The 57,671-nt window shown below is 57.5% G+C and carries 52 protein-coding genes and 2 tRNA genes (1 of these 54 running past the window's edge); 19 read left to right on the forward strand and 35 right to left on the reverse strand.

Annotation, left to right across the window (positions count from 1 at the left end; translation table 11 throughout):
* Positions 1-73: 73 nt before the first annotated feature.
* From OO25_RS00880 to OO25_RS00895, 4 genes are read right to left on the reverse strand one after another with little or no spacing between them, the layout of a single operon-like run.
* Positions 74-1,270 carry a DegT/DnrJ/EryC1/StrS aminotransferase family protein gene (locus OO25_RS00880; RefSeq protein WP_040178035.1) on the reverse strand — a complete coding sequence of 399 codons (1,197 nt, stop codon included), beginning with the start codon at positions 1,268-1,270 and terminating at the stop codon, positions 74-76.
* Positions 1,267-2,055, reverse strand: coding sequence for a glycosyltransferase family 2 protein (locus tag OO25_RS00885; protein ID WP_241770562.1), 789 nt, complete (start codon positions 2,053-2,055; stop codon positions 1,267-1,269). The genes OO25_RS00880 and OO25_RS00885 overlap by 4 nt, the downstream gene beginning before the upstream one ends.
* Positions 2,036-2,833, reverse strand: coding sequence for an NAD(P)-dependent oxidoreductase (locus OO25_RS00890; RefSeq protein WP_040178036.1), 798 nt, complete (start codon positions 2,831-2,833; stop codon positions 2,036-2,038). The genes OO25_RS00885 and OO25_RS00890 overlap by 20 nt, the downstream gene beginning before the upstream one ends.
* A 1-nt stretch (position 2,834) precedes the next feature.
* Positions 2,835-3,785: a glycosyltransferase family A protein gene (locus OO25_RS00895; protein WP_040178038.1), complete on the reverse strand. Its 951-nt coding sequence runs from the start codon at positions 3,783-3,785 to the stop codon at positions 2,835-2,837.
* Positions 3,786-4,186: 401 nt separating this feature from the next.
* Between OO25_RS00895 and OO25_RS00900 the strand changes: the two genes are divergently transcribed.
* The 7 genes from OO25_RS00900 (at position 4,187) to OO25_RS00930 (ending at position 13,300) form a co-directional block, all read left to right on the forward strand.
* The gene (locus OO25_RS00900) at positions 4,187-4,975 is read left to right on the forward strand and encodes a hypothetical protein (protein ID WP_139044743.1); all 789 of its coding nucleotides are present in this window, start codon (positions 4,187-4,189) and stop codon (positions 4,973-4,975) included.
* A gap of 438 nt (positions 4,976-5,413) precedes the next feature.
* A complete protein-coding gene (locus tag OO25_RS00905; RefSeq protein WP_369808838.1) occupies positions 5,414-5,764 on the forward strand; it encodes a PRC-barrel domain-containing protein in 351 nt (116 codons plus the stop codon).
* 114 nt (positions 5,765-5,878) lie between these two features.
* Complete coding sequence (locus tag OO25_RS00910; RefSeq protein WP_040178042.1) at positions 5,879-6,517, forward strand: DUF998 domain-containing protein; 639 nt, start codon at positions 5,879-5,881, stop codon at positions 6,515-6,517.
* A 639-nt stretch (positions 6,518-7,156) separates the two neighbouring features.
* The gene (gene sbnA / locus OO25_RS00915; RefSeq protein WP_040178146.1) at positions 7,157-8,182 is read left to right on the forward strand and encodes a 2,3-diaminopropionate biosynthesis protein SbnA; all 1,026 of its coding nucleotides are present in this window, start codon (positions 7,157-7,159) and stop codon (positions 8,180-8,182) included.
* Positions 8,179-9,756, forward strand: a complete 1,578-nt coding sequence (locus tag OO25_RS00920; protein ID WP_040178044.1) for an FAD/NAD(P)-binding protein — start codon at positions 8,179-8,181, stop codon at positions 9,754-9,756. The genes sbnA and OO25_RS00920 overlap by 4 nt, the downstream gene beginning before the upstream one ends.
* Positions 9,757-9,824: 68 nt before the next feature.
* Positions 9,825-11,210, forward strand: coding sequence for a Y4yA family PLP-dependent enzyme (locus OO25_RS00925; protein ID WP_242406956.1), 1,386 nt, complete (start codon positions 9,825-9,827; stop codon positions 11,208-11,210).
* Positions 11,211-11,242: 32 nt separating this feature from the next.
* The gene (locus OO25_RS00930) at positions 11,243-13,300 is read left to right on the forward strand and encodes a catalase (protein ID WP_040178046.1); all 2,058 of its coding nucleotides are present in this window, start codon (positions 11,243-11,245) and stop codon (positions 13,298-13,300) included.
* A gap of 651 nt (positions 13,301-13,951) precedes the next feature.
* On the opposite strand, the gene OO25_RS00935 is transcribed toward OO25_RS00930, so the two are convergent.
* From OO25_RS00935 to OO25_RS23165, 18 genes are all read right to left on the reverse strand, one after another.
* Positions 13,952-15,286 (reverse strand): PLP-dependent aminotransferase family protein, encoded by a 1,335-nt coding sequence (locus OO25_RS00935; RefSeq protein ID WP_040178047.1) that lies wholly within the window; start codon positions 15,284-15,286, stop codon positions 13,952-13,954.
* A gap of 777 nt (positions 15,287-16,063) precedes the next feature.
* Positions 16,064-16,417, reverse strand: coding sequence for a hypothetical protein (locus OO25_RS22725; protein WP_139044744.1), 354 nt, complete (start codon positions 16,415-16,417; stop codon positions 16,064-16,066).
* 109 nt (positions 16,418-16,526) lie between these two features.
* Positions 16,527-16,715, reverse strand: a complete 189-nt coding sequence (locus tag OO25_RS23410; RefSeq protein WP_369808839.1) for a DUF6538 domain-containing protein — start codon at positions 16,713-16,715, stop codon at positions 16,527-16,529.
* A 66-nt stretch (positions 16,716-16,781) separates the two neighbouring features.
* Positions 16,782-16,856, reverse strand: a tRNA-Phe gene (locus OO25_RS00940).
* 81 nt (positions 16,857-16,937) lie between these two features.
* Positions 16,938-17,120 (reverse strand): DNA gyrase inhibitor YacG, encoded by a 183-nt coding sequence (locus OO25_RS00945; protein WP_040178049.1) that lies wholly within the window; start codon positions 17,118-17,120, stop codon positions 16,938-16,940.
* Complete coding sequence (locus OO25_RS00950) at positions 17,117-18,139, reverse strand: ribonuclease E/G (protein WP_040178050.1); 1,023 nt, start codon at positions 18,137-18,139, stop codon at positions 17,117-17,119. Before OO25_RS00950 ends, OO25_RS00945 begins: the two co-directional genes overlap by 4 nt.
* On the reverse strand, positions 18,136-18,717 hold the full coding sequence (locus OO25_RS00955; RefSeq protein ID WP_040178051.1) for a nucleoside triphosphate pyrophosphatase: 582 nt from the start codon (positions 18,715-18,717) through the stop codon (positions 18,136-18,138). The genes OO25_RS00950 and OO25_RS00955 overlap by 4 nt, the downstream gene beginning before the upstream one ends.
* A 201-nt stretch (positions 18,718-18,918) precedes the next feature.
* Positions 18,919-19,137, reverse strand: a complete 219-nt coding sequence (gene infA, locus OO25_RS00960; protein ID WP_005978431.1) for a translation initiation factor IF-1 — start codon at positions 19,135-19,137, stop codon at positions 18,919-18,921.
* A gap of 84 nt (positions 19,138-19,221) precedes the next feature.
* A complete protein-coding gene (locus tag OO25_RS00965) occupies positions 19,222-20,100 on the reverse strand; it encodes a carbon-nitrogen hydrolase family protein (RefSeq protein WP_040178052.1) in 879 nt (292 codons plus the stop codon).
* Positions 20,101-20,122: 22 nt separating this feature from the next.
* A complete protein-coding gene (locus tag OO25_RS00970) occupies positions 20,123-20,713 on the reverse strand; it encodes a GNAT family N-acetyltransferase (RefSeq protein WP_040178053.1) in 591 nt (196 codons plus the stop codon).
* Positions 20,713-21,108 (reverse strand): ketosteroid isomerase-related protein, encoded by a 396-nt coding sequence (locus OO25_RS00975; protein WP_040178054.1) that lies wholly within the window; start codon positions 21,106-21,108, stop codon positions 20,713-20,715. Before OO25_RS00975 ends, OO25_RS00970 begins: the two co-directional genes overlap by 1 nt.
* The gene (locus OO25_RS00980) at positions 21,105-21,563 is read right to left on the reverse strand and encodes a low molecular weight phosphatase family protein (RefSeq protein ID WP_014873302.1); all 459 of its coding nucleotides are present in this window, start codon (positions 21,561-21,563) and stop codon (positions 21,105-21,107) included. Before OO25_RS00980 ends, OO25_RS00975 begins: the two co-directional genes overlap by 4 nt.
* A gap of 3 nt (positions 21,564-21,566) precedes the next feature.
* The gene (locus tag OO25_RS00985) at positions 21,567-22,046 is read right to left on the reverse strand and encodes a UPF0262 family protein (protein WP_024095680.1); all 480 of its coding nucleotides are present in this window, start codon (positions 22,044-22,046) and stop codon (positions 21,567-21,569) included.
* A gap of 162 nt (positions 22,047-22,208) precedes the next feature.
* Complete coding sequence (hisD, locus tag OO25_RS00990; RefSeq protein WP_040178055.1) at positions 22,209-23,510, reverse strand: histidinol dehydrogenase; 1,302 nt, start codon at positions 23,508-23,510, stop codon at positions 22,209-22,211.
* Between the two features lie 69 nt (positions 23,511-23,579).
* On the reverse strand, positions 23,580-24,122 hold the full coding sequence (locus tag OO25_RS00995) for a GNAT family N-acetyltransferase (protein ID WP_040178056.1): 543 nt from the start codon (positions 24,120-24,122) through the stop codon (positions 23,580-23,582).
* Complete coding sequence (locus OO25_RS01000) at positions 24,119-24,595, reverse strand: DUF2948 family protein (RefSeq protein WP_040178057.1); 477 nt, start codon at positions 24,593-24,595, stop codon at positions 24,119-24,121. Before OO25_RS01000 ends, OO25_RS00995 begins: the two co-directional genes overlap by 4 nt.
* Positions 24,595-25,866, reverse strand: coding sequence for a UDP-N-acetylglucosamine 1-carboxyvinyltransferase (gene murA, locus OO25_RS01005; protein ID WP_040178058.1), 1,272 nt, complete (start codon positions 25,864-25,866; stop codon positions 24,595-24,597). The genes OO25_RS01000 and murA overlap by 1 nt, the downstream gene beginning before the upstream one ends.
* Positions 25,867-25,872: 6 nt before the next feature.
* Complete coding sequence (locus OO25_RS23165; RefSeq protein ID WP_040178059.1) at positions 25,873-26,052, reverse strand: hypothetical protein; 180 nt, start codon at positions 26,050-26,052, stop codon at positions 25,873-25,875.
* A gap of 85 nt (positions 26,053-26,137) precedes the next feature.
* Between OO25_RS23165 and OO25_RS01015 the strand changes: the two genes are divergently transcribed.
* Together OO25_RS01015 and OO25_RS01020 are read left to right on the forward strand one after the other, a co-directional pair.
* Positions 26,138-26,212, forward strand: a tRNA-Thr gene (locus OO25_RS01015).
* Between the two features lie 1,133 nt (positions 26,213-27,345).
* Entirely contained in the window at positions 27,346-27,966 is a 621-nt protein-coding gene (locus OO25_RS01020) for a hypothetical protein (protein ID WP_040171582.1), read from the forward strand.
* 7 nt (positions 27,967-27,973) lie between these two features.
* Here OO25_RS01020 and OO25_RS01025 read toward each other — a convergent pair whose 3' ends face one another.
* Positions 27,974-29,857 (reverse strand): DUF3131 domain-containing protein, encoded by a 1,884-nt coding sequence (locus OO25_RS01025; RefSeq protein WP_242406957.1) that lies wholly within the window; start codon positions 29,855-29,857, stop codon positions 27,974-27,976.
* Positions 29,858-30,657: 800 nt separating this feature from the next.
* On the opposite strand from OO25_RS01025, the gene OO25_RS01030 reads away from it, so the two are divergent.
* A complete protein-coding gene (locus tag OO25_RS01030; RefSeq protein WP_242406958.1) occupies positions 30,658-34,107 on the forward strand; it encodes a glycosyltransferase in 3,450 nt (1,149 codons plus the stop codon).
* A 100-nt stretch (positions 34,108-34,207) separates the two neighbouring features.
* On the opposite strand, the gene OO25_RS01035 is transcribed toward OO25_RS01030, so the two are convergent.
* The 7 genes from OO25_RS01035 to OO25_RS01065 form a co-directional block, all read right to left on the reverse strand.
* Complete coding sequence (locus tag OO25_RS01035) at positions 34,208-35,533, reverse strand: ABC transporter permease (protein ID WP_040178063.1); 1,326 nt, start codon at positions 35,531-35,533, stop codon at positions 34,208-34,210.
* Entirely contained in the window at positions 35,530-36,450 is a 921-nt protein-coding gene (locus OO25_RS01040) for an ABC transporter permease (protein ID WP_040178065.1), read from the reverse strand. The genes OO25_RS01035 and OO25_RS01040 overlap by 4 nt, the downstream gene beginning before the upstream one ends.
* Before the next feature lie 13 nt (positions 36,451-36,463).
* Positions 36,464-37,576 (reverse strand): ABC transporter ATP-binding protein, encoded by a 1,113-nt coding sequence (locus OO25_RS01045; protein WP_040178066.1) that lies wholly within the window; start codon positions 37,574-37,576, stop codon positions 36,464-36,466.
* Between the two features lie 153 nt (positions 37,577-37,729).
* Positions 37,730-38,854, reverse strand: coding sequence for a PotD/PotF family extracellular solute-binding protein (locus OO25_RS01050; RefSeq protein ID WP_040171592.1), 1,125 nt, complete (start codon positions 38,852-38,854; stop codon positions 37,730-37,732).
* 305 nt (positions 38,855-39,159) lie between these two features.
* A complete protein-coding gene (locus tag OO25_RS01055) occupies positions 39,160-39,999 on the reverse strand; it encodes a DMT family transporter (protein ID WP_040178067.1) in 840 nt (279 codons plus the stop codon).
* A gap of 39 nt (positions 40,000-40,038) precedes the next feature.
* Positions 40,039-41,715, reverse strand: a complete 1,677-nt coding sequence (locus OO25_RS01060; protein ID WP_040178068.1) for a Na/Pi cotransporter family protein — start codon at positions 41,713-41,715, stop codon at positions 40,039-40,041.
* Positions 41,716-41,813: 98 nt separating this feature from the next.
* Complete coding sequence (locus OO25_RS01065) at positions 41,814-42,632, reverse strand: DeoR/GlpR family DNA-binding transcription regulator (protein ID WP_369808840.1); 819 nt, start codon at positions 42,630-42,632, stop codon at positions 41,814-41,816.
* A 205-nt stretch (positions 42,633-42,837) separates the two neighbouring features.
* Between OO25_RS01065 and OO25_RS01070 the strand changes: the two genes are divergently transcribed.
* Together OO25_RS01070 and OO25_RS01075 are read left to right on the forward strand one after the other, a co-directional pair.
* Complete coding sequence (locus OO25_RS01070) at positions 42,838-44,415, forward strand: sulfatase-like hydrolase/transferase (RefSeq protein ID WP_040178069.1); 1,578 nt, start codon at positions 42,838-42,840, stop codon at positions 44,413-44,415.
* Positions 44,408-45,682: a glycerate kinase gene (locus tag OO25_RS01075; protein ID WP_040178070.1), complete on the forward strand. Its 1,275-nt coding sequence runs from the start codon at positions 44,408-44,410 to the stop codon at positions 45,680-45,682. Before OO25_RS01070 ends, OO25_RS01075 begins: the two co-directional genes overlap by 8 nt.
* Positions 45,683-45,691: 9 nt before the next feature.
* Here the strand turns inward: OO25_RS01075 and hpaR are convergent, their stop codons facing one another.
* On the reverse strand, positions 45,692-46,126 hold the full coding sequence (gene hpaR / locus OO25_RS01080) for a homoprotocatechuate degradation operon regulator HpaR (protein WP_040171604.1): 435 nt from the start codon (positions 46,124-46,126) through the stop codon (positions 45,692-45,694).
* A gap of 228 nt (positions 46,127-46,354) precedes the next feature.
* On the opposite strand from hpaR, the gene OO25_RS01085 reads away from it, so the two are divergent.
* From OO25_RS01085 to OO25_RS01115, 7 genes are all read left to right on the forward strand, one after another.
* Complete coding sequence (locus tag OO25_RS01085; protein WP_040178071.1) at positions 46,355-47,764, forward strand: pyridoxal-dependent decarboxylase; 1,410 nt, start codon at positions 46,355-46,357, stop codon at positions 47,762-47,764.
* Positions 47,765-47,901: 137 nt separating this feature from the next.
* A complete protein-coding gene (locus tag OO25_RS01090; protein ID WP_040171607.1) occupies positions 47,902-48,672 on the forward strand; it encodes an HpcH/HpaI aldolase/citrate lyase family protein in 771 nt (256 codons plus the stop codon).
* Between the two features lie 142 nt (positions 48,673-48,814).
* Entirely contained in the window at positions 48,815-49,999 is a 1,185-nt protein-coding gene (locus OO25_RS01095) for a substrate-binding domain-containing protein (RefSeq protein WP_040178072.1), read from the forward strand.
* A 92-nt stretch (positions 50,000-50,091) separates the two neighbouring features.
* On the forward strand, positions 50,092-50,868 hold the full coding sequence (locus tag OO25_RS01100; protein ID WP_040178073.1) for an ABC transporter ATP-binding protein: 777 nt from the start codon (positions 50,092-50,094) through the stop codon (positions 50,866-50,868).
* Positions 50,861-51,610: an ABC transporter ATP-binding protein gene (locus OO25_RS01105; protein ID WP_040178074.1), complete on the forward strand. Its 750-nt coding sequence runs from the start codon at positions 50,861-50,863 to the stop codon at positions 51,608-51,610. Before OO25_RS01100 ends, OO25_RS01105 begins: the two co-directional genes overlap by 8 nt.
* 59 nt (positions 51,611-51,669) lie before the next feature.
* The gene (locus OO25_RS01110) at positions 51,670-52,701 is read left to right on the forward strand and encodes a branched-chain amino acid ABC transporter permease (RefSeq protein WP_040178075.1); all 1,032 of its coding nucleotides are present in this window, start codon (positions 51,670-51,672) and stop codon (positions 52,699-52,701) included.
* Positions 52,698-53,768: a branched-chain amino acid ABC transporter permease gene (locus tag OO25_RS01115; protein ID WP_040178076.1), complete on the forward strand. Its 1,071-nt coding sequence runs from the start codon at positions 52,698-52,700 to the stop codon at positions 53,766-53,768. The genes OO25_RS01110 and OO25_RS01115 overlap by 4 nt, the downstream gene beginning before the upstream one ends.
* Positions 53,769-53,776: 8 nt before the next feature.
* On the opposite strand, the gene OO25_RS01120 is transcribed toward OO25_RS01115, so the two are convergent.
* The 4 genes from OO25_RS01120 to OO25_RS01135 form a co-directional block, all read right to left on the reverse strand.
* On the reverse strand, positions 53,777-55,450 hold the full coding sequence (locus OO25_RS01120) for a DUF4139 domain-containing protein (protein WP_242406959.1): 1,674 nt from the start codon (positions 55,448-55,450) through the stop codon (positions 53,777-53,779).
* Between the two features lie 127 nt (positions 55,451-55,577).
* Positions 55,578-55,913 (reverse strand): hypothetical protein, encoded by a 336-nt coding sequence (locus tag OO25_RS01125; RefSeq protein WP_040171616.1) that lies wholly within the window; start codon positions 55,911-55,913, stop codon positions 55,578-55,580.
* Positions 55,914-56,042: 129 nt separating this feature from the next.
* The gene (locus tag OO25_RS01130; protein WP_024095654.1) at positions 56,043-57,065 is read right to left on the reverse strand and encodes an aspartate-semialdehyde dehydrogenase; all 1,023 of its coding nucleotides are present in this window, start codon (positions 57,063-57,065) and stop codon (positions 56,043-56,045) included.
* Between the two features lie 78 nt (positions 57,066-57,143).
* Positions 57,144-57,671 carry the 3' end of an MFS transporter gene (locus OO25_RS01135; RefSeq protein WP_040178078.1) on the reverse strand. 651 nt of this gene lie beyond the right edge of the window, so only the last 528 of its 1,179 coding nucleotides appear in the window; its start codon lies off the right edge, out of view — the gene reads right to left on this strand; the stop codon is at positions 57,144-57,146.

Here is a 57,671-nt window from a genome sequence, read left to right on the forward strand (position 1 = left end):
CCGGTGATGAGGGCTTTTTTTACAATTGGCATTATTTTATCCGTTGTTCTTGCAATCAGACCTCAGATGCAGCTCAGGCTGCACGATCACGCATAGTTTTGGGCTGCGCCACATCTTTGAAGGCGCTGGCGACGCTGATCACATCCGCAGTCGACAGGTTGTGGTGGTTTGGCAGGTAGATCCCGTAGTCATGGATCATATCCGCATTTGGCAAAACCTGACGCCCATAGTGCCGGATCCAGAATGGATGGCGAGCGATGTTGCCGCAGATGAGCGGCCGGCATTCAATCTGCTGCGCTCTCAAATGCTCAAACACGTCCATTCTATTTTCAACCAGCGTGCCATAGGCAAAAGAGGACAGTAGATCAGTCTCGCTATCCTGTGCATAAAACCCGTGCAATTCTTCGGCATAGGTGTCGAAATTGCGTGCCCGTACGCGGCAGATATCGTCAAGCTTCAGGATCTGCTGTCGCCCGATGAATGCCTGCAGGTCGGTTGAGCGCAAGTTGAAGCCGGCGTAATAAAAAGTATAAAGATTGCGGAAATCGTCAATATTGTGGTCCTGCTGCAGTTGATCCCGCAGCGTTGGGTTCAGATCCCGGCTCCAGCCGTGGGAGCGAAGCGACAACATGACCTGATGCAACTCACTGTCGTCGGTCACCACCATCCCACCCTCGATCGTTGAGATATGGTGGCCATAATAGAATGAAAAACTACCCGCAGCACCATGGCAGCCGAGTTTGCGTCCACCGCTGACCGAGCCAAGCGCTTCGCAGCTGTCTTCCAGCAACAACACATCGTAACGGTCACAAATGTCTTGGATCGCTTTCATGTGATTGGCATGACCCAACACATGCACAAGGATCAGCATCGCAGGGGCCTCATCCTTGCAGAGCTGTTCCAAATGCTCCAGATCCAGACCAAGGTTCACCGGATCACAGTCACAGAGCCTGACATCGAACCCGAACTGAATGAGCGGCGACACGGTTGTCACCCAGCTAACCGCAGGAGCAATCACCTTAGTGTTCCGCAGCCGCCCTGCCTCACGGGCAGCATATATCATCAACAGATTTGCTGAAGAGCCGGAGTTAACGAATACTGCATGTTTGGATCCCATCCAGGCCGCAAACTCTTCCTCAAATGCGACGGTTTCCTCGGCCTTTGTCAGGCGGTTACCAGCCATCATCCAATCTGCCGTCTGCTGCAGTTCACGCCGCGAGATCGTGTCCTGTGCAAGCGTGATCGGGCGGGGAGGTTGGAAATTCTTCATGCCTGTGCCCCCCTCACAGCCTGCATCGCTTTCAGTTCGACATAGTAGTGGCGCACCTCATTGTAGGCAGCGGCGATATTGGCTGCTTTTTGTTTGTCAGTCAGGGCGTCGATCGTGATCGACCCTTCGTGGGCGCGAAAACTTGCGAGAGGTTCTTTGACAAATCCCACCTTGGGATAGCGCAGCATGGACAACAGCGAGGCAAAGATGTCAGGACCCACACCATGGTATTCACTGTTCTGCAACGGAAGGCGCCCCTGATAGAGCGCATCAATCAGCACTTGACGCCGGAACAGCGCCGCGCCCGGCGAGATGAGAGAGCCAACAATGTTCTCCTCCGCTAGCCGGTTGTCGAAGATACCTGTCTCCGGCAGCCATTCCAAAAACTGCACCATCATCTGTTTGCCGGTTTTGTCGTCAATGACTTCCGCGCCGGTAAAGGCGAACCCAACATCATCCTTGAGGACAGACGCGCATTTTTCGATGAAGGTAGGCGCAATCCAATCATCATCATACTGCAGATGGACAAACTCTCCGGTCGCATGCAGTACGCCTTCCAGCCAGCAAAAATGCGGGCCAAAGTCTTTCTCCCGGCGGATGTAAGTGATTTTGGCACCATACTCTGCAGCGATCTGGGCAGTATGATCCGTCGACCCGTGGTCAGACACAATCACCTCGCATGGCATCGTCTGGTTAAGTGCGCTCTCGATAGCTTTGGGAAGCATATCCGCACGGTTAAATGTCGGGATTACGATAGAAATTGTCTTAGTCATAGCGTTCTCCAAGGATCGCACGTAGGCGTGTCACATCAGCCTCAAGCGTATCGTTTTGGCCCACGGGCCGAATATTCAGCGGAAAGGGAGCGATTGATTGTGCAAAGTCGGCCACAGTCACGGCGTGCCCAGAAGCGACATTGACCGGACCTTCGGCATTTGAGAGCGCAAGTTTAGTGATCAATCGTGCTGCATCGGATGCAGGAAGAAAATCACGACGGCTGAGAGCTCCGTACAACTCAAAAGGGGTCTCTGGCGCATGGGTAGCAAAGCGCTGCTCGAGAGTCGGTCGCAAGTAGCTTCCGATTTGATCCGGATCGTGGATTGAAAACAATCGTGCGATGCAAAGTGAGCGACCGGTCACCGCACAAATTTGCTGCGCAGCCTGCTCTGACATGAGCTTTGTTTGACCATAAAGTGACACCGGCTCTGTTGCGTCGGTCTCTCGAAGCGGAGTCTCCTTGCTTGCGTAGACGTGACTGGACGAACACAAAAGCATCCGTGCCGCGCTGCCATCAAGCGCCGCGAGAAGGTTAATCGTCCCTCCGGCATTCACTGCAAAAGCAGCACCCGGGTTGGCTTGAACAGACTTGACTGGCACCATTGCGGCGAGATGAACCACCAGATCGATTGGGCCAGCTTCCTCAATAGCCTGCGAAATTTCACCCGGATTGGTAAGATCGGCGGTATTGCGCAACACCTCGGCGTCAGGTGCAAGCGCCTCCAGTGCCCTCAGAGCGTGGCGGCCCACAATGCCCCCGCTTCCGGTTAAAAATACACGTCTTAACATGTTACTGCATTGACGCCATTTGTGGCGCGCACTGTGCCCCAAGACCCATGGCGCGGAATTGGGCGGCCAGCTTGTCACTGGCTTGTTCAATCCTGTTACGTGGTCCGGCTTCTGGAGCGACAGCTTCCGGATTCAGCCCCGGCCATTTTGAATAGTCTCCCGAGAGAACAAAATTCGCGAAGGAAATCAAACTGATACCATGCGCGCGCAGGTGATCGTTATCCTTATGAGGCCGAAATTCAGCTTGCGATCCCTCTTCTGAGTAGTACCGCCCAATGATCATAGGGATGCGAGTGAACTTGCAGTTTTTGTCGGCCAGCATTTGCCAAAAGATCGAGTCTCCGATCGATTTGATCGGTGATTGATTGCCGAAATAGCTTGGATACCACTGCCCCACCTGCTCCAAGTTCCAAAGTGTCGCCGGCCCATATGTTCCCCGCTCCGCCGTGCCGCTGCCGAGCCGTAGATTTGCCTGCTTTCTTGGTGGCCAGTCGGCGGAGAAACCCGTCTCCCAGAGATCCTCCACACCGAATTTCTGCTCCAAGTGACTCTCATCGAAATTGACCAGCCACTCACCACCAACCAGTGTTGAGTTGGTGGCGTCAGCCGTTGCAACCAAAGTTTGGACAGCATTGGTCGCCAGGCGATCATCCATATTGAGATTCATGATGTATCTTGTGTGCGAAAGCGCGGTTGCCGCCGACCAAGCCTCGTAGATCGTTAGAGGTTCATCGAAGCTATACCATGGGGCTTCCAGCCAGTCCGGTGCCTGGTCTCCATTGTCGAAAATATAGCATGGGTCTACCGGTATCGACTGAGCCTTTAGGTTGGCCCAATGGGAGCGCAATAGCTCCAATTTGTTCGGCTGCTTATGCCAGACAGCACAAAAAACCGTCACCAGGGGGCGATTAGGCGCATTTGGGTCAGGTGCATTAAATGAATGAAATTTCATGTGACCGGTTCTCCAGCAAGATACGCACGGTGTTGTGCACGTACATCTGCAAGAATAGGTCTAGAAGATATAAATTTGAGTTAAGTTGCCATCTCACTGGCAACTTTTTGTATGCTCAGTCGGGGGCCCGACCGTAGGAACTGTCCACTGCTTGTTCAGATGCATCGAATGAGCTCCGCCGCAATGAAAGCAGATATGGATGCAATGCAGGCCAACCGCAGACGGAATCCAACGGCGAAGGCGTCATTTTGCCCTGACCAGCGCGCTGGACACCGGACATGCGACGAGTTCCAACCACTGCTCCAAGTAGGAAAGTTCGGCCGTTTGGCCTTCTGGAACGGCTACGGTAAAAATTCTAAGAAACCAAACTCGCTTCGCCGCGTTATCCAATTATGATACTCATGTTTATCGGCTTAATCAGTCTCTTCTTGGTTTTTTCAGACTTTTTGCTGACTACGGTTGCAATTACGGATCGCAAGCTACCGTCCCGTTGGGTTGCCCAAGCGGCTTGGAGCCTGATGAAACGCCTTCTGCCTATCAACGCTTTCAGTCGTATCGCGGTGGGGCCTATAGTTATGGCCTCTATTGCCGTGTTCTGGGTTATCGGTACTGCTCTGGCTTGGTTTCTCATATTTCAAGGTTCTGAGAGGTCGGTGGTCCTCTCAGATACCAGACAACCTGCGGGCCTATTACTGGATCTAGGATATGTCGGCGAAGCACTGTCCACACTTGGGGGAGGGAATACCAAGCCGGGATCAGCAGGTTGGGAACTGGTAACCGTTCTCGTGGGTGTAAATGGCATGATTGTGCTCACACTCTCTGTAAGTTTTGTCTTGAACACCACGCAAACAGTCGCAGCGGGGCGTGCATTTTTGACACATTTGGCCGCACGACAGGAGCTTGGGGGCGAGCTCACCACCGAGCTGAAACACCTCGCAGATCTAGTATCCAGCCTGAACAGTGTGCCACACGCATTATACTACTCCACCCCGGCCCCTCAGCTACGCCTGCCCGAAGGGCTGTTGCGGTTCACCGCGGACTGGCTTGAGCACAAGGGAAATTTGAAGGGGGTACGTACCGTACTCAGGGATCTTCCGAACTTCACTGACCAGCCAACATCCAGTGATGACGTGTTCTTGAAAAGGCTTGCGGAATGGTCCTCTGGTTTTGAGTTCAAGCGGCCCAATTGACATCGATCCAATAGGTCACATGTGATAGCTGCCAGCGAGACATCCTAGGTAGGTTCGACTTGGTCTGCCGCCATGGCCTAGTAGATATCCACACAGACCAAGGGCCAATAAGACGGCAGCCTACCTGCCGTGCGTGCAGCCATCCTGTCTAAGGCTTCTCCCATTCTGATAGGCAAAATCCGGCGATTGAAGCCGCGCTAGCCGCATCGATGCTTCCCGAAGCCTTCGACCTGAGCCGGAAAACATCTATCAAAACCACTCAAACAACCTTCCTTATCCTGCACATTTTCAACCCGAGGCATATTTTTTTGGAACAAAAGCAGTCCTGAGATTGTTCGGTCATTGAAGCAAACAGAAAGGGAATGTCATATGCCTCGCCTCACCTCTTTTGCTCTTATTGCCGGTATGGTTGCAGCGCCTGCTGTTGCGGAAACAATGATGGATACTGATAATCTGATCCGCACACGCGATATCACTGGCGGAGATATCTACACTCTGAATGGCCCCATGGACGAAGATACTTGGGGTAATTGGGAGGCCGAAGGTGTCGGCCCAGACTGGAATGATATCGGCGAAATCGAAGATATTGTCTTGGACCGCGGTGGAAAGATGATTGGTGTCGTGGCTGAAGTTGGCGGCTTCCTAGATATCGGCGACAAACATGTGCTGATCCCTGTCGAAGACATTCGCCTGACACCAGTGGATGACAAGAACTATGTCATCGTGACGCGCAAGACCGAAGAGCAGCTCGAAGAGATGGAATCGGTTGATGAGGGCTGGTGGGATTAACCAGCTTCAGCAAACGTAAGCGTAGCGAAGGGGTTGTTGTAGCCCCTTCCATGCAGCAGGAAGAGCCAAGCTCCTCGATGGTTGCTACCCGGCGTGATCAGACGGCGAATCGATATGAACAACCAGACCAAATCATCAACATTCGAAGCCGAACCTACGCTGGTGATCGTGCTTGGGTGGTACTCCATAGTCGGCTGCCTAGTATTCGCTCTCTCCATCCTCGTGGCGGACTTTGTTGTCCCCAACCATGACTGGATTGCTGACACGATCAGCGATCTGGGTGCCGGCGAATTTGAGTACATCGTCGATATCGGCATCTATGCATTCTCAGGTTCGCTCATTTCCATAGCATTGTTGGCTGCACATATTCATATGGGTGGACAAGGCTGGAGCTTCGGAATCATCGGCCTAGCCCTTCTAGGACTGATCGTCTTTCTGGTTGGGGCTCGTAATGAATACGGCGACAGCGACAGTGATGGCGTGGTGATCCATATTTATCTCGTCTACGCGCTGGGATTGCTCATGGCGATCATTCCTTGGCTGATGTCCGACGGGGCAACTTGTGCGGGTCGTCATTATGGTAAATTTTTAGTCGGCATTTCGGTAGTGTGGGCGTTCTCTGCACCGGTCTTTTTTTTCCTCCCCGATGGAATTGATGGCGTTTACGAACGCTATCTCGGACTTATTGCCTTCGCTTTTGTGTTCGTGCTCGCGAGCTTATTCATCCGGTGCGGTGAAAGGCTCAATACCTAGGCTGAGAGCTGTCTGCCTGATGGGCTTCTAAATTTTCAGACCACGAGACAAGCGGCGGGCGGTCTTCTGCAAGCCAATATTGTAGCATCGGCTGATTGGAACAATTCAGTAGATTGAACGTTATTGGCGTAAATGGAGGTCAGGCCATTCTGGCGCTTCATCCTTAACCCTAAAAAGGTCATTTGTTATGCGCCCTATGTCTGTTGTACTTCGGCCGCTTGTGGAGATTAGACCGCATGAATTCGTGAACGCGGATCACTCTGCCAGTATTGCGCGGTCCATTCGAACTGACCAAGCGATCTGGCGACCCTTAATCATCGCGCGGCGCTGTCGGACATTGCTGGATGGCCATCACCGGTACACCGCACTGAATGCTCTGGGCGCTGACCTAGCCCCATGTGTCGAGGTCGACTACGACGATCCGGCAGAAGTCGAAGTGACGGCTTGGCGGCCGGATGAATTGGTTACACCTGAAATGGTGCGCTCGGCTGCGGCCCGAGGCGAGATGATGCCACCAAAAACTTCGAGACACCTACTCAAGTTCTCAATCCCCTCCATCCGTGTCCCGCTCAGTGATCTCCTGCGCGGCGCCTCCACCAGACCGGGCAGCACCGGTCGTCTTTGCGTATAGGTGATATCGTGAACATTGAGACAAATATTGCCCCTGCACACACATCAGTCCCTCGTGTCGCCGACAATCTTCTGGATCTTATTGGCCAGACTCCATTGGTGCGTCTACATCATTATCTAGACAAGGCATCGGTCAACTTGTTTGCCAAGTTGGAGGCGTTGAACCCAGGTGGAAGTGCGAAGGACCGACCCGCCCGTCACATGATTGAGCGCGCCCTCGCCGATGGACGCCTCTCACCAGGTGATACGGTTGTGGAATCTTCTTCCGGGAATATGGGCATCGGCCTAGCGCAAGCCTGCGCTCTACACCACCTGAAGTTCATCTGCGTGGTAGACCCAAATGCACAGGCACAAAATATCGACATAATTCGCGCTTTGGGAGGACAGATCGAGCTGGTCGACCAAGCGCTAGACGGTGATTTTCTTGCTGCTCGCTTAGAGCGGGTGAGCGTGCTGCTCGAAGAGTCCGCTGACCGGTTCTGGCCAAATCAATATGCAAACCTCGACAACCCCGCTTCGCACGAAACCGGGACCGTAGCAGAAATTGATGCCGCATTTTCTGGGCAGGTCGATTACCTTTTTGTCGCCTGCTCCAGCACAGGCACAGCGCGGGGCTGCCGGGACTTTCTGCGCGCAAAGGGGCGCAGGACCAAAGTTGTCGCCGTTGACGCCGAAGGCAGCACATTGTTTGACGGCACGGCTGGACCGAGAAAAATATCCGGCATGGGCGCGGGGCGCCTGCCCGAGCTGGCACAAGGACAAAGTTTCGATGGCCTAGTTCGCGTATCCGACCTCACGTGCGTGGCTGGCTGCCGTCGAGCCGTTAAGCACGAGGGCATCCTGGTCGGCGGATCAGGGGGGGGCGTACTCGAAGCTGTGCGCAGCATGCAGGACGAACTATCCGGCAAGACCGCTGTGGCAATCCTTCATGATTCAGGCTCGCGGTACTTGAGTACTGTTTTCGACGACGATTGGGTCGCACGGGAGCTGGGCGCATCCGGGGACGAGGTTCGCGCCTTGGCTGGTCTGCAATGAACTTCCACATAGGTCAGGCGCATCGAGAAATCGCCATCGTCGGTTGCGGCCCCAAAGGGCTTTATGCATTGGACTCATTGTCCGAAGCAGCCCGTAAAACGCCATCGCACAGTTTCGATGTCCATGTTTTCGAAGAGTCTCCCAACCCGGGCGCGGGTCCAATTTACGATCCGGGGCAGCCGAATGTACTGCTGATGAATTTTCCGGCCGGTAAGATCGACGCCTGGACCGGCGGACGGGGGCCGGACTTGCAGGTATGGCTAATGAGCCAGGGCAAGAAGGTGGCTGCGGAGGAATACGTTCCGCGCGCGGTGGTTGGCCAATACCTCACATGGTGCTTTGGCCAAGTGGTCGCGAACGCACCGCCTAACCTCCAGATCTCGATACACCCCGTCAGGGTCCACGACGTAAGACAGTTCCAGGCCCGGTGGATGATCTCACCCGGTAGCATCGTCGTTGACGAGCTGCTAATTTGCACTGGCCACCAGGATTGGTGCCGGACGCGTCGGCCCCATCTTAGCGAGGAGATTCCCTCTCCGTTTCCCGTAGATCTGGCGTTGACCAATGCGCGCATACCGCCAGGCACCTCCGTAGCCTGTAAGGGGTTCGCTCTAACGTTCCTCGACACGATGCTGGCACTCACCGAAGGGCGCGGCGGTTCCTTCGCGCCCTTGGAGCAGGGCTACGTCTATCACTCGTCTGGCCTTGAGCCGCAGTTGATCGCACCGTTCAGCCGCACCGGACGCCCGATGCGGGCCAAGGTCGATGTTGATCGGTTCGCACGCCCCCAAGGTGAGGCCTATTGGGAGACACAGCTAGACGCGTTCGAAGCATTTCTTTCGGAAAAATCTAGCGCTACTTTCACTAGTGATATTTGGCCCTCGATACGGCAGATGGCTGAGCGAACGATCAATAGCGCGCCTGGCACTGCGGCGGCGGTCTTCACCCACTGGCAGGGGTCCGTATTCGACCCGGAACGGTGCCGAGATGAATTGCGCACGGGCTTCGAGATTGCGCTCGGTATCCGCCCACCGGACGTCTTGTGGGCCTTAGGCGAGACTTGGCGGCGATGCTATCCCCACCTCGTTGCGTGGATAAACCACCATGATCTACCGGAGACGGACGCAGCCCTATTCCGTACTGTCGCGACCGAGATGGAACGGCTGGCCTTCGGTCCGCCTGCCCAGAATATCGGCAAACTGATCTGTCTCGAACGAACCGGGTTGGTGAGCTTAAACCACCTCGATGGCGGTATGGCTGCGGATGTCACAGTTGACGCGACGATCCCGCCCGCTGGAAGTGCAGCCTTGTCACAGCCCCTGAACGGCCTGATGCGCGACGGTCATTTGAGCGTGGGGGCATTGCAGGGCATTGTCGTAAATGGCCGAGCGCAGGCGCTGGTGAACGGTGCCGCAACACCGGGATTGTCGATCATCGGGCGCGCGACTGAAGGCAGTGTATTGGGCAACGACACCCTATCGCGCGCGCTGCACGATTTGCCGGAGCGGTGGGCAGCCAATGTCGTTCATGCAGCCCGTGCGGGCCGAGAGACAAGTCTGGAGCAAACGGCATGAACCCGCGGCAGTCCCTATTTGATCATTGCCGAGGTGTTGTCCCCCTCCGCCCGCGGCTGGAGGACTGGATGGTCGATTTGATTGCTGATCCGCCCCGCTTGCACGCGCTAATCGAGGAATTTGGCGCACCATTGAATATCCAGTCGGTTGAGCCTTTCAGTCGGCACATCGCAGCGCTGACCGGCTGTGTCGCTGATTTTGATCTGCCTTTCATGCCGATGTTCGCTCGTAAGGCCAACAAGTGCCTGACCTATGTCCAATCGGCTCGGGATCAGGGCATCGGCATCGACACGGCAAGCCATGCAGAGGTTGAACAATGTCTTGCGCAAGGGGTTCCCGGTCACAGGATCGTTTGCACGGCGGCGGTAAAGGACCGGGCACTGATGGCGCTTTGTGTTGCTGGCGGCGTGACCATCGTGCTCGACAATTACGACGAGTTAGCATTGCTGGAAGAGGTTTCTCAGGGCGGCGACCGGACGATTTCGGTCGGGTTGCGGCTGAACGGGTTTTCATGCGGTGGTAGGGCGATCTACTCGCGTTTCGGCTTCACGTTGAGCGAGATTCCTGGGATTGTGGCGCGGCTGGAACGGTCCGCCGCGCTCAGACTGGACGGGCTGCATTTCCACCTCAACGGATACAGTGCTGAGGAGCGTATCGCAGCAATATCACAGACACTGCCCATGGTGGCGGATATTCGGGGCGACTGTAGTCGCGATTTCTTCCTCGACATCGGGGGCGGCATCCCGATGAACTACCTCGCCGATCCCCGCCAATGGGACGTTTGGCTGGCTGAGCTGGACAAGGCACTAGCCGGAGAACGTGACCCGATTACGCAACACAATGACAACCTTGGGCGAAAACGGGGACCCGATGGCGCTCCCGGCACAGTGGACAGTTATCCGGTGGCTCAGTCTCTGGTTCAAACCGACTGGATGCGACAGATCCTGCAAGCCCCCGATGGGGACCGCACAATCGCTAGGCGGCTGCGCGATGCCCACGTAACCTTGCGGTGCGAGCCGGGCCGGTCTCTGCTGGACGGGTGCGGCATGACCGTGGCGCGAGTAGCCTTCCGAAAGACAGACAGTGCAGGTGAATCGGTTATTGGGGTGCAGATGAACCGCACCCAGTCGCGATCGGGCTTTTCCGAATTTGCACTCGACCCCTTGATGGTTCCCGGAAAGGGGCCGCGTGGCGATGCGGTCGCGGGCTATCTGGCTGGGACCTACTGCACGGAAAGCGAATGGCTGACCCGGCGCAAGATGGCATTCCCCCATGGTGTTGGGGTCGGTGACCTGATGGTTTTCCCTAACACCGCAGGCTACCTCATGCATTTTCTGGAAAGTCGTTCACACCAGTTTCCACTGGCCCGAAACATCTTCTTGCGATCGGACCCCGACGCGTCGGCCAGGCTCGACGGGATAGACCAAGGCGGACACGATCACCCAACAGGCTGATAGCTATGTCATTATAGGGAAGGAGACCAAGCATGAAAAAACTCAATTTGGATAAAGGTGGCGCACCGCGTCAGGAAGCGGATGCACGCGAGGGAACCATCACGACGGCACAAGGCACACCCATCTCCGACGATCAGAATTCCCTAACAGCCGGACCGCGTGGACCGGTACTGCTGGAAGATCAGATCATGCGCGAAAAAATCTTCCACTTCGACCATGAACGGATTCCCGAACGTGTCGTCCATGCGCGCGGATATGGCGTACACGGCCACTTCGAACTGACGAGGGCGATCCCGGAGTTCTCCTGTGCCGATATTTTTCAGCGCGAAGGAGAGAAGACACCTGTTTTCACCCGTTTTTCCACCGTTGCGGGCAGCAAGGGATCGCCGGACGTCGCACGCGATGTGCGCGGTTTTGCGGTGAAGTTCTACACCAACGAGGGCAACTGGGACTTGGTGGGCAACAACATGCCGGTCTTCTTCATCCAAGACGCGATGAAATTTCCGGACCTGGTCCATTCGGTTAAACCCGCGCCCGATCGCGCCTTCCCCCAAGCTCAAAGCGCGCATGACAATTTCTGGGACTTCATCTCACTATCGCCCGAGGCCGTCCATATGACCCTTTGGACGATGTCGGACCGCGCCATTCCTCGCTCCCTGCGGTTCATGGAAGGGTTCGGTGTACACACCTTCCGGCTGGTCAATAGCGAGGGCAAATCCCATTTCGTGAAATTTCACTGGAAACCAAAGCAAGGCCTGCAATCCGTGGTTTGGAACGAAGCATTGAAGATCAACGGCGCCGACCCGGATTTTCACCGCCGCGATATGTGGAATGCCATCGACGCCGGGGATTACCCGCAATGGGACTTGGGCATCCAGGTCTTCGATGATGAATTCGCGGATGAGTTCGAGTTCGATATTCTCGACGCCACCAAGCTCATACCTGAGGAGCAGGTGCCGGTGCAGATTATCGGCACCATGACGCTGGATAACAACGTCGATAATTTCTTTGCTGAAACCGAGCAGGTAGCATTCTGTACCCAAAACATCGTCCGCGGCATCGACTTCACCGATGATCCACTTCTTCAGGGGCGCAACTTCTCCTACCTTGATACGCAAACCAAGCGTCTGGGCGGGCCGAATTTCACCCATATACCGATCAACGCACCGAAATGTCCCGTTCACCATTTCCAGCAGGACGGCCACATGGCGATGCGCAATCCCAAGGGCCGGGCGAATTATGAGCCGAACAGCTGGGATGAGGATGGCGGGCCTCGCGAAAATCCCGAAATCGGGTTCGCCAGTTATTCTGAGCGGGTGCAGGGCGGCAAGCAACGCACGCGCTCCGAGACATTTGCCGACCACTACAGCCAAGCTCGGCAGTTCTGGATCAGCCAGACAGCCACTGAACAGAACCACATTGCTGCGGCCTATACCTTCGAGTTGTCGAAGTGCCAGCATGAAAGGATCAGGCTTCGAATGCTAAGCCATCTGATGAACGTGCACGATGATCTGGCAGAATCCGTGGCCAAGGGTCTGGGCGTCTCTGACCTGCCCGACGCGGCAAAACCAGCGCGCAAGCCTATCACCGATCTGCCCGCTTCGGACGCTCTGAGCATTCTCAAAAACGGCCCCGAGAGCTTCGCCGGCCGCAAACTGGGCCTATTTATCACGGACGGCGCCGATGCCGGTTTGGTCAATGAGATCGAGGCCGAATTCACCCGCGCGGGCGCGATGGTGGCCATCGTCGCACCGCAGATTTTCGGTGCAAAACTGTCCGACGGCACGACAAAGCCCGCAGACGAGAAAATCGATGGAGGCCCTTCAGTTCTGTTCGATGCGGTTGCGCTGGTGTTTTCAGAGGGAGCCGGCAGCGAAATGGCAAACAACAAACCATCACAGGATTTTCTCAGCGATGCGTTTGCACATGCAAAGTTCATCGCGTGGACCGATGCAGCCATGCCGTTGATCGAAACTGTGGGTCTCTCTGACAAGATCGATGACGGCATGATGAAGATCGATGGCGAAAATGTTGGTGATTTTCTGAGAGCCTGCGAAAAGCTGCGTTTCTGGGAAAGGAAGATGTTCTGACCGCAACATCATGATGCACTACTGGCTGAAGGGTGGCCGCATCCATGGGCGCGCGAGAGTGTATCGCGTGCCCATACTCTGAGCGCCACGGGCAGAACCCGTTGAACTCCAGTACCCTTCAGCACAATCGGCACCTTCACCGATTTCATCAGGCGGAGAACTTCGGCGGCCCGAGCAAGCCACCGTGGAAGACATAAAGCAGAAGCTGCACACCGGCCATGGTCTGTCCAGCTGCAAGTGCAGAGACTGGATCCTGTCTCGGTAGGCTGCTGCTGAAACACATTCACAAAAACCATGGCGGCGTGTCGGATGGATACACTTGCGCTGCCGCAAAACGCTTGCAGATCCAAAAGCGGCCCTTCCGTTATGCTGGACCCAAGTTGCACACAGACTTATCCGCAATCAGGCAGCAATGAAGCGCTATCTTTGACATCCAGTGTTGAGCTGTCATAGCAAAGCCCCTGATCGGAAGAGATGAAAACTCCGGCCAACGGCATATCATCCGACATTGAATGCCGCGAAACCTATCCCGTCCCGTCGCACGCCCGCCGGATAGCCCGCTATCGCGGAGCAATTTGCTGCACGATATCCAGGCACTTGAGGCTTCGTGGGGATATGGCGTCCACGTCCCAGAGTTGCGAGAGAGTTCCCTCACTCAAAAGAGTGATTTTTGACCGTTTTGCTGACTAAAGCCAGAATGGCAGTCAGATCGTTTTTTTTGACACCACCTAAGGCCAAGCGCAACGCTTGCGGTACTGCCACCGTAGTTGCAAAGGGCTCCGCGCCCGACACCGATATGCCAGCATTCCTCAATCGACTAACTATCGGTTCGGCCCGCATGTTTTTCGCCAAGGGCAGCCATGCAAACCCTGCATTAGGATGCGCGATAATTGGCAAGTCTGTTAGAGCGGCGCGGCAAAGCTGCTGTCGTTCTGCGCCATCCTGTCTGCGGGTTTCTTCGGATGCTCCTAGGGTCCCGTCTTCAATCCAACCTGTGACTAACCCAGAGATGAGCGCCGGAGCGTTCCATGTGGTCGCTCGAATGGCTTCAACGAGGCGGCAGATTTTACCCGCTGGTGCGATCACATATCCCAAACGCAGCCCTGTTGCGATGCTTTTCGAAAAACCGCCGATGTAAACTGTTCGCTCAGGGGCTAGAGCCAGAAAGGTGGGCGGCGGGTCGTTCTCCAGAAACGCATATGCGGCGTCTTCTATGATAATGAGATCATGCTTTCTGGCGATGTGGATCAGAGCAAGGCGGGTGGCCTCTCCCATTACCGCCCCCAGTGGGTTGTGAACGGTTGGCATCAAATAGACTGCCCGAATTTGACCGCTACGGCACTTCCGATCGAGATCGTCCGGAACCATGGCACCCTCCACACCATCAACTGAAACAAGGTCCAGCCCCTGCAAAGCAGCGACAGATTTGAAGCCAGGATAAGTCAAAGTGTCCGTCGCAACAGCATCACCGTGCCGCAACAATCCAAGTGCGGTAATCGCCAGCCCATGTTGACCACCGGAAGTGACCAATAGGCGTTCTGGATCAACAGAACCAAGTGATTGGTTTAGGTTGTTCGCGATAATTCGTCGCTCATGGCTGCGACCCCCATGGGGCTGATATCGCAACATCGCCTCAAGGTCGCCCGCCGTTGCCAATTTGCGAAGCCCGGCGCGCAGCACATCTGCATCCCCGGCATCACTTGGCATGTTGAACACGAGGTCGATCAAGCCATCGGTCGCGGTCTGGTGAACCCCCAACGCCATTGGCAACCCGTCATCCCGCACAAATGTCCCACGCCCTGCCTCACCGACGACAAGGCCCCGTCGCTCAAGCTCCCCATAAACACGAGTGGCCGTCGCAAGTGCAATCTCAAACTGATCGGCAAATGCACGGTGCGTCGGCAGCCTGGACCCAGGTGTCAATTTCCCGGACTGGATCGCGCGCGCAATTGTGTCAGCGAGTTGGATATATCGAGCTTTGGGCATCAGATTACCGCATCTATGACAATTTAAAAATTGTCATAATAATCACGTTTCTTCGTCAAGGGTTCAAGCTCATTTTTCAGGCGCCCTGATCACAGCCTAAGTCCCTGCTTCATTTCTTGCGTTTGGTCGTTTTTACTGTGGCCTTTGCTGTAAACTTGCAAGCTCCTCTCTACGGCGTCTACGCCACTGAAAGTGGCTTTGGAGCAGTGGCTGCGACAATCGCATTTTCGGCCTATGTTGGAGGACTTACGCCAACGCTTTGCTGTTGGGAGGTCTGTTTGACAGAAGCGGACGGCGGATCCCGATTGGGTTGGCGTTAGTGCACACTACGACGACGACAATTGTCTTTGTTTCGTGGAAACGAAAGACAGCGATCCCTGCAAGAATTTCCAACGTAGACGAGTGCCGACGGAGATATGACAGCAGGTGATGCTGGCCTCATCAAGAGGGCCACATTTGGCTGCCGAAACTATCGCAGTAAGTGGTTTCCCAGGGCGCAACTGGATCTAAATACGCGGTCTTGTCGTCGGCGGCTTTGATCCCCCGGACGGCTCGGCGATGCGCTCATGATCATTGTCAGACCGACTGTATGCTGGCACGCCGCGTAGAGTGGATCTGTCCATGGTCCTTTTGTCCAGTGCCGTGCAACCTCGCTTGCGGCAATCAAAAAGAGAGACAGAGCGATGGAGAACGTCGCATTCTACACTTGGTGCAAAAGACCCGCCGATCCGCATGCCCATATCCACACCATTGCAACCAGCCATCGCATCTCGTCGTCTAGCTTCTCAAGTTGTTGCTGAAAGAAGCAGATGTTTCAGCAGGAAGTGAAAACCTCTCTGAAACTCCGGCATTTCGGTCGTAGCAGACGTTGGCAATGGGAGAACTGATCTCAAGACCTTCTTTGGCCTCTGCAGAGTTAAAAACAGCCCAGACAGTACCGAAGATTCGGATGATGCTGAATTCAGTCAAACCAGGCTTGATAAGCGCATCACAAAAGGCGTTGGCGTCTGCTTTTGTGTAGTCAGATAACCGTTTGCCGCCGCATAGGCCGATCACATAGACCAAGGAACGATGCGCTGCCCTCTCAAACGCCTTTGGACGTCCGCGCCCCTTGAGGCGGACATATGTCAACACTCCCTCGGAAAGCGTTAGAACGTCAGGTGTGACTACTTTAAGAACCGGTGGAACCTAGACGCGATAGAACGTGGCATAGCAAATGCTCCCCAGGCAACTCAGCATCTTAAGATCTGAGGTGGTACCAATACACATCCAACTTCACAGATGCGCTGTTAGCCCTAGCCAATGCAACGGCACGTGATCGGGTTCTCAGAGAGCAGGAATAATGTGACCTGAGATCCTTAGGAACGCGCCGATTGAAGTAAAAGATACCCTCTTTGAGGGAGAGGTACTTAGCGGATATGTTCTCCAAAATGCTCTACGCCTCGCTTTGCCATATGCAAAAGCGGATGTAAAATAATAGGTTAGACCGGATAAATGGTGCCCGGGGGCGGAATCGAACCACCGACACGAGGATTTTCAATCCACTGCTCTACCCCTGAGCTACCCGGGCACGGGAAGGCTGTTCGCCTTGGGTGTGGGCCTTCTATGACGTGTGCATGACCGTGTCCAGAGGCTTTTTCAAAGAAATTCGCTAATGTTTCATTTCGCGGGAATTTGCGGCTTCTTCCAGAGCGTTTTCAATGTCTTCCGGGTCCGTGCTCGGGGTTGCGTAAGCGCCGTTCAGCCACTTCGCAAGATCAATGTCAGCACAGCGGCGCGAACAGAACGGGCGGTAGTCCTTTTGGGTTTCCTCTGCGCAAATCGGGCAGCTCACGCCAAGACCTCCTTCAGCGGGATGCGGCCACGTTTCCGCTGCAACTCAAAGTGGCCAAGCGTGGTCCAGCCCACCAGTACCGTGTCTTCGCTATCGCTGCGGAAGCTGGCCCGCAGGGCCGTTTCAAAGGCGCGGCGATCCTTCTTGGGCATGGGCGCGGGATCGATCACAATCTGCCCCCCTAGCCCGCGCAGGCGCAGGGCCCGGGCGAGGGATTTGGCGCAGGCCATGTTCGCCTTCACCCCAGCGGCCAGCGAGGTGTCCGCGCCAGTGTTCACATCCACTGCAACCAGGGCGCGGGTCTGTTCGATAAACAAAAACGCGCCGCCGCTGAGAGGTTCGCGAATACCCCGCACTGTCTCAAGAGCATCTAGCACGCCCAGACGTTCAAATCCGCCAGCCTCGCGCTCAATATCTGCCGGATCGGTCCAGTCACGCCACGCCAACAGGTGTGGTGTATCGCCCTCTGCCAGGACCTCTGGCCCGCTACCAGCATCCTCAAGCACTTGGGACGCCAGCGACACCATGGCGAGAATGTCTTCTTCGATATCGGTGCTGTCAGCGCCATCGCAAGCCGACCGCAGGATCAGGCCATAACCGCTGCCGCCTATCGCGTCATGAGCAATTTCCAACAAGCGATCGCGCTCCTCCTCGTCACGGATCGAGCGGGAGATATTGAGCCCGGGTGCCTCGGGTGTGACGATGGCGTAACGGCTTTTGAACAGCAACTTTTGAGAAACAGGCAGTGCTTTGCCCGCCTCTGCATAGCCCGTCAGCTGGACCAGCAACTCCTGTCCGGGCGCCAGACCTTTGACTTGGCGTAAAAAGGCAGGACCATCCGGCGTTGTCAGGAACATGCCTCCCTGCCCCTTGACGGGTCGATCAGCCCGGGCACGGTAGATCGTGCCGGGGGTCGGCGCATCGCTGTCGATCAGCAAATCCTCAAGCTGGCCATCCACCATGAGTGCGGCGGCTTCGCGGCCGTCGATGTGGTCGAGAATGATTGTACGGCCCTTCATGCGGCGGCCTCCTTGTTTGGTGTCCAGCCCGCCCCGCGCAACAGGGCAGCAGTTTCGGCCAATGGCAGGCCGACAATTCCCGTAAAAGATCCATTGATCCAAGGGATAAGCGCCCCCGCAGGTCCCTGAATGGCATAGGCACCCGCCTTGCCCTGCCAGTCCCCGGTCGCCAGGTAGCCGTTCAGCTCTTCATCCGAGAGCCGCTTCATCTTCACAGCACTCACCACATCGCGGGACCAAATTCGATCCCCCCGTCGTACGGCGACAGATGTGATCACCTGATGACGGCGGCCGGACAGGGCCAACAGAAATTGGGCGGCCTCTGCAGCATCTTCCGGCTTTCCGAGGATCCGACGCCCAAGGGCGACAGTTGTGTCGGCACAAAGGATCACATCCTCTGCAGCGGCAGAAATAGCCTCAGCTTTCTGGCGGGCAATGCGAGCGCAATAAAGACGCGGCAATTCCCTCGGCTTTGGCGTTTCGTCGATGTCCGGCGGGCAGACCGTATCCGGGGTGATTCCCAATTGGGCCAGTAGCTCCAGCCTGCGCGGACTGCCCGATCCAAGAATGAATGCCATGTCTGGCCCTTTTTGTCCTATGGCGCAGCGGGGCTGCACTTAATGTTGGCTTTGGCCCAGTCATATCCGGTTCATCAAGGCTGAAAAACCCCAACTGGTGATCGCAGTGGGTGCGTTCAAATGACACTTGGTCGATTGCAGGCGCCCCAAAACAAAAGCCCGGCTAAGGCCGGGCTTTTGTTACTTGATGGATACCAGCGCTTATTTGAAGCGATAGTTGATCCGTCCTTTGGTCAGATCGTATGGTGTCATCTCGACCTGTACCTTGTCGCCAGCCAGAACGCGGATGCGGTTTTTGCGCATCTTGCCTGCCGTATGTGCGATGATCTCATGGCCGTTTTCCAGCTCGACCCGAAACGTCGCATTGGGCAGGAGTTCCTTCACGACACCGGGAAATTCGAGCGTATCTTCCTTGGCCATGTTATCTCCATAATGATGGTTTCCCGCGAGTCTGCGGGACGTGCGCTTAAATGAGCGCTTTTTCCCTGATTTTCAAGGGCGCAATCACCGCAGCGGACATATTGTGACTGTTTTCCCCGGTTCGGACCTTTCATCCCAATGGGTTCGGTTGCGTACGACACCGTTGCGGCGCACCTCGGCGATTGCTTTGAGGTCGACATCAGCATAGGTCCAGCCCGGTTTGTTCAGCACCCCTTCGGCCAACACGCCGGTGGCCGGGAATCCTGTGTCAGGGGGGCCGAATATGCCGCCCATGCCAGTGTTCTGGTCCACTGCTTCGGACCAGTCAGCAGGGCCGACGATGGATGACATGACTGAAACACACTGGTTTTCAAGCGCGCGGGCCATGGCGCCAATGCGCACCCGCCAGTAGCCCGCCAGCGCCTCCGTGCAGGACGGCACCAGTAGCAGATCCACATCTGCAAGCGCGCGGCCCAGCAGAGGAAACTCACTGTCGTAGCAAATTAGGATACCGATCTTTCCCAGTTCGGTGTCAAATACCTTGAGCGCATCTCCACCGGTCACATCCCAGGGGTCGCGTTCGAACATGGTCATGATCTGTTTGTCCTGAACTCCCTTGTGTCCATTCGGCGCATAAAGGGTCGCGCGGTTGACAGGACGTATGCCGCCATCAAAAACCGGCGCAGATGCACCAAGGATATGCACATTGAATTCAGCCGCGAGACGCAAGTGCAGTGCATCAACATCCGGTATGCGCCGGGAGACCGCATGCAAGGATCGCTCCAGATCGCTCGCCACCGCTGCGCCGTCCAAAGTTGACAGTTCCATCGCGCCATATTCGGGAAATACCAGAAGATCTGCGCCCTTCCCTGCGGCCTCCTGCACCCATCGGGCGATCTTTGCCTCATAAGCGGACCAGTCATCGAACCAATCAAGGGGATAGGCAGCGGCAGCAATTTTCATCAAAGGGTCCTATTCATTGGTGTCAGGTCAAACGGCGAGACCAAAACTGAAGCGGTTTTCGGGTCTCGTCCACCTCTCCCACATCCAGCCAGGAGAAACCGGCGACCACGCCGGGCATGGGTTCATAACCGCGCTTGCGCCAGAAATCATCCAGAGCGCGATAGTTCTGCGGTTTGGCCGGATGGTCAGCCGGTCGCTGCACGCTGCAAAATGCCGAAACTGCATAGCCAAGCTCCCTGGCATGCGCCTCCCGCAGGTCAAAGAAACGATGCCCTAAGCCCATTCCGCGATACTCCTGCAAAAGAACAGATTCGGCGCAATAAAAGACGTCCTTCAGCGCCAGACCGGTCCCTTCGAAAGCGGCTGCAAAATCCTCGGCATGATCAACGAGAGGCGCGCCGGTCGAGGCACCAATCAACCGCTCCCCGTCCCAAGCGCCGACCACCACAGACTGGTCACTGTCCAGATAGCTTTGAAGATAGCTGCGTTCATAAGCCAGATCCCCATCGTAGAGATAGGGCCAATCCCGGAATACAGCGATCCGCAGGCGGGCGACGTCGTCCATCGCCTGCGCCAGCGCTGCGCCGCGCAGGCTCTGCAGACGCAACCCCATCAGGCTGAGACCTGTGCCATCCAATCCGCAAGGTTATAGTAGGTCATCACACGCGTGATCTTGCCATCTTCCAGATCAAAGAACGACCCGGCAGGCAGGCGATAGGTTTGCTGATGCGCCTCCGGTAGCCCTGCGTCTGTTTCAAGATAGGTGCCGTTCACGACATACTCAGCGGCCGCGCGTGTGCCATCTTCGTTGGCGAACACCACCATGTCGGTGAGGGATTCATCATAGCAGCGGCTCATGTGGTTGCAGAACTCCGCAAACAGCGCCTTGCCGATGCGGATCTTGCCCTCATTCACATGGTGGGCCACGTCGTCCGACAGGCACTCAAGCATGGCATCGGTGTCTTTTGCATTGAAGGCCTCAAAATAGCGGATGACGGTGCTGTTCATTTTATCTCCAACGGGTTGCCCCAGCGCTCTGTCAGGCGCTGGATAATCTGGGATCGGGTTTGCCTGTAACTGTCTAGCTTGGCATCCCGGGTTTCCCCCAGTCCAGTTGGGTCCATAATTGGCCAATATTCGACATCAAGGTGGAAAAACCGCGTCAGTTCCAGCGCCCGGCGCTGACTGGCGGGGGACAGCGCCACCACCAGGTCGAAGGAGGACAGGTCATCGCCCCACTGTTCCATCTCGTCGAAGGACCGTGACCGATGGCGCGAAAGTTCCACACCGATCTCCTGACAGACCGCGATGCAGAAGCCGTCAATCTCCATGTCGTTCTTGACGCCGACTGACTGCACATAGGTGCCGGAGCCATAAAACTGTTTCATAATCCCCTCTGCCATCGGGGATCTGACCGCGTTGTGGTCACAGCAGAACAGGATCGACTGCGGCAACTCGCTCACGCTTCAGCCTCCAAAATGCAATACGCAAATCAGGGTGAAGAGACGGCGCGCCGTGTCGGTATCAATTTCCGCCTTGCCCTCCAGCCGCTCCTGCAAGACACGGCTGCCTTCGTTGTGAATACCCCGACGGGCCATGTCGATGGTTTCGATCTGACTGGGCGGCAAAGTTTTGACAGCCGTGAAGTAGCTCTCGCAGATCTGGTAGTAGTCTTTGACCACCTGACGGAACGGCGACAGGGACAGGTGGAATTCCGCCGCCTTTTCGCCAGCCTCGGAGGCAACATCAAAGACCAGCCGTTTGTCGCGGATGGCAAGCCCCAGATGGTAGGGCCCCTCAGGCGCTGCTCGCTCACCACGCGCCGGTAGCGCAAAACTGTTGTCCTCGATCAGGTCGAAAATCGCGACCCGACGCTCCTGCTCAATTTCAGGCGTCGGCGGCGGCAGGTTGCGGTCATCAAGGTCGATTTGGCTGATGCGGCTCATGGGTCAGGTCTCTGTGCGCAGATTATGTAGATAACTGACTAGCCGATGGTCGGTGCCACGGCAATCCGCAGGGCACAGTTGTGCCGTAACGATGTGCCAGCGCCACCATCCATACGCACGGGCAGCCAGCAGCCTGCCTCCCCTCACTCCTGCTCCCTGTGCTCAGCGGTTCAGCCGATCCAGGCGCGCCCGGATTGACAGGCCATGCGCTTCCAGGCTTTCACTTTTGGCCAGCGTTTCGGCCGCCGGGCCGATTGCGCGCAACGCTTCCGGGGTCATTTCGCTCAACGTGGTGCGCTTCAGGAAATCCATCACCGACAGGCCGGACGAGAACCGCGCCGATCTGGCGGTTGGCAGCACATGGTTCGGCCCGCCGATATAATCCCCGATCGCTTCGGGTGTGTACGGACCAAGGAAAATCGCGCCGGCGTGAATGGTTTTCTCACTGAGCGCACGAGCGTCTGCAACGCAGAGCTCCAGGTGTTCCGGGGCGATGCGATTGGACAGCTGTGCTGCCACATCCAGATCAGGCACAGCGATCACCGCGCCGTAGTCCCGCCAGCTGGGGCCGGCGATGGCGGAGCGGTCCAGTGTCTGCAGACGCGCCTCTACCGCATCCGCCACAGACCGGCCAAATGCCTCGTCATCCGTAATCAGGATCGATTGCGCACTTTCATCGTGCTCTGCCTGGCTGAGAAGATCGAGCGCAATCCAGTCGGGATCGTTGTCCTTATCCGCGATGACCAGAATTTCTGACGGGCCAGCAATCATATCGATGCCGACCTTGCCAAAAACCCGCCGCTTCGCTGCCGCGACAAACGCATTGCCGGGGCCGGTGATCTTGTCGACTGGAGCGATAGTCTCAGTTCCATAGGCGAGGGCCGCTACTGCCTGCGCGCCGCCGACACGGTAGATTTCATCGACACCGGACAGGCGGGCCGCCAGCAATACCAGCGGGTTTATCTGTCCATCCGGCGTGGGAACCACCACTGCCAGTCGTTCGACACCCGCCACTTTCGCCGGAACTGCATTCATCAGGACCGACGACGGATAGCTCGCCAGACCACCCGGCACATAAAGACCAGCCGCCGACACTGCCGACCAGCGCCACCCGAGTGAAGCCCCGGCGTCGTCCTGCCATTCGGCGTTCTGAGGCATCTGCCGCACATGATAGGCGCGGATACGCTCCACCGCCAGCTCCAGCGCGGCGCGTTCCTCAACCGATACGTCCTCAATCGCGGCATCAATCTCAGCGTCCGAAATGCGCAGTTGATCCGCGGTCAACGGCAAACGGTCGAATTTCGCGGTCAGCTCAATCAGCGCCGCATCGCCACGGGTTCGCACATCCGCGATGATGTCGGCAACCACCGCATCCACATCGGGGCTGTCTTCGCGTTTTGCCCCCAGAAGGGTTGCAAACGCCTGATCAAAATCAGCATCGGACGCGTTCAGAAAAACGGGCATTATGGCTCTCCTTTGAGCCTGCAATATAGTCCCCTGCCCGCAGTCTCAAGATGGTTGCACATATTGACGTCAGTCGAGCGCTTGCCGCGCAAGCGACGGGATTGCATCTGCCGCCAGAGCATTATCCAACGGGCATAGCATCAGCACATCGTTTCTCGGCTGGCCCTCCACGACAACAGAGCGCGGGCGCAGGCCAAACGGACGGAACCCTGCGTCTTCATAAAGCCTCCGCGCCGCATGGTTTTCCTGATCCACGCATAACTCCACCTGCTTCAGCCCCCGCGCGCGGGCCTGATCCAGGACCCGTGTCAAAAGGGCTTTGGCCACCCCCCGACGCTGATAGGCCGCTGAGATGTAGAAGGGGCCAAGATCCGCTGTATGCGACAGGCGCGACAGTCCGCCCTGACGCAAAACCGCAAAGCCCACCAATTGATCGCCAAGAAACGCGCCCCAGTAGGCGCCGCTCTCAAGCCCGTTGATCAGGCTCGCATCCGGGATGCCATCCGCCTCTTCTGCAGTCATCAAGAACGAGGCCGGAAAGGCGGTCAGCCCTTCACGCCACAGGGCACGAAGATCGGCAAGATCAGCGCCCACCAGCTGGCGCAGGATCATGTCTCGTGCCGAGGAGCCTGCCCGGACGGCGCCTGATAGGGACGTGTTACATCGCGCAGGGTGACCTCAACCGCCTCAACGGCAAGCCGGATGGCCCCATCACCGGCAAGGGTCAGAACAATATGCCCGTCGCCATCAGACCCCGGCTCAAAACTCAGCGACAGCAACGACAGAATCAAGTCGCGCTCCTTCCGATCAACGCCCTGCGAGGCCACCGACAACACCTGATCGACGACCAGCAAACTTTGCACCCGTTCATAAGGGCGACCACGCTTTTCGGCAGAATCTTTATCTTCCCAGCGGAACCGGTTCAACAGCAACGCAAAGCGCCGCTCAGCAGGTCGCCAGCTGATCTCCGTCACCGGAAACACAGCATCCTGCGCGAGCGCGGCAATAATCTCCAAATCCTCAGCGCCAAGCGCGCCAAGGTTCAGCGGCGCCTCGCGCCCGTCGTCGAAGGTTGCATCTGACATTACTGCTCCTGGATCCGTTCAATCTTGGCACCGACCGAGGACAGCTTGCGCACCACATGTTCGTACCCACGATCCAGATGATAGACACGGCTAACGGTTGTCTCACCTTCAGCCGCAAGACCTGCAAGAATCAAGGAGACCGAGGCCCGCAGATCGGTCGCCATCACCGGAGCACCTTTCAGTTTTTCGACGCCCGTTACCGTGGCATGACCACCCTGAACGTCAATCTGTGCGCCCATACGTATCAGTTCCGGTGCATGCATGAACCGGTTTTCAAAGATCTTTTCTTCCAGGACACTGGTCCCTTCAGCGGTACACATCAGCGCCATCATCTGTGCCTGCAAATCGGTCGGAAAACCGGGGAAGGGTTCAGTCACGACATCTACCGCTTTTACCCGGTTGTCACCGCGGCGTACCGTCAGGCTGTTTTCATTCTCGGCAATTTCAACCCCAGCCGCCTCCAGCTTGTCGCAGAAGGCTTCGATCAGCGATCGTTTGCCGCCCAGCAGCTCCACCTCGCCACCGCAAATAGCTGGCGCCAGCATATAGGTCCCCAATTCGATCCGGTCGGTGACAACCGGATGCGTGGCACCATGCAGGCGATCTACACCTTGGATCGTAATGGTGGATGTGCCCTCACCTTCGATCTGCGCGCCCATTTTACGCAGGCACTGTGCCAGGTCGACAATCTCCGGCTCACGCGCCGCGTTGTTGATAACAGTCGTTCCCTTGGCCAATGTCGCGGCCATCAGAGCATTCTCAGTGGCGCCGACGGAGACCAGCGGGAAGTCAATGACCCCGCCCTTCAATCCGCCCAGAGGCGCCTTGGCATGAACATAGCCATCCTTCAGATCCAACTGCGCCCCAAGCGCCTCAAGCGCCTTCAGATGCAGATCCACCGGTCGCGCACCGATGGCGCAGCCGCCGGGCAACGAGACAACAGCGTGACCATCACGCGCCAGCATCGGGCCCAGCACGAGGATCGACGCCCGCATCTTCCGCACGATATCGTAGTCGGCGGTGTGATTGTTGATGTCATGGCTCGACATGGCCAGCACTTGGCCATCCTGCAGTGTTGAAACCTCGGCCCCCAGTGACTGCAACAGCGTTGTCATGGTGCGAATGTCAGACAGCCGCGGTGCGTTTGTCAGTGTCAGCGGCTCCTCGCTCAGCATCGTTGCCGGCATAAGCGTCAGGCAGGCGTTTTTTGCACCCGCGATAGGGATCTGCCCTTTCAGGGGGCCATTCCCCGTCACCAAAATCGAATCCATCTGCCCTTACTCCTTAGAACTGCCTGTTGTGGGGTCGTCTGCCGGACCGCCGCTTCCGTCATCTTTGACCGCACGCGCCTTTGCCTGGGCCTTGCGACGGCCCATATTCGCCTTCAATGCGGCCTTCAACCGATCTTCACGCGTTGACGCTGACCCGCCATGTTTTGCTGTTTTCTTCTCTGCCATAGATCTTCTGTACCGGAGTGTGAAAAAACCGTCCAGAATGCTCTTGCGCCCCAGTTCGTTTATGCCTAAAAGCCCCCTCACCGGCGCTGCTGTAGCTCAGAGGTAGAGCACTCCCTTGGTAAGGGAGAGGTCGAGAGTTCAATTCTCTCCAGCAGCACCAGTCTCCCAACCAAAGATATTTCAGACACTTAGAAGATGACGCATCTATTCTGAGTACTGGTTGCCATGCGTGGTCATCTACTTGCGCCCGGCGTTTTCGACCTTGCACATGAGGCGCAGTTGAGCCCCTCGGGGCAAAGCGAAACCAACCTCTCACGCATAGATCCGAATCGAACTGACGCTGCAGCGGCACTTGATTCGGGCAGACTGTTGTTCACTCAGAAACAACGTCACAGCTTACTCACGACTGTCAGCGGTTAACCGCCATTGAATCAATTTGTCTGCAGTTTCTAGCGCGCGAATCGCATCGGTTAAGGCGGATTTTAATTTTCAACCTCCAGTCTGCCCCTGAAGGCTCACCCCATTGCAAGCTCGGGGCGGGTAAGCGGCCGCAATAGTCATTGGTGCAGGAGGGTTGAATGACAGATGCAAAACAACATTGGCCGCCTGCGCCGAGACTGCGGATATTGACAGTTTCGCTCGGTACCAAACGCCAAACTGAGAAACTAGGTCATTCGAGTCACGCAAAAAAATGGGGGCCGCTGCAACGGTTTTCCAAGCACTATGCCACACGGCAGATCATACAGGCACATACTCGATGGCTCTGGCCACTCACTAATTTTGACACGGACAAAAGCGTCTGGCTGTCGAAGATTTGCGGCTCCGGCGACGCGGCGGAACTGGTCAGATCGCCGAGGTTCTCTCGGTTCAAATCATGCTGGAAACGACGATGGTGTTTCAGCGTGATTGCCGAGCGACAAAAAGATCAAGTGGCCTCCTGAAGCTGCTCCGCCTGAAATCCGCTTATCCATTGGAAAGATCCCGCCAATTCCAGTGGGCTCCCTTTGAGCGCGATGCAGCAGTTGATGTATTCGCATTGCTTCAGTCGTAAGGCGCTGAAGACCCGCCCCACCACAAGGGGCAGATCAACGCCTCGCGATCGAGATTCTGCAGGTTCGGTCCGCAAACCACCAAAAGACGCACATTCCCGCTGACAGGGCACAACCAAACCCGATCGCCACCAATGCGTGCCGACAACCAGTCGGTACGTCTGGCGATCACAAGAGACACTAGCGAGCAGCCTCATCCGGGCAGCCGCGAGAACCCGAGGCTGCCCTCGATAAGGAACATGTCATGTCGACGATGTGGAACTCCATTTTCAGAAAAACCGCCGTAGTCGCTGCTGCTCTGACCGTGATGAGCGTTTGCGCCGGTATGCTGCCCGCTCAAAGCATCAATAACAATATCAAGAGCCAACTGGACCAGTTTGTCCGCCGTGGTACCGAAGTCAGATTCGAGGGCTATCTGACGGGTTATAGTTATTGGGATAACACTCCCCCTGGCAGTGCTGCCATCGCGCGCCCGGTCCTGCGGCGTCAGGCCGGGGGAACCGGGACATATAATGACCCAGTCACCATCGCCGTGGGTCATGCCATCCGACGGGGACGCCAGACGTTGGATTTTCCGGCAGGCACGCGATTCTACATAGAACGCCTGCGCAAATACGCCATCGTGGAAGACGTCTGCGGTGACGGTCACCAACCCCAAAATGGCCCTTGCCATACCGGCAAGAATGGTCGCCCGTGGCTTGATATCTATATCGGGGGTAAGCGCAATTCCGTACGTGATACAGAAAGATGCATGAACCGGTTGACCGGGATGCAGCCGATCCGCCTCAACCCCCGACGCGGTTATCCGGTGGCACGTGGTGAGATTTCAGCCAGCGGATGTCAGGTTTTTGGCCCGGTGAGCTGACACTGCTCTAGCGGGTGCGGCGCTTCAGATGCGCCAGCGCCTGCAAGACGATCCCATTTGTGTTAAGGTCGGCATGGTTTTTCATTTGGGTATATCCATCAAGGAACAATCCACTGCTCATGCCAAAACCATCAATCCGGGCTTGCTCTCGTGCCATATCCAGCATTTTACGGGTGTGCCTACAGGGTCTTACCGCGTACCAAAGATAAGCTGCCTTGGTCGAGAAAATTCCATAGGGGCTGCTGGCTACCGGCTCAAACACAACCTCGCGCCCCTTACGATAGCTGACGTTCCAACGCGTTTCATGACCCAAATCGAAGCCTTGGTAGACAAACCAGGGTGACGTGTCGATTGGCGTCTCAGATGGCGCGAGCAGCTGCCCGGTCTGGTCAAAGTGGTGCTTCATCGCACCCAGAAAGACATCCGTTAGAACGGCGCATTCCGCAGATGGCCCCAGCTCCACGTATTCGAGCAACAGCGGCTCAGTTGGCAAGATGCCAATTTGGTCGACTGCATAGAGCAGGCTAACCGTTCTGTCGGCAACGGTTTCACCAACAAACGCCTCCCGGTAGGGAGAGCGGGTGTCCGACTGGCCCAGAGCTGGCAAAACCCGGGTCTGATAGTGCGCACAATGTGACTGATAAGATGATTGGATACGTGTCTTAAGGATATTGTTAAGGACACCACCCTGCATCAAACCCGCAATCCGCCACTTGCTCATCAGCTGCGCACAAGCGTCCGCAAGCGCGGCATGCTGCGCCGCCCGGGTAACTGCGCTGGTAAGCCGTGCGAAATCACAAGCATCGAACCCTCGCCTCTCAATTGAAGCATCCCGGACATTGATCAACGTTGGCGGGTAGGCCACATCGGCATCCTGAATAACCGGCAGCGATGCCATGATTTTTCTGATCCGGCGATAAATCCTCTCAGCTGGCGCCAGCTTCAACTCCACTGCTGCCAACAAGCCGAGGATCAGGCTCCCGACATCCCACATTGTGATTTCGGAGTTGTTGAAGGACTTGCCGTTGATCTGCTTTCTAACTGTCAACGCCAATCCGGTGGCATTCATTTCTGCCTGCTCAATATAGCTATAGGCAAGCTCGGCATCAGCCATCATAGCGGCATCGAAAACAGGTGACTCCGGCGCCAGGCTGCTCTCACGTAGCGTGCTTCGCGCTTCGAGCAGCAACTCATGTGCGGGATCAACTATCCCTGTGGGATAGTTCAGGCAGATACCGTTTGCTGCTGGCACTTTGGCAGAGAGCCGACTGATCGTTTGCACCTTATGGACAAAGACCGTATCCGGGTGGCGCACATCGCCTCGTTGTGGGGCGACATCATCTGCAAGAAAAATCGGACCTTCGATCGGCTCTCCATCAGGTCCCAGCCCTGGAGCCCCAAGCCGATGCTCCGCTCCATCACGGGTTTCGACCAAAAATGTACCGTCAGCACGGCGTTCGCCACCGCGCACAAAGGTCACACAGTCGGTGCCTAGCCGCGTCCGCGCCTGATCCAGCAACCCGTTGTGTCCCTCCGCATCGCCCGGAAACTCCGGCAAAATAACATAGTGCCTGGAGTGGTTCGGCAAGAAGGCACAGCACCGTTTGTAAATTTCGCGCGGCAAAACAGACAGAAGATATCCTGATAGCCGCGCACGGTTAACGCTTGCGGCAATGCGCTGACCAACCTCATAGGCACGAGCCGGATCGATCGGCAACTCGGCAACATCCACGGCAAGAACAGTGCCATCCCCCAACTGGGAAAACAGCCTTGATGTCATCCTCTCTTGCGCAGACCTCAGATCCAGGCGCGCCTTCAATGGCAGCATCAACACGGCAGCAGGGCCAAGCAGCGCCTCGCGTTCAGCCGCCTCGACCGCATCATAGATCACGGTCGTGCACCCCCCGGTCCGCAGACCGTCCTGCCGCAACTCGCCCGCAAGCTCATTGGTCGACACCGTCGAAAAATGCGCTGGCTGAGCGGCGGCCGCCATGGCACCGGGCAGCTGCTGATCGATTTGCGAGCGCAGCCCCCAAAGGCTCCGCGCCTTAAAATATCCCGTCTTGCGCATCAGATTCCGCGATGCAGGAACGATCTCGACAAATGTCCGATTTTGGGAGGCGGTGTCACTCAGCATCGCCAGAAGAGGATGGGTGCTATCCGGTGTGTGCTTGGCAAAGTCTTCGAATGCGACCTCAACGGATAGGGCGACCCCCTGTGACAGAAACGCAAAGATCAGAGAGCCAAGCGCATTCTCCGGCAGCGACGGATGTACACCCGTCAGCAAAATGGAAAATGCACGTATCCCCTCAGCCCTGTCAGTCTGTGCCAGGGCTGGCAAAGACGTGCTCAGCAGGCCACTTGTGGCCAAACCCAGAAAATCGCGGCGTTTCCACGGCATTACGTTGTCCAATTTTCTGGTTCCGGCGGTGTTTACCATAACGTGCAGGATACAGGATGCCCATCTTGAATTATAATTAGGACTTTGTTAAAAACTTAATTAGCGGACGCGGAATCAAAATGGTTCGCGCGAAAGTGACTCTGGCGAAAATCGCCTGCCCCCCAAACGAACGAATGGAAAAGTAACACGTTATTTGAACGGGTTGGCAAGCGATGCATACGACGACCAAAAATCGGACGGCACCAAGGGTAGGGAAACGCAGAGCAATGCCTTCTGAGCCTGCAGCTCGTGTGCACAAAACATTTCCGACCGAAATTCTACCGGCCGAGATGACCGTCTCGACCGACGCCCAGAGACAGATATTCAAAGCTGGTAATGCAACACGTCCGTTCCTGGCTGCCTTGTTTATTGCACTGGGGTTGGCACTGGCCGCGGCAATGATCATCGCGGTCACGCAGAGCGTCATCACTGAATTCAAACTCGCGCGTCCCTTGTTTCAGTCCAACCGACCGGCAGATACAATCGACCCAGACTGGCGCCGGTTCCTGCCGCAAAACGACAGTCTTGAAGGTGATGGTGGTTATGATCAGCTGGACAGCGATGATCCGAGCGTTGCAACGGCGACAAGAAACAGCTGCCAGACGCCCCCTCCCAAGGCCCGCAGCGCCAGTAATAACCCCTCAACACTATATGCTTTTGTGACGGCCGATCTGGAAGACGTATCCAATTCCGTTCAACGGACCTGCGACACAATCAATGTGTTTGTTCCGGAGTGGTTGATCATCAGTGACGAAGGGATCGACTGGCTGCAATCCGGCAATCAGGAATTTGGTACACCTTACGTCGTACGAACCAATCCGTTTGGCGATCATCCCATCCAGCCGTTGATGCATGTTCAGGCCAGCGCGCTTGAGGAAGACAGTAGCCGACACTGGCCTAAGACCGCTGAACTCGCTACTCGGCACGGTTGGTCCGGTCTGTGTTTCGATATGCGCAGGTTGGAGGTGCAGAACCTACGAGAGGCGCTGACCCAATTGAATGGCGTGCAGGATGATTTCTCGGCCAGAAACCTTGAGTCCTGCGCCGTCATTGCTCCTGATCAGATTGAGGCCCTTTCCTACGGGGTCGCCTTACCTGACCGGGTCATTTTACCGGCGGTTCAGAACAGCTATCGGCTTGGAATATATGAAGAGTCACCCGCACCTTTGGACTGGTTCCAGACTGTGCTGGAACGCGCGCGCAGTACAATTCCCAAAGACAAGCTGGTGATCGGCATGGCGGCCGGCGGCGTCCATTGGACAACTGGCGCGCCCGCACCTGAATTCATCAGCTATGCAGATGCGATGTCTCAGGCGGATCAATACGGAGCCTTTGCAGGCTTCGCGCCTGAAAAAGGCCATGGATTGATTTCCTACATGGATACACACGGCGAGCGGAACATGATCTGGTATCTCGATGCCGTCAGCCATTACAGCCAGCTGCTGAGCATTGCGGAGGCTGGCATCGACGGCGTCGCCATTTGGGGTTTGGGGCAGGAAGATCCCTCCATCTGGCCCCTGCTCGCCAAAGAAGACATTCTTTCGGACAGTGCTTTTAACACGCTACGCCACATTGATCTGAACAGCTTTGTCTCATATCGCGGCGTGGGGCCTTTTTTGCGTTTCACTCAAAAAGAGGTCTTCGGACGTCGCCATGTGACACGGGATCCCGAAACCCTGATGGTGACCGATGCGGTCACTGATCCATTGCCGCTGCCAGTCATTGCTAACCGCTACGGTACCCTTCCAGACAAATCCATCCTTCTTACATTCGATGATGGACCCGCTCAGGACCACACGCAGGATATCCTTAATATCCTCAGCGATGCCAAGGTGCCCGCAACCTTCTTCATGGTGGGTAACCAGATGTTCGAGCAAAAGAACGTCGTTGATGCGTTGGCTCGGTCCGAGTTTGATTTTGGCCTCCACACCTTTTCTCACCCTCGGCTTGACCGATCTTCTCCGGCGCGAGTTCAGGTGGAACTGGCGTTGCAGTCTCGGATTTTCTCCTGGTTGACAGGCCGCACACCCGTGGTGTTTCGCGCGCCCTACATGCGCGGTCCCGGACCGCTTGAGGGCGATCTAGCGCGCCGGCTGAAGACCATCATTGACCAGCGCTATCACCTTCTGGGTGCCGATATCGTGCCGCCCGATTGGCGCAGCCTCAGCCCCAAGCAACTGGTTGACTACACGCTGGACGCATTGGATGGCAGCGGTCAGGTTCTGCTGCTGCATGACGGCGGCGGCGCCCGCAGCAACACGATCAGCGCACTGCGCCTGCTGATCCCTGAGCTGAAGGCGCGTGGCTATCAGTTTCTGACACTGAAACAAGCCATGGCAGGGGTCGGCAGCCCCTATGAAACCCGACAGGCTGCCAGTCTCGAACCGTTTGAGGCGCTTGCCTTCACCGGTTTTGGAAATAGCGCAACATGGGTGGCCTTCCTGGTGCCCTTCGCGGTGCTGCTCGGGGTCATTCGTGCACTTGTTTTGTTTGTAATGGCGATCCGGTCCCGCCGTGCCGACCGTGCCGACCTGCGTCATCGTACGGGTGATTTCTCCGCCCCGGTCACGGTTGTGATCCCCGCTTACAACGAAGAGAAGAGCATTCTGAAGACAATCTACAGTGTGCTTCAATCAGACTACCCAAATCTGTCGGTGCTGGTGGTGGATGACGGATCAACCGACGACACACATGGGTTGGTGAGCAAGACCTATAAAGACAATCCAAACGTCCAGATCCTGCGCCAACCCAATGGCGGCAAGTGGAAGGCCGCCAATCTTGCCTTCTCTCATGTGACAACGGATTATGTCGTCGCGATCGACGCCGATACCATCGTCGCACCGGATGCAATCCGCCGTCTGATGCAGCCCCTGCGCAACCCCAAGGTCGGCGCTGTCGCCGGCAAGATCATGGTGGGCAATTCGAACAACCTGCTGACCAAACTGGAAAAGCTGGAATACACCGTTGCTCAGAACATTGACCGTCGTGCCTATGAGACGATCAATGCGATCATGGTGGTCCCCGGCGCCTTTGGTGCCTGGCGCACTGAAGCAGTGCGCAAATGCGGCTATTACTCCAGCCAGACTTTGGCGGAGGACACCGATCTGACGATATCGCTTCTGGAGCAGGGCTATGAGGTCCGCGCGGCCGAGCGCGCCTATGCCTACACCGAAGCGCCAGCCTCTGTTGGCACCCTGATGAAACAGCGGATGCGCTGGTCCATTGGTATTCTGCAATCCGCCTGGAAGCATCGCAGCACCATCCGCAAGGGGCACGCCGTCGGCTTGGTCGGTCTCACCGATCTTGTGATCTTTGGGGTGATCATGCCCCTGCTTGGCCCGATCATCGACCTGTTGCTGGTGCTCATGCTGGTGCGGTTTGTCTCCAGTTTTGATGGAACCACTTTCGATGCCTTCACGGTTCGCGATTATGCCGTGCTCTCTATCTTCCTGGCATTGCCGCTGCTGGAGATGATCATGGCCGACTATGCTGTGCGGTCAGAGCCGACCATGCCGCGGTCCATGGTGTTGTTGCTGTTGCTGAACAGATTCATTTACCGCCAGCTTCTGATTATAAATGTCTACCGTTCGCTGTGGCGGATCCTAACAGGGCGACTGACAGGTTGGCACAAGCTGCGCCGATTTGGGTCTGTTCAGGCGCCTGTCCGACCCACGGTTGCCGCCCGGGCGCGCCTCGGCTGACCCAGGCCCGCTGTTCCGGCGAGTCGCCAAGGCATTGCACATAGAAAAACCTGCCCAAGCATGAGGCCTGGGCAGGTTTGTTTTTGGCAATGACGACGTATCAGTTGTCGTCTGACGTGCTACTACCGGAGAGCGCATTTGGATCGAAGGCCCCTCCGAAGGCGGAGCTGCCGCCTGTCGCGGGCGCTGGAGCGCTGCTTTCGTCTTCGCCCTCGGATGTGGCAGCATCACCGCCCCCGAGCGCGTTGGGATCAAAGACCCCGCCGAAGCCAGAGTTGTTCCCACCGCTGGGTGCGGGCTCAGATGTTGTTGCCCCACCAGCATCCGACGCACCGTTTTCGCCCTTTTCCGCAGCCCGGCGGGCCGCTTCATCGGCGCGACGCTGGCGCAGTTCCTGAATACGCAACTCGGTTTCCAGGCGCTTCTGCTCTTTGACCTCCGCGATACATTGGGCCGGGCTATAAACAGTCGCAGTGCCGACAATCACGATGGTGAAACAGGCAACCCCAACCAACCCGAGAGCTGCCCAGTTGGAACTGAGAAACCCCGGAAGCCGCAGACGACCGCTCTCAAGCTCTTCTACCGTCGCATCCTTACGCGCAGCCGCCACGAGTTCCCGTCGACGAATTGTCGCCTCGTTGAACAGCGCGGCAAAAACTGTCAGCACAACAATAATGAATGCCAGGGCAGAGATTGCCGGTGTGATGCCATAGCGCACCTTCTGCGCCAGCTCGATGGTGAGCGTTGGATATTCTCCGAAGGTGAAGGTGGTGGTGTTGTAGTTCTCGAAGCTGGCGAGAAAGGCCAGGACTGCCGCTGATGCAATTGCAGGCTTCATGAACGGCAGCAGCACCTTGCGGAACGCCTGCGCATGGGTGGCCCCCAAATCAAGCGCTGCCTCAGTCAGCGCGATATCATAGCGCTGCAGACGGGCCACCAGCACCAGCATGCAGTAGCTGGCAATAAAGGTGGACTGACCAATGATGGTCAGAAACAGACCGTTCGACAGGAAACTATCTGCCCCCAGCCCGACCATGCGATTGATGCGATCCCAGAACACCAGTGTTGAGATACCAATCACCACACCGGGGATCAGGATTGGCGCGATGATTACCGTGTAATAGGTGGCACGCAACTTTGGCCAGATCTGGGTCAGCATCAGCGCCCCCGCTAGGCCCATCGCAACCGACAACACGACGGTACCCGCCCCGACCAGGATCGAATTCTTGATCCCGTTCAGAATGCGTTCATCCTGGAACAGCGCAGAAAACCATTCGAATGTCAGACATTCCCATGGCGTCGCCTGCGGAAATCCAGGTGAGTTGAACGCCGTGACCGACATGATCACCAGCGGCCCCAGCAGATAGGCGAAGAAAATCGCCAGATAGAACCAGACGCTCAGACGCAGAAAGGAGAGGTTTTTCATTTGCCGATATCTCCCATGTTCACCTTGAACAGGCGCATGACGGCCAGAACCAACAGGATACAGGTCACCAGAAGAACAACTGCATAGGCAGCACCCTGTGGCCAGTCGCTGTTGTCATTGAACTGCTGATAGATCAGCTGTGTGAACCACAGGGACGACGGACCGCCAAGGATCTGCGGCGCAGCCAACGCGCCCGCCGACAACATGAAGACCATAGTGCAACCCGAGCTGATACCGGGCTTGGCATAGGGGATCACAACGCGCTGATGGATCTTGGTCCAACTAGCCCCCATATCACGGGCAGCCTCAATCTGGTTGCGGTCCAGACTCTCGATCACATTGTAGATCGGGAAAATCATCAGCAGGATGTAGGCATACCCAAGCCCTGCATAAAGCGCGATATCGTTCCGGATGAAATCAAACGGGGTGTCAAACACTCCCATCCCGACCAGTGCGGTGTTCAAGACCCCGCTTTCGCCAAAGATGATACGCAGCGCAAAGGCGCGCAGGATTTCGTTGATCCAGTAGGGAATGATCAGCATCAACGCGAAGATGCGGATGTGATTGCCCTTGGTCTGCGCCAGATAATAGGCAATCGGATAGCACAGGATCAGATTGAACAGTGTTACACAGACTGCCGCGACCAGCGTGCGAAAGAACACGCGCAGATCCACCGCATTATAATCCTGACCGCCGCCCTCGGGGCCAAAAACCAGATATTTGTAGTTCTCCAGCGTATAGACATCTTTCGGCCCGCCGATTTCTGGCGGCGGCAGGTTTGGCCGGAATGAAAAGTCGAGCATCGACAGCTGTGGCAGGATGATAAGACCAATCGTCCAGAACAGGACGAGCCCCAACATCACAGAGCCCAGCCCATAGCCGTTGCGATTGAAAAATTCCCTCAGGAATCTTGGCATGGTCCGGGCCTCCTTATTCTGCGGCCAATTCACCCGCGGGTACGATGACAGCGTTCTGCGTCTCGTATTCCAGGGTGATTGTCTGGCCTGTGTGATCTTCAAAGGATTGGCCAAGGTTGGGGATTGAAACCTTCAACTCCTTGCCCCCGTCGCCCTCCATGAAGATATTGAAGGCATTGCCCTCAAATTCCTCGTGGTTGACCTTGGCGCTGACCACATGGTCGCCAGTGGCGCCCTGCGGTGCCAGGGCAAAGGCCTCCGGGCGAATGAACATCATCGCGTCATCCCCCTCTTTCATCTTGCCCTGATTGGCAGAGGAAATTCGTGCAACCAGATCCCCCGACCGGTTGGTCGCGATGAGTGCCTCATTGCCCATCACCCGCTTGACCTTCCCCCGGAATACGTTGTTTTCGCCCACAAAAGACGCGGCAAAGGCTGTTGCGGGGTCGTTGTAGACCGCCTTGCCATTGCCGATCTGGTCGATCACCCCGGCGCGCATCACGGCGATATTGTCTGACATGGTCAGCGCCTCACCCTGGTCGTGGGTGATGTAGATGAATGTGATGCCGACACGTTGCTGAATCTCGCGCAGCTCCGTCCGCATGTGCTGACGCAGTTTCAGATCCAGCGCTGACAGCGGTTCGTCCAGCAACAGAACATCCGGTTCGGCGCATAGCGCGCGCGCGATAGCGACCCGCTGACGTTGGCCACCGGAAAGCTCCGAAGGCAGTTTGTCGCCCTGCCCCGGTAGCGCGATCATATCCAGCAGCTCATCTGCACGCTTGCGACGCTCCTTGGCCGAAGCCCCCCTGATCTCCATCGAAAACGTGATGTTTTCCCAGACTTTCATCAGCGGAAACAACGCAAGATTTTGGAAAATCAGGGCGGTTGGACGCTTGTTCGGACCAATCCCGCGCATATTGCTGCCACCGATCAGAACATTGCCTTCGCTTGGCTCCAGAAACCCGGACACCGCGCGCAAGATGGTCGTCTTGCCACAGCCAGACGGGCCCAGGAACGAAAAGAAATCGCCCCCATTGATTTTGACATTCGCGTCGCGCACCGCAACGAAATCTCCAAAGCGGATCCAGAGCTTCTCAAGATCTACGCCTACCCCAGCACTCATGTGGCCTCTCCCTCGGTGCAACCGTCCGTTCGGAGGCGAACCCCCGGCCGATGCAGATAGCATCCGGTTGATAATATGTTGAATTTACGCCCTCAGGCGTGTGGCTGGCCCCCGCATGAAACGGGAGCCAGATAGGGTCGCGCGATTATGTAATCAGGCGCTTTTGAACTTGTTGACGAATTCGGTACGCACATCCGCATACCAGGGGGCCTCAGCAGGCCAAGGGTTCAGATTGGCCAGGCTGTTGCCCGGATAGGCTTCCGCGAAGTTTTTCTTGTAGACATCGCCGGAGTAATCATCGGCCTTCAGCACCGGTGAGTTGTAGCCGTGGCTGTCGATGGCCTTGCCCGCAGGTTCCTGCTCGTAAGCATAATCGATGAACGCATAGACCTGCTCTTCGTTCTTGGCACCAACCGGCATCGACATCCCGTCGACCCAGGCCATCGCCCCTTCAACCGGCGCCTGATAGTGCACAGGTTCGCCTGCGGATTTCAGCGCCAGCGGCGGTCCATCCCAAGTCTGACCAACAACGACACCTTCGTTCAGCAGACCATTCTTCTGCGAATCCGCGTCGTTCCAGATCAGCTTGATGCGGTTTTTACGCGCCACGCACCAATCAGTGACCTGGCCCCAGACCTTGCGCATGGTCTCTTCGTCATCATAGGCCGCCCAGATTGAGCCCGGCTCCATTTCACCGGAGGCTTCCATATAGAGACCTGCGCCCAGCATCATCGAATGCGCGCGACCCATGGTTTTGCCTGCGTTTTCTTCGCTCCAGACATCGCCATAAGACGGCGCATCCCCGGAAGGCAGCCATTTGTCCGTACGGTAGGCGATGCCCTCGGTGCCCCAGATATGCGGCAACCAATGCGCGCCATCATCGTCGAAGTTCCAAGCGTCGGTACCGATCTTGGCCATTGCCGGGTTCACCGCATCCATATTGACCTTATTGAGGTCGAATGGCTTCAGCAGCTCCAGCGGCCCCCACTGCAGGGACCGGTTGTTGGTCGGAGAAACGATATCGAACCCCTGACCCTTCGTTGCCTTCATCTTGTTGATGATTTCTTCGTTCGACCCGATACCGGTGTAATTCACCTTGATCCCGGTCTTGCCCTCAAACCCGGCGATGAACTCGGGCGGCAGGTAATCGGACCACATCAGAATGTTGATCTCACCGGAGGATGCCAGGGCGCTCTTGGAATAGAGCGGTGCTGCCAGCGCTGCCGCGCCTGCCCCTTTCAAAATGGAGCGGCGGGTTACTTTGGACTTTGCAGTCATCTTGTTTTTCTCCCTATGGAACTGTTGGTCGTTTGTTTTTGCTTTTGGTGGTGAAACTCTGCGGAACGCACTCCTGTTGCTACAGTGACAGATTCAGAATTCGATAAGGCCAGACGATGTCGGGCAAAGACACTTATGGGGCCAGTTTTAGCGCTCCACCGTCAACGATCAGACCAAAGCGGTTACCCGCTTTTCGATGATGATGCCGACTCTCATATTGTTTCACACCGATCAGTCTGCGCCTCGAAGCCCCTTCACGTCAACGCTGCAACACTGTGGAAGCGTTCACAAAATCGCCGGACTGCTCAAACCGCCATGCCGATAAGCGCAACCCCGACCGCCATCAGGACAGCCGCCCCGAGGCGGCGCTTCCAATTGCCCTCTTTCAGGATCAGGAAACCAATCAGCGCGGCGAAGATGACCGATGTTTCGCGCAAGGCCGAGACCGCGCCCAGCGGCGCGAAGTTTTTCGCAAACAAGACCAACCCATACGCGCACATCGACACCAGACCGCCCGCGATTCCCAATGCCCAAACTTTGAGCGGCAATCCCGGCAAGGTCTCTCGCTTTCGCAGGATGACAAACACCGCGACAAAGATGTGCAGAAAGGCACCCCAAGCCCAGTAGCTGACGGTATTCTGTGACAGTCGCACCCCGACACCATCAACCAACGAATATACCGAAATGCAGAACCCGGTGCCCAGCGCGTACCATAGCGCACCCCGCCCAACACCGGATCGCAGCGCTTTCCAACTGCTGAGTTGGATTCCCACCGCAATAAGCGCAATCCCGAACCAAGCCTGTAAGGGCAACATTTCCCCCACGAAAATCATCGCCCAGAGCGAAACCAATGCAGGCACAATTCCGCGAGCGATCGGGTAGACCACGCTCAGGTCGCCATGCTGATAGGCACGCCCCAGCATGTAGAAATACCCGAAATGCACGACGGTCGAGAGGCCGATATAGGGCAGGCTCGCCACCGCAGGCAATGGCAGCGACACCACCATGATCGCCCCAGGAAGAACATGACCCAGCGCGACCAACCCCAATGTCGTGGTCCGATCTGTTGCGGTTTTGACGATGGCATTCCAGATCGCATGCAGCAACGCAGCCGACAGGATAATGGCGATCACAAATGGAGTCATGTCAGGCTTTCAGATCTGGCAGGTCGCTGCGGAGAGGCATCAGTCCATTTCCTCGGCAGGCATGTCTTGAATCAAGCGCGTTTCCAGCAACTGCCCGTTCCGATAGAGAATCGGATAGGCGATCGCAGCGATATGGCTGTTGAATTCCCGCAGTGCGCGCAGGGTCTCAAGATGGATATCAGAACTCTCGAAACTCTCCGCGGCCCCTCTCTGGAGTCTGCGCAGATGGCGCTTGCGGCTGTCACGCTCCATGCGCTTCACCTCGGTCTTCTCAAGGCTCAGCAGACGGGCGCTTTCCAGATCGTCCGAGATCAGCACGTTGGAGGCCAGCTGCATATTGGCGACAATGACCTCATGCATACGGGTGATCTCTGCCCAGCCTTCTTTCGAAAACCGCACGCCCTTCTTGTGCATTGACGTGGCAAGGGTGGCGAGACGTTCGTCCACTACATCCCCGGCCGTCTCCAGCCGGATGGCATATTCCACCAAGTCGCGGGCCACTTTGGCGTTTTCCTTGCCGAACCCCTCGCTCGGCATGCCCGCCACATAACTCCGGATACCTGACAGGCAATTGTTCACCTCCCGGTCCAACGCCTGCACCGCCCTGATCTGAGTGCGGTCACCATGCTGGTAGAGGTCTGGAACGGGTCGGAACATGGCGCTGACCAGATCCGACATTCGCAACAACTCCCGCTTGAGACTGCTGATCGCCTGATTGGGCTGCCGATAATCGTCCGTATTCAGCACACTAACAGGCATCCCATGCGCGGTATCCTGCGGCGTTGCCGGGTCCGGAACCAGACCTGTCAGAACCCCGTGCAACATACCGCAAAACGGCAGCGCCAAAATCAGCAGCGATGTGTTGAACAGCAAATGCGCATAGACCAGCGTCTGCCCCCCCTCAGGCGCGCCCAGAACACCGGCTCGCAACGCCATATTGACACCAAACAGACACAGCACAGCCCAAGTCCCGCGCAGCCCCAGATTGGCCAGCGGTATTCGTCGCCCTGGCGCTGGCATCCCGCGGCTCAGCCAGACCGGAATGAACGCAGAGCCGAAATTCGCACCCAACACCAAAGACAGGCCAGCCGCAAAGGGGATCGCATCAATCTGCACCAATGTGACGCACATCAAAATAGCCGCCACCGAGGAGTGCATGACAAAGGCGAGTGCAGCCCCGACAAGGAACGCGGTGATGTAGTCCCGCGCCAGGTATTCTGCAATCGCGGGCAAAAACGCGCTTTCCCGGATCGGGTCCATCGCCTCACGCAGGAACCGCAAAGAAATCAAGATGAACGCAATCCCCATCAGGATGCGCCCCATCTGGCGGGCTTTTTTCGCCTCGACCTTGACGAAGAGATAGCCCCCAACCGCAAGCAGAACCGGCACCAACCAGTCCAGACGGAACGACAGAAGCTGAATGATCAACGCGGAGCCCAGATCCCCGCCCAGCACAATTGCCAGCCCGGAGGCAAAGGACAGCAGCCCCCCAGCCGCGAACCCGGACGTCAGCAACGCAACCGCCGCTGAGCTTTGAAGAACGATGGCCATGCCAATACCCACGAAGCTGGCCTGCACAAGACTGCGCTGTTCAGTCAGGAGTCGCTGAAACGTGGCACCATAGCTGCGTTCAATGCCCGTGCGCACCATACGCACCGCAAAAAGCAGCAGCATGACAGCACCGGCGAGGCTGGTAAGAAAGCTCAATATGGCCATAGATCCGTGTCTTTTCCTTCTGTCGGGCAGTCTCTAACGGCTGCCGATCTTTATCTTGGCGCCCAACGGAACTCCGTCTGCGCATCTGTTCGCGTGGCTCACTCCATTGAGGGGGCCCGTTTCTTTGCCTTCAGCTCGTTCCCCGCGTCAGCGTCCCGTGTCGGCGCCAGTTCAAGGCCGATTCCCCAGGTCTCCAACGCACGGCGGTACTTTCGCCCCGGCAAGGCATCGGTCATCAGCAGGTCCAGCATCTCCGGTTGCGGCCCCCGGTGCGGCGCCATGTCATCGAATTTCGGATGGGCCAGTAACAACAGCGTCCGTTCGGCGGCCTGCGCAACCACCGCCGCAAGCTGGGCCTCTGTCGCACTGTGGTAGAGGGCGCCGTGTTTGGCAGAAAACGCATCAGCCGACAACACCGCCAGGTCCAATGCAAATGCGCGTACTTGCTGTTCGGCAACATAGCCAAACGTGCCACGTTCATTGCTTTGGATTTCTCCGCCGAGGAAATGAACTCTGTTGCCGTTGTGATTGGCCAGTGTCTGCGCGACGCCAATAGAATTGGTCACCACTGTCAGATTGGCGCGGCGACGCAGTTCCTTTGCGACAAACGCTGTGGTGGATCCCACATCGAGAAAGATCGCCATCCCGTCTGTGATCTGCGGCAGAACTCCGGCGGCGATACTCTGCTTTTCTTCGGTATATTTCGAGATCCGCCGATAAAAACTATCCGCCGTATCCGGCCCACTCAAATAGGCGCCACCATGGACGCGCTGTACCAACCCTTGCTTGGCCAGTGCCTTGATCGTGCGCCGCACGGTTTCTTCCGAAACGCCCAGCACCTTAGCCAGTTCGCCACTGCGCGCCGAACCGCCCAGACGGCGCAAGGCCTCTAGCAGTTCAAGCTCGCGATGGGACATTTTCTGGTCTGCTGGCACCCGGAAACCTCTGTACAGGACTGGTGAATCTGCCGGGCAGTGAACCACAGCTCAATCGAAAAAATCAAACAGGAAAACACAAAAACCCACATTATCGGTCAATTTCGACGGTGTTGAGCCCGGAAACCCTTTGCCACGAAGACACTTTCGGGCTTATCTGGCGTCAATTGCCGCGAGGAAGATCTCTATGAGCCGATGTTCAGACCAGCGCAGGAATGTCCTGTTCATCCTGATTGATCAGATGCGGGCCGACTGCCTGTTTGGTGCCTTAGCGGAGCATGTGGCGCTGCCCAATCTTCGCGCGCTGATGGGGGATGCCGTTACCTTTCAGAAGAACTACACAGTTGTGAATCCCTGCGGTCCGTCGCGTGCCTCTATCCTGACCGGCCAGTATGCGATGAACCACCGCTCCGTCCGCAATGGCACCCCCTTGCGGCATGACACACCGAACCTCGCCTCGGAGATGCGCAAGGCAGGTTATCTGCCGATGCTGTTTGGGTATACCGACACCTCGCACGATCCCCGCGTCCACCACCCAAGCGACCCGGCGATGCAAACATACGAATACCCGATGAGCGGGTTTCATGAGATGTTGGAGATGCGGATGGAAATGTCGCACCCATGGCGCGCGCATCTTCTGAACAAAGGTTACACATTCGACCGCTACTGGGACATCTACAAACCGGTATCGCCAACCGGGGATGCCCCGCGTCTTAACGATCCGGCCCCGTATCGGGCTGAGGACAGTGACACCGCATTTCTGACCGACCGATTTCTGGCAACGCTGCCCGGCTACCGCGACCAGAATTGGTTCGCGCATCTGACCTATATACGCCCGCATCCACCGCTTGTTGCGCCTGCCCCCTACAACCGGATGTATGATCCCGCGTCCCTGCCGCTCCCGCACCGTCTTGCCACTGTTGAGGACGAGCGCGCGGTTCATCCATTTTTTGATCCAGCCACCCGCGCCGCCTCCCCGGCGTCCTTTGTGGAGGGGTTCCCCGATCTGGAGCCCAGCGACGAAGTAATCCAGACGCTTCGCTCGATCTATCTGGGTCTTGCCAGCGAGGTCGACGCCCATATCGGTCGGGTTATGGAGTACCTCCGCGACAGCGGCCAGCTGGAGAACACGCTTGTGGTGCTCAGCGCAGATCATGGGGAAATGCTGGGCGATCGGCACAGCTGGGGGAAATTCTCGGTTTATGAGGCGGCCTATCACACGCCTCTGATCATTCGCCAACCGGGTAACTCAGCGCGCGCCGGCGCTGTGGTGCATGATATCACCGAATCCATCGACCTCGCACCGACCATTCTGGACTGGGTGGGCCAGCCTATTCCTAACGCAATGGACGGGCGCTCCCTGCTGCCGCTGCTTGCCGGAAACACTCCAGACAACTGGCGCAGTTACAGCTATTCGGAGTTGGATTTCGCAGAGCCCGAGCGCCCTAGCATCTGGCAGCAACACCTGGGCACGGATGCGAGCTGTTCCAGCCTTGCGATCCTGCGCGATGCGCGCTTCACACTGGTCGAGTTTGCTGCCGACCTGCCGCCCCTGCTGTTTGATCACGATGACCTGGGCGAAGCCGTTAACGTGGCGGAGCACCCCGACTATCAACGCGATCTGGCCCGGCTGACGCGACAGATGTTGCGCCATCGTATGCGTAACATGGATCATACGTTGTCGCTGGACACCATCACCCCACAGGGGCCGCGCAGGCAGCTGCGCCATAGGCCGACGTTCGCTGCAGGCCACCAGGATGGCTGATCTGCGCAGGACTGCCCGCGCCCTCTTTGCGGCGGCTGTTGCCCGTGCCAATCCCGCCATGGCACTGGCCGAAAGCCTGCGAAAACACCCACCGGCCCTACCGCAACCGGGGGGACGCCTGATCCTTGTCGCCCTTGGGAAAGCTGCCGTTCCCATGATGCGTCAGGCGATAGAGATGCTGCCGCCCCCGGATCGTGCAATCGCTGTGACCAATCCAGAGAATGTTGCGGACCTACCTGATGTCGAGGTGTTGGCAGGCAGTCACCCTGTTCCGAACCACATGAGCCTGGCTGCGGGGGCCGCCCTACGCGCGGCACTCAGCAATCTGAACGCCAAGGACAGGGTCGTCGCGCTGATATCGGGCGGCGGCTCCGCTCTGGCGGTCGCGCCAGCGGGAGGTCTCACGCTGGCTGACAAAACCGCTGTGACGGATCTGCTGCTCGGGGCCGGTGTAGACATCACCCAGATGAATCTAATCCGCCAGCAACTGTCGGAGCTGAAGGGCGGCGGCCTGTTGCGCGCGGCGCAGCCCGCACAGGTGTTCAGCTATATTCTCTCGGATGTCATCGGCGATGATCTGAGAGCCATCGCCTCGGGCCCCACGGTGGCACCACTGGGCGCGCGGGCAATGGCGCGCGATTTTCTTCTGTCCCAGAACCTGTGGGAGGCGCTGCCTCACGCGGTTCAAACCCATCTGGCAACACCAGAAGACCCGCAGCAATCGCCCGCGAACTCCAGCGTGGCGTCAGCCCATCTAATCGGGTCGAACCGCCATAGCCTGATTGCCGTGCGCGATCAGGCAAAGCGCGATGGCTGGGCCGCACATATCATCAACGATGCGCTTACAGGAGATGTCGAAGCGGCGGCCACGACCATTCTCTCGGCAACCAATGCATACGAGTCCGGTCACCCGACTGCGCTGATTTTTGGCGGAGAAACCACAGTACAGCTGACTGGCAGCGGTCGTGGCGGGCGGAACCAAGAGCTGGCACTGCACGTTGCCCGCCTGGGGCCTCGTGCCCTCAAAGAGCATTGGACCTTCCTCTCCGCAGGCACCGATGGTCGTGACGGTCCGACAGATGCGGCGGGCGGTATTGTCGACAGCGGTACCTGGCAACGGATCAGTGACAACGGCGGCAATCCCGAGGCCCTCCTCAGAAACAACGACAGCAACGCTGCGTTGAAGCTGGCGGGCGATCTCCTGATAACAGGCGCAACCGGCACCAATGTAGCCGATGTCCAAATTATGCTGCTGTCACCGCAGTAGAATAGGCCCCTATTCGTCCAATTGATGCAGCTCGTTCAGCAAATCCAGCAACGCCTCATAGCGATCCTCCCCCATTTGGGCACGGGTACGCTCAATGACGGCAAGGCTTGCATCCAGATTATCGTCAATGACCTGTGTCCCCGCCGGTGTGATGCTCACAACCTGGCGGCGGCGATCTATCTGATCCTTCGTACGCTGGATCAGCCCCTTATCCTCAAGCTTCTGCAAGATGCGTGTCAGGCTTGGCAGAAGAAGACAGGCCCGTTCAGAAATCTGCGTAGGGTCGATCCCTCCGGTTTCCTGAACAACACGCAGCACGCGCCACTGCTGTTCCGTCAAACCGGCGTCGCTCAGCAGCGCGCGGATAGGGCCCATCACACGCTCGCGGGCGCGCAGCAGGGCGATGGGCAAAGATCGGTCAGTGCTTGGTAACTGCTTGGTCATGGCCAATTATCGCCGCCCCGGCGCACAAAGGCAAATCTTCAATGCTGGCGCCAGCAAGAGAGTGCTTCTGAAAACGGAACGATCAGGGAGGCGTCCGCAAAGGCGAGCGAAATGACGCTCAAGCAATCGCATCTATTGATATAATTCCCCAAAGTAGACAGATTTTAATACACATGTTAATCACATAGTGTCTCATGGGTTTCCCCTCTCAGCGCAAAGGACGGCACAATGAACTGGTCTGATTTTTCCCATTGGGGTCGCAAGATTGCCGACTGGACCCAACACTACCATCAGACGGTTGGTGACAGGCCGGTGCGCGCCAGAACCGAACCCGGTGACGTTCTGAATGCGCTTCCCGCCACGCCGCCCGAAACCGGCGAAGGCATGGAGGCCATCTTTGCCGATTTTGAAACCGTCGTGATGCCCGGGATCACCCATTGGCAGCATCCACGGTTCTTTGCCTACTTCACCTCCAATGCGGCTGCCCCATCGGTGCTTGCGGAATTCCTCACCTCTGCCATCGCGCCGCAATGCATGCTCTGGCAGACCTCTCCTGCGGCGACGGAAATGGAAACCCGCATGATAGACTGGCTGCGCCAGGCGCTTGACCTGCCAGAAGAGTTTCAGGGCGTCATTCAGGACAGTGCCTCTTCCGCCACCCTGGCAGCCGTCCTCACAATGCGGGAAAAGGCGCTGAACTGGCAGGGCAATGAGCAGGGTCTATTTTCCCAGAAGACTTTGCGGATCTATTGCTCTTCGGAGGTGCACACCTCCGTCGATCGTGCCATCTGGGTTGCCGGTATCGGCCAGCAGAATCTTGTCCGTGTTCCGATCAAAGGGGACTGGCGCGGCATGGACCCGGACGCACTGGCCGCAGCAATTGAGGCCGACATCGCGGCCGGCCATCAGCCCGCCGGCGTCATCCTCTGTGTCGGAGGCACCGGAGTTGGCGCCACCGACCCGGTCGATCAGATACTCGATGTGGCTGAAAAATATGGTCTCTATACCCATGTGGATGCCGCCTGGGCCGGCTCCGCCATGATCTGCCCCGAATACCGCCATTACTGGCCCGGAATTGAGCGCGCAGACAGCATCGTTTTCAACCCGCACAAATGGCTGGGGGTGCAATTTGATTGTTCCGCCCATTTCCTGAAAAATCCCGACGATCTGGTCCGAACGCTGGCCATAAGCCCCGAATATCTCAAAACCCATGGCAAAGACGGTATCATCAACTACTCTGAATGGTCGGTGCCCCTGGGCCGCCGTTTCCGTGCGCTCAAAATCTGGTTCCTGATCCGGACCTACGGTCTGGAAGGGCTGCGCCAACGGTTGCGCAACCATGTGACATGGTCACAGCAATTGCATGATCGGCTCCAGTTAGAGCCTGATTTCGAGATCGTGACGCCGCCAATGTGGTCTCTCTGGTCCTTTCGGTATCAACCCGATGGAGCCAGAGATCTGGACGATCTGAATCTGCGGTTGGTGAATGCGATCAACGACGATGGCCGCATTTACCTGACCCAGACCCGCGTCGATGGCGCTCTGGTGATCCGTTTTCAGGCAGGGCAATTTGAAACAACCGAAGCCGATGTCATGATGGCACATGATGTCATCACTGAAATCGCCCGAACGCTATAGCACCGACCAACCCGCTCCGCCGAGGCTGATGCGTGGCCGCTGGACAAGCCGCGGCGCGGGGCGATACCTTTTTCCTCAGTCGTGACCGCCCCGAACAAACACAAGCGATCGCGCCCAATCCAAACCGGAGAGTTCCCATGCCCGCACCCAAAAACACCTTCAAACAGGCGCTGGCCAACGGGGATCGTCAAATCGGCTGCTGGATGAGTTTTGGCGAAGCGGCCGTCGCCGAAATCATGGGGACCTGTGGCTTTGACTGGCTGGTGATCGACGGCGAACATGCCCCCAATGACATCCGCTCCATTCGGGATCAGTTGATGGCACTGGCAGCATCGGCCAGCCATCCGGTGGTGCGCGTGCCGGTGGGGGAGACATGGATCATCAAACAGGTGCTGGACGCCGGTGCGCAAACCGTTCTGGTCCCCATCGTGGAGGACGCAGATCAGGCCCGCGAACTTGTGCGCGCCTGCCAGTACCCGCCACATGGCACCCGTGGGGTCGGCGCGACAGCCGCGCGGGCGACGCTGTTCGGAACGACCAGCGACTATATTCAAACCGCCGATCAGCAGATCTGCCTACTGTTACAGGTCGAAAACCGTAAAGGCATCGAAAATCTCGACGAAATTCTGGCGGTGCCGGGTATTGATGGTATCTTCATCGGGCCCGCCGACCTCTCCACGGATATGGGACATCAGGGCAATTCCGCTCACCCGGAGGTGCGCGCCGTGATTGCCGACGCGCTGGCGCGGATCAAAGCCGCAGGCAAGGCGCCGGGCATATTGGGCACCTCACCCGAGGCCACACAGGCCTATTTCGACATGGGAGCGCAGTTTCTCGCCGTCGGGATCGATGTCATGCTGCTGGCGCAGAGCGCGCGCGCCCTCGCCACGAACTGGACATCGAAGTAGCCACCGGCACCCCAAGAGACAAAACCGCGTGAGAAAATACGTATTTTCGCGCAATTGACCGGTTTGACACCCCGCCGCTAGCCTGCCACGACAGGAGCGAGACCGCGCCAGATAACTTGGCGCGCCACGAGGGAGTTACAGGATGAAACGCACATTTGCTGCGGGGATGGTCTCCGCACTGACGCTGACGTCAGCTATGGCCACCGCCGCCTTTGCTGATATTAAAATCGCCCATGTCTATGGCAAAACCGGCCCGTTTGAAGCCTACGCCAAACAGTCACACGACGGTCTGATGCTGGGGCTGGAATACGCCACCGGCGGCACCATGGAGGTGAACGGCGAGAAGATCGTGGTGATCGAAAAAGACACTCAGCTGAAGCCCGAGAATGGCAAAGCCCTGCTCGAGGAAGCTTATGGCGATGATGAGGTCGATCTGGCCATTGGGCCAGTCAGCTCCGGCGTTGCGCTGGCGATGCTACCGGTCGCCGAAGAATACGAAAAATTGCTGATTGTAGAGCCCGCGGTTGCTGACTCCATTACCGGGTCGAACTGGAACCGCTATATTTTCCGGACCTCTCGCAACTCCTCTCAGGATGCCGTAGCCAGCGCCATCGCTCTGGCCGGGGACAACGTGCATATCGCAACGCTGGCACAGGACTACGCCTTTGGCCGCGACGGCATCGCCGCCTTCCGCGAAGCCCTTGCCGCGCAGGGTCACGAGATCGTCCACGAAGAATTCGCACCGACCGACACCACCGACTTTACCGCGGCCGGGGAACGGATCTTCAACGCGATGAAAGATCTCGAAGGCGAAAAGAAGCTCTTCATCATCTGGGCCGGTGGCGGCAACCCCTGGGCCAAAATCAACGCCATGGATCCCAGCCGGTTCGGGATCGAATTTGCCGGTGTCGGCAATATCCTTGCCGCTCTGAAGGGGTTCAAGGATTTCGCAGGCATGGAAGGCGGCACGTACTACTACTATGAGCTGCCCGACAATCCTGTGAACGACTGGCTCGTCAAAACCCATTTTGAGCGGTTTGACAGCCCCCCGGATTTCTTCACCGCAGGCGGCATGGCCGCAGGTATCGCGGCTGTGGAAGCCATCAAGAAAGCCGGGTCTACCGACACCGAAGCGCTGATCACCGCGATGGAAGGCATGGAGTGGGAAACCCCGAAGGGCACCATGCAATTCCGGGCTGAAGATCATCAGGCGCTACAGCCGATGTATCACTTTAAGCTGCGCGTCGAAGATGATGTCGAATGGGCGATCCCCGAGCTGGTTCGCGAGTTGAGCATCGATGATCTGCCGATCCCGGTGCGCAACTGATCGTACACTTCTCTCAGGTCCGGCGCATGTGGTGCCGGACCTGATGCGAAGCGGATAACCGCGATTCAATCCCACTCCACACGGATCCGTTCATGACTGCCCCCCTTCTGACCACCGATGATCTGACTGTACGCTTTGGTGGGCACGTGGCTGTCGATGCCGTTACATGTGCCTTTCACGCCGGTGAACTGACCGCCATCGTCGGTCCCAACGGCGCTGGGAAGACCACCTATTTCAATCTGATTTCCGGGCAGATCCCGGCCAGCGCCGGACGCGTCGCGCTGAACGGTCAGGACATCAGCACCGCCTCCGTTTCAACCCGCACGAAGGCCGGTATCGGACGCGCTTTTCAGATGACCAACTTGTTTCCCGATCTGACCGTTCTGGAAAATGTCCGCTTGGTGGTTCAGGCCAAAGCCGGGCGCGGATTCAACCTTTGGTCCATGGTAACAGGCCACGCCGACTTGATAGATCAGGCAGAAGATATCCTAGCCCGTGTGCGCCTTCTGGAGGAGCGTAACCAGATCGTCTCAGAACTGTCCCACGGCAATCAGCGCAAGCTGGAAGTCGCTCTGCTGATTGCCCTCGACCCGCTGATCTACATGTTTGACGAACCAACCGCCGGGATGAGTGTCGATGAGGCCCCGGTTGTGCTGGACCTCATCGCAGACCTGAAAGCGCAGAGCGACCGCACTGTCCTATTGGTGGAGCACAAGATGGATGTGATCCGAACGCTGGCCGACCGCATTATCGTTCTGCACAATGGCGCGCTGGCGGCAGATGGTGCCCCGGCCGAGGTGATGGCCTCGGACATCGTGCAAGAGGCCTATATGGGGCGCGGACTTGAGGGGGTTTTGGATCATGTCTGATCTTGCTCAGACTGGGACCACCGGCGATCCGATCCTTCGGATTGAAGGGATCTACACGAATATTGCGCAGTACCATATTCTTCAGGGTGTCGATCTCCACGTGCCGCGCGGCGGCGTTACCATGCTGCTGGGGCGCAACGGCGTCGGTAAGACCACGACCCTGCGCAGTGTGATCGGGCACTGGCGGGCTCATCGCGGGCGTATCCTCTTTGACGGCAATGACATCACCCGGGTACCCACCGCCAATATTGCACGCGCAGGTCTTGGATTCGTGCCCGAGGACATGGGCATCTTTGCCGATCTGACCGTGGAGGAGAACATGGTGCTGGCCGCTGTCTCCGGCCCCATTGATCCCGCGCGTCTGGACTGGATCTTTCAAGCATTTCCGCCGCTGAAGACATTCTGGACCTCCGAAGCCGGCAATCTCTCCGGTGGGCAGAAACAGATGCTATCGATTGCCCGCGCCATGATCGAAGAGCGCAAGCTCTACCTGATTGACGAACCAACCAAGGGGTTGGCCCCTGCGATCATTTCCACGATGGCCCGCGCGCTCAAGGATCTAAAGGATCAGGGGGCCTCAATCCTGATGGTCGAACAGAATTTCGCCGTCGCAAAGGCACTTGGCGATACCGCCAACGTGATGGACGACGGCCGCGTGATCTGGTCCGGAGAGATGGCCGAACTGGCCGGCGATCCCACCCTACAGGAACGGCTGATGGGCCTCAGCATGGAAGCGAAGTGAATGATGTCTGACGGTCGATACATATCCCGCAATGGCTGCATCGGACAGGAGATAACCCGATGAGCACAGCCCCTGAACACAGCCCAACAATGGCTCGGTCTTCGGTGGCCGACAGGCTGGCGCCTTATGCGCCGCTTATGCTGGTTCCGGTCTTGGCAATCGCCGGTCTGATCGCGGTGCAGAACCCGGCCAGCTGGCTGACCCTCACAGTGTCCGGTCTGGCCATGGGGATGATGATCTTCCTGATGGCGTCAGGGCTCACCTTGGTGTTCGGGCTGATGGACGTCATTAACTTCGGTCACGGCGCCTTTGTCTCGGTTGGCGCCTTCATTGGGATTTCCGTCCTGCTGACACTGGGTCACCTGACAAATGCCCCCTCGCTGGGGCTGAATCTGCTGGCAATCCTGGCTGCGGTTCTTGCCGCTATGGCTGCAACCGCCGTCATGGGCTGGGCTTTCGAACAGGTGATTGTCAAACCTGTCTACGGCAACCACCTCAGTCAGATCCTTGTTACCATGGGGGGGCTGATCATTGCGGAGCAGCTGATCATTGTCCTATGGGGGCCAGAGGAAATCTACTTCACACGCCCCGAAGCACTGAAAGGCGCGCTCACCTTCGGCGATGCCGCGATTGAGAAATACCGGTTGGTCACAGTCGGCGTTGGGTTGGCAGTCTTTGCCGCCATGCGGTTTGTCCTGCGCCGCACCAAGATCGGCCTGATCGTCCGGGCCGGTGTTCAAAACGGGGAGATGGTCGCGGCGCTGGGATACCGGTTGAGGCTGGTTTTTATCGGTGTTTTCATCGCCGGATCGGCATTGGCCGGCCTCGGGGGCGTTATGTGGGGCCTCTATCAGGAGGTGATCACCGCCCATATGGGCAATCAGGCGATGATCCTGATCTTCATTGTGGTGATCATCGGCGGGCTTGGGTCGGTTGAGGGCTGCTTCATCGGCGCGCTGCTGGTCGGGCTGCTACAGAATTACATCGCCTTCGTTGAGCCGAAACTGGCCCTAGTTTCCAATATCGCCTTGATGGTGGCCATCCTGATGTGGCGGCCGATGGGCATGATCCCGGTGGTAAAGGCAAAATGATCCGTACCCTTCTCTCTGGCGATCTGCCGCGCTCCCGCGTTCTGGCCCTGCTGCTTGCGGTTATCCTGACCTGTCTGGCCTTCGCACCCTTTTTGTTCCCAGGTGTTCGCACCGTCGATACAGCCGCGCGCATCTGCATCTTTATCGTGCTGGTGGCGAGCTACGATCTCTTGCTGGGGTACGGCGGTATCGTCAGCTTTGCGCATACGATGTTCTTCGGCATGGGCGCCTATGGGGTCGCTCTCACCTCAACCCATATGGGGCGTGGCTTTGACGCGCTGGCAATCGGGTCTATCACGGGGGCGGCGCTCGCTGCGGTTCTGGCGTTGCTGATCGGGTTGTTTTCCCTGCGGGTCCGAGCGATCTTCTTTGCCATGATCACGCTGGCTGTTGCCTCTGCCGTGGCGGTTCTGGTCAGCCAGCTCTCCGGGCTCACTGGCGGCGAAGATGGGCTGACCTTCAAGATCCCACGCGAATTGGGGCCTGCGTTCAAATTCGGCAAAGAGACGTTTGACGGCGCATTATTCGGGGTCAAACTGAACGGAAAATTGCTGACCTACTACCTGATTTTCGGCGGCAGCGCGCTGCTGTTCCTGGCCTTGCTGCGGGTCGTTAATTCGCCGTTTGGCCGCGTACTGCAGGCGATCCGGGAGAATGATTTCAGAGCGGAGGCGATTGGCTACAAAGTGGTCTACTACCGTGTCACCGCCACCTGCCTCTCAGCTGCGATCGCCGCGTTGTCGGGATCTCTCTACGCGATCTGGCTGCGCTATGTGGGGCCGGACACCACCCTGTCGATGACAATCATGATCGACATTCTGCTGATGGTCGTCATTGGCGGCATGGGCACCATCTACGGCGCAGTTATCGGCGCGACCCTGTTCGTGCTGGCACAGAACTATCTGCAAAACCTGATGGGCGTTCTCTCCAGCATGACCGAAGGGTTGCCTCTGCTGCCCGAACTGCTCAGCCCGGACAGGTGGCTCTTGTGGCTTGGGGTGCTGTTCATTCTCAGCGTCTATTTCTTCCCCAGTGGCGTGGTCGGCCGCTTGCGCGGCCAACGTTAGCGCGCAGATCAGCGCAGGATCTGGCCTTCGGGCCAGCTCAGCTCCGTCTCGATCTCGATCACTTCGGTCGCACCCGCCGCAATCTCCATATCCCAGGCCAGAATACCACGCTGCTTCTCGACGTTTTCCTCAGTCGGTGCAGGGCGAGCGTCCCAGGTAATCTCCAGCGCGTCCTGCTGGGAATAGGGGACACGGTCCAGCAGGCGCAGCGGCCAGGCACGGTTCGTGAGGTTCTCCACCTCAATCTCGACCCGGCGGACTTGTTCAGTGTTGCGCGAAATCAGCCCCTGCTCCCCCTCGCTCTGGTCAAGAATATCGCGACTTAGGGTCAGACCTTTGATTGCGCCAAAGCCCAAATCCGCCTCTGCTCCCGGTGCCAGACCAGCAAAATCTGCGACAGCGACCAATTTTCCGTCGACGAAATGGGCGGCCTGCGTCGCAGCCAGAAGCTGTTCACCAAACTCATTGGTGAAGCGCACCATCCGATAAGCGGTCTCATTGCGCAGCGGCACCGCCTGGGCGGTGAGTGTCGCGGTGGTCTTCAGACTGTCCATCTCCAACCGCAGCGCCTCTGCCCCTGATGCGACGGAGACCGGCGTATCAAACCCATAGACCGCGGCGACGCCACTGCGGTCGACAGACCATTGCCGAAATATCTCCTCAACCACCACAGCCGCTTCGATAATAGGCTCGTTCGCAAGATCCAATTCCATATCAGATGACAGCCGCTGTTTCGAAGTTGGCGCGGGCATTGGCTTCTCGATCCGCCGCAACTGTGGGAGAAGCCGCGAGGGCGCTGATTGCCCCAAAGGTTCCGCCGTCGACAGCGTCAGCGCAACATCCTGCCAGTTTTCGCCTGTGTCCTGAGACAAGATCACGCTGCGGTTCAACGTCAGCTCCGGATCGCCACCGGTTGCGAGATGCAACTCGTAGCTCGGAGACCAGCCGATATTGCCAGCCCCTTCAGTCAGATACTGCATGCGGATTGAGGCCTCACCCGCAGTCGCTGCCTCAACCGTTACCTCAATATAGAGGCGATCCTCGTCCTCTAGCGACAGAGCCGCAAGCGCGGTGCGCGCCTCGGTCAAACTTTCCTGCAAGGTGACGAGCGCTTGTTCCTTATTGCGGGCCTCAGCCTCGGCATCAACGATCTGGCGGTGATTTTCGGCTGCACGACGGCTGATCATCAGGGCGATATCGGCAAGCGCTGCGGCATCTGTACCCACAAGCCCGTCATTGCTGCCAAGCTGCTCCAAGAAATGAATAGAACTGCGCGCCGCTTGGGCCGCGGCCCGTGCGCGCGCCGCCTCATCTTCCACCGCAGCGATCTGTGCTTCGATCTCATCTATGCGCGCTTCGGCGGCCTCAATCTCCGGTGTCGACGCGTCACGTGGCGGAACGAACTCATCTCGCACCCGGGTACTGATCCTGCGGGCGCCGTCTATTTGAACCTGCAGGCTCGCGGTCTCCGCACTTTGCGGCACGCCTTGCAGGATCAGCTCGTGCTGCCCCGCAGGCAACACCACATCGGCGGTCCGGGTAATCTGCGCCAGCCCCGGATACAGCGTGACCGCTGAAATCTGGCTGTCGACTTGTATCACGTCCGAAACCGCAGCTGTGGCAACACATGTGGTCACGGCAAACGTCGCGCCAAAGGTCATATTTGAAAAAGCAGATCGCATAATTTCTCTCGACTGATGAACACTGCGGGGCAATGCCTCGCCTGTCACCGAACCTAGAGACGCATCGGCGCTGTGACCAGTTGCATCCGCGACTGCCTGCCTGCCACCCCTTTGTATCTGGGGCCTCTCAGAGATATTCAGGCAAAGGTTCGCCGAAACGCGTTTCCAGTTCTCCCCCTGGGAAGCCCAGAAACCGGCAGGTGCAGATTTCAACATGGCTATGGGCGTCCCGCAGGCGCATGCGCCCGTCTTTCCGCTCCAAGTAGAACCCCTTGATGCGCAGCGCGCGGATCAACTCCAGCCAGGTCTTTGCGGTGCGGAAACTCTCGCTCAGGACCATCCTCAGCTGTGCCGCCATCTCAGCGTCCAGCCGCGAACTATTGCGTGCGGTGGCCCAGGCGCTTTCGCCCGCGCTGATGTGCTCACCCTCTGCGATCTCTTGCGCTGATTGTTTTTCCACCATGGTCTAACCCCCTTTACCGTTGTCTAACCCCCATCAGACTAGTGGCATCAAGGCTGGCAAGAACAGCTGTACAAACGGTAAAGGGGCCGCCTCTTTCGAAGCAGCCCCACTATCTGAATGGATAGGTTTTTAGCCTTTTTTCAGAACTTCACGTCCAAGAAGCTCGGCGATCTGAACCGCATTCAGAGCAGCACCCTTGCGCAGGTTATCGCTGACACACCACAGGTTCAGACCGTTATCCAGGGTCGAATCCTGACGGATGCGGCTGATGAAGGTTGCAAAATCACCGACACATTCGACGGGCGTCACGTAGCCGCCGTCTTCGCGTTTATCGATCACCATAATGCCAGGTGCCTCACGCAGGATGTCACGGGCCTCGTCTTCATCGAGGAAGTCTTCGAATTCGATGTTGATCGCTTCGGAGTGACCGACAAAAACCGGCACCCGCACGCAGGTCGCGGTGACCTTGATTGAGGGATCAACGATCTTCTTGGTCTCAGCGACCATCTTCCACTCTTCCTTGGTCGAGCCGTCGTCCAGGAAAACATCGATGTGCGGGATCACGTTGAAGGCAATCTGCTTGGTGTAGACGCTCGGCGGTACATCCTGTGTCGGGTTGTAGACCGCCTTGGTCTGATCCCACAGTTCGTCAATCGCATCTTTGCCGGAGCCGGACACAGACTGATAAGTCGACACCACGACGCGTTTGATCTTGGCACGATCATGCAGCGGCTTCAGCGCCACAACCATCTGCGCGGTGGAGCAGTTGGGGTTGGCGATGATGTTCTTCTTGGCATAGCCGTGCACCGCCTGCGGGTTCACCTCAGGCACGATCAGCGGCACGTCATGATCATAGCGGTACAGCGATGAGTTATCGATAACGACACAGCCAGCCGCAGCCGCTTTCGGCGCGTATTTCTTGGTGGCGTCGGAGCCAACGGCAAACAGCGCCATATCCCAACCGGCGAAGTCGAACGTGTCCAAGTCCTGGGTCGTCAGTGTCTTGTCGCCGAATGTAACTTCGGTGCCGAGGGATTTGCGGCTCGCCAGAACTGCAATCTCATCCACAGGAAACTGGCGTTCCGCCAGAATATTCAGCATTTCGCGACCCACGTTGCCCGTGGCGCCCGCGATAACGACGCGATAACCCATTTTGTTTCTCCAATTGTATCCGGCCTCGTGACCGGCTGCGGTGTCTTATCGGGAAAGCCCGCGCGAGGGAAGGCTAGATCAATCCAAGCGGTCGCGGCTGAGCAGATATATTGCGCACCCGGCCGCCAGAAACGCGAGGAGGAAACCAAAAATGACAAAATACGGTAAGGAAAGCTCCGCTCCGGTTGTTTCCGCATGCAGACGCCCACTGGCGAACTGCATGATTCCCACGCCGCCAATGCCAAAGAAGTTGAGCATGGTCACCCCCCGCCCCACCAGATGCGGCGGCACAAAGGCGCGTCCCTGCGCCAGAATGACCGGGAAGGCCGCACCAAAAAAACCAACAGCCGCCATCAGAGCCACCACCAATGGCACCGGCCCGTCGATGAATAGCATCAAGCCACCCAACGCCGCACAGGCCAGAAGATTGCCGCCAAGCACCACACCTTTGCGTGTTCCCAAAAGCCGATCCATCGGCCCATAGGCAAAGGTGCCGAGAATCATCGCAACCCCCATCACCAGACTGGCGACCCCGATCGCCTCAGATCCAAGGCCAAAGACATCACTCATATACGGGCCGATCCACAAGCCACGGAGCGCAGCCGA

Origin of the sequence: Phaeobacter sp. S60, assembly GCF_000826845.1 — a bacterium.
In the GTDB taxonomy this organism is placed as follows: domain Bacteria; phylum Pseudomonadota; class Alphaproteobacteria; order Rhodobacterales; family Rhodobacteraceae; genus Phaeobacter; species Phaeobacter piscinae.

Coding starts and splice junctions, on each gene's coding strand:
- OO25_RS00925 (WP_242406956.1), top strand. CDS start 9,825: ATGGTCGATTTGATTGCTGATCCGCCCCGCTTGCACGCGCTAATCGAG.
- OO25_RS00880 (WP_040178035.1), bottom strand. CDS start 1,270: ATGAAGAATTTCCAACCTCCCCGCCCGATCACGCTTGCACAGGACACG.
- OO25_RS01090 (WP_040171607.1), top strand. CDS start 47,902: ATGCCCGCACCCAAAAACACCTTCAAACAGGCGCTGGCCAACGGGGAT.
- OO25_RS23165 (WP_040178059.1), bottom strand. CDS start 26,052: ATGGCAGAGAAGAAAACAGCAAAACATGGCGGGTCAGCGTCAACGCGT.
- OO25_RS01075 (WP_040178070.1), top strand. CDS start 44,408: ATGGCTGATCTGCGCAGGACTGCCCGCGCCCTCTTTGCGGCGGCTGTT.
- OO25_RS01100 (WP_040178073.1), top strand. CDS start 50,092: ATGACTGCCCCCCTTCTGACCACCGATGATCTGACTGTACGCTTTGGT.
- OO25_RS01050 (WP_040171592.1), bottom strand. CDS start 38,854: ATGACTGCAAAGTCCAAAGTAACCCGCCGCTCCATTTTGAAAGGGGCA.
- OO25_RS01060 (WP_040178068.1), bottom strand. CDS start 41,715: ATGGCCATATTGAGCTTTCTTACCAGCCTCGCCGGTGCTGTCATGCTG.
- infA (WP_005978431.1), bottom strand. CDS start 19,137: ATGGCCAAGGAAGATACGCTCGAATTTCCCGGTGTCGTGAAGGAACTC.
- OO25_RS01115 (WP_040178076.1), top strand. CDS start 52,698: ATGATCCGTACCCTTCTCTCTGGCGATCTGCCGCGCTCCCGCGTTCTG.
- OO25_RS00895 (WP_040178038.1), bottom strand. CDS start 3,785: ATGAAATTTCATTCATTTAATGCACCTGACCCAAATGCGCCTAATCGC.
- OO25_RS01130 (WP_024095654.1), bottom strand. CDS start 57,065: ATGGGTTATCGCGTCGTTATCGCGGGCGCCACGGGCAACGTGGGTCGC.
- OO25_RS00920 (WP_040178044.1), top strand. CDS start 8,179: ATGAACTTCCACATAGGTCAGGCGCATCGAGAAATCGCCATCGTCGGT.
- OO25_RS00985 (WP_024095680.1), bottom strand. CDS start 22,046: ATGAGCCGCATCAGCCAAATCGACCTTGATGACCGCAACCTGCCGCCG.
- OO25_RS00905 (WP_369808838.1), top strand. CDS start 5,414: ATGGATACTGATAATCTGATCCGCACACGCGATATCACTGGCGGAGAT.
- OO25_RS01065 (WP_369808840.1), bottom strand. CDS start 42,632: ATGTCCCATCGCGAGCTTGAACTGCTAGAGGCCTTGCGCCGTCTGGGC.
- OO25_RS00890 (WP_040178036.1), bottom strand. CDS start 2,833: ATGTTAAGACGTGTATTTTTAACCGGAAGCGGGGGCATTGTGGGCCGC.
- OO25_RS00955 (WP_040178051.1), bottom strand. CDS start 18,717: ATGGCATTCATTCTTGGATCGGGCAGTCCGCGCAGGCTGGAGCTACTG.
- OO25_RS01085 (WP_040178071.1), top strand. CDS start 46,355: ATGAACTGGTCTGATTTTTCCCATTGGGGTCGCAAGATTGCCGACTGG.
- OO25_RS01095 (WP_040178072.1), top strand. CDS start 48,815: ATGAAACGCACATTTGCTGCGGGGATGGTCTCCGCACTGACGCTGACG.
- OO25_RS01105 (WP_040178074.1), top strand. CDS start 50,861: ATGTCTGATCTTGCTCAGACTGGGACCACCGGCGATCCGATCCTTCGG.
- OO25_RS00935 (WP_040178047.1), bottom strand. CDS start 15,286: ATGCCCAAAGCTCGATATATCCAACTCGCTGACACAATTGCGCGCGCG.
- OO25_RS01055 (WP_040178067.1), bottom strand. CDS start 39,999: ATGACTCCATTTGTGATCGCCATTATCCTGTCGGCTGCGTTGCTGCAT.
- hpaR (WP_040171604.1), bottom strand. CDS start 46,126: ATGACCAAGCAGTTACCAAGCACTGACCGATCTTTGCCCATCGCCCTG.
- OO25_RS01035 (WP_040178063.1), bottom strand. CDS start 35,533: ATGAAAAACCTCTCCTTTCTGCGTCTGAGCGTCTGGTTCTATCTGGCG.
- OO25_RS00970 (WP_040178053.1), bottom strand. CDS start 20,713: ATGGGGTTGCGTCTGCAGAGCCTGCGCGGCGCAGCGCTGGCGCAGGCG.
- OO25_RS01020 (WP_040171582.1), top strand. CDS start 27,346: ATGTCGACGATGTGGAACTCCATTTTCAGAAAAACCGCCGTAGTCGCT.
- OO25_RS01120 (WP_242406959.1), bottom strand. CDS start 55,450: ATGCGATCTGCTTTTTCAAATATGACCTTTGGCGCGACGTTTGCCGTG.
- OO25_RS01070 (WP_040178069.1), top strand. CDS start 42,838: ATGAGCCGATGTTCAGACCAGCGCAGGAATGTCCTGTTCATCCTGATT.
- OO25_RS00910 (WP_040178042.1), top strand. CDS start 5,879: ATGAACAACCAGACCAAATCATCAACATTCGAAGCCGAACCTACGCTG.
- OO25_RS00965 (WP_040178052.1), bottom strand. CDS start 20,100: ATGAAAATTGCTGCCGCTGCCTATCCCCTTGATTGGTTCGATGACTGG.
- OO25_RS00995 (WP_040178056.1), bottom strand. CDS start 24,122: ATGATCCTGCGCCAGCTGGTGGGCGCTGATCTTGCCGATCTTCGTGCC.
- murA (WP_040178058.1), bottom strand. CDS start 25,866: ATGGATTCGATTTTGGTGACGGGGAATGGCCCCCTGAAAGGGCAGATC.
- hisD (WP_040178055.1), bottom strand. CDS start 23,510: ATGCCCGTTTTTCTGAACGCGTCCGATGCTGATTTTGATCAGGCGTTT.
- OO25_RS00950 (WP_040178050.1), bottom strand. CDS start 18,139: ATGAAGGGCCGTACAATCATTCTCGACCACATCGACGGCCGCGAAGCC.
- OO25_RS01045 (WP_040178066.1), bottom strand. CDS start 37,576: ATGAGTGCTGGGGTAGGCGTAGATCTTGAGAAGCTCTGGATCCGCTTT.
- OO25_RS01125 (WP_040171616.1), bottom strand. CDS start 55,913: ATGGTGGAAAAACAATCAGCGCAAGAGATCGCAGAGGGTGAGCACATC.
- OO25_RS00930 (WP_040178046.1), top strand. CDS start 11,243: ATGAAAAAACTCAATTTGGATAAAGGTGGCGCACCGCGTCAGGAAGCG.
- OO25_RS01000 (WP_040178057.1), bottom strand. CDS start 24,595: ATGTCAGATGCAACCTTCGACGACGGGCGCGAGGCGCCGCTGAACCTT.
- OO25_RS00900 (WP_139044743.1), top strand. CDS start 4,187: ATGTTTATCGGCTTAATCAGTCTCTTCTTGGTTTTTTCAGACTTTTTG.
- OO25_RS00975 (WP_040178054.1), bottom strand. CDS start 21,108: ATGAACAGCACCGTCATCCGCTATTTTGAGGCCTTCAATGCAAAAGAC.
- OO25_RS01040 (WP_040178065.1), bottom strand. CDS start 36,450: ATGCCAAGATTCCTGAGGGAATTTTTCAATCGCAACGGCTATGGGCTG.
- OO25_RS01110 (WP_040178075.1), top strand. CDS start 51,670: ATGAGCACAGCCCCTGAACACAGCCCAACAATGGCTCGGTCTTCGGTG.